Raw genomic sequence first — 57671 nt, forward strand, 5'->3', positions numbered from 1 at the left:
AACCATGCCGTTCCCTCTACGCCGGAGGGTTCTTCGCTGTTGTACCAAGTTCTTTACAGCTTCCATGGCCTTCGTCCAGTTTAGCGAGACTCGGCTCCCTCTTTTCCCCTTTGCAGGGCCTTTTTGACGACGCGGCAGGATTCACTTGATGTTGCGGCCTGGGTTGTTGCTCGCCCGGTCTCTGACCGGTACTTTTGTCGATGCGCTTTTACACACAGATTTCGCCATGCGCAAGCATCCTAGCTACAAGAGTGGCTTGGCCCCTCTCTTGGTTGGACTTGCACCAACTAGATAATGCGTGCCTCTGGGCACGCCTAAACATAAAAAGCCCGCCTCCCCGGAGAAAAGCTCTCCAGGGACACGGACTGCTCATGGTGCGCATACCCAAGAAAGTACATGCCCTTTCACACAGGGCTGCCTGGACGTTTCTTCTTATGCCGCTAGTATATGCCAATTCGGGACAGGTAATGCACCTGCTCCGGGGCTTAGCCCTTGATAAAGATGCCGATCGGTTTACCGCTGACATCCACTGCTTCGAAGCTATGGTCACCGTCAAAAGCAAGCTCAGCAACCAGTACGTTGTCACGCAGCACATGTTCAAAAGCAGTTACTGCCGCTTTCAGCTCATCATCCAGCTGCAGGGTCAGGTCGATCCGCTTTTCAATCGCCAGATCAAGCCGTTTACGGTAATCCTGCACCGCACGGATGATTTCACGCACCCAGCCCTCCTGCTCCAGTTCAGGCGTGATTTCGGTATTCAGCGCTACGGTCAGCCCGTAGCCGGAAGCTGCGGCAAAGCCGGATTTGGCCTGCTTCTCTACAAGCAGCTCCTCTGCTGTAATCTGCAGCTCCTCACCATCCGGGGAGACAACCGCAACCATGCCATCAGTAACTGCCTTACGGGTAGCATCACTGTCCATGCCTTTCAGGAAGCCCTGGATGAAGCCGACGTTTTTGCCGTATTTTTTGCCTGCCACTTTGAGGTTCAGCTTCAGGGTGAAATCAACAAAGCCGCTGTCACTGTTCTCCAGGACAATATGCTTAACATTAATCTCATCCTTGATGATCTCTTCATAGTCGGCGATAGCAAAGTCACGGTCCAGCGACACGATCAGCTCGGACAGCGGCTGACGGTTCTTGATGCCGGTCTCGTTACGCACGTTGCGGGCCAGCTCGACAATGCCTCTTGCGCTTTCCATATCGCGTTCCAGCTCCAGGTCGATCAGGCTTTCGTCCGCTTTTGGATAATCAGCCAGATGCACGCTTTCCCCGCCGCCCAGGTTCGTGAAGATATCCTCGGACAGCATCGGTGTGAACGGAGCCATCAGCGTAGCTGTCTTAAGCAGAACGTGTGTCAGTGTGCGGTAAGCGTCCAGCTTCTCCTCGCCAAGTCCGCTTCCCCAGAAACGGTCACGGGAACGGCGGATGTACCAGTTGCTCAGCTCATCGACAAAGTTCTCAACCGCTTTGGAGGTGTTAACGAAGTCGTTAACAGCCAGGCCTTTATCCACCAGCAGGATCAGGCTGTTCAGGCGGGACAGAATCCAGCGGTCCAGCTTGTGCTCCGACACCTTGAACGGATGCTCTGCAGGATCATAGCCGTCGATACCGGCATACAGCGTCAGGAACGCATGCGTGTTAACGAGCGTATCCACTACCTTTGATTTGGTCTCACCGACCAGGCCGCGCGAAAAGCGTTTGTTATTCCAAGGCGCACTGTCGGACAGGATCGCCCAGCGGAATGCGTCGGTGCCGTATTCGTTCATGATTTCCCACGGATCGATTACGTTGCCTTTGGATTTGGACATTTTTTGGCCGTTCTCATCGAAGATGTGGCCGTGGGCGATAACCGCCTTGTAAGGCGCTTTACCCTTGAACAGCGTCGATACCGCCAGCAGACTGTAGAACCAGCCGCGTGTCTGGTCGATCCCTTCGCAGATCATATCCGCCGGATACTGGTCTTCAAAGGTCTCATTATTTTCGAACGGATAGTGACTCTGGGCGAACGGCATCGAGCCGCTGTCGAACCATACGTCGATCACTTCAGGTGTACGTACCATCACGCCGCCTTCGCTGAACGGGCTGCGCAGCTTGATGTTGTCCACATACGGCTTATGCAGCTCAATGTCCTCAGGCACCTCGCCGATCGCCATCGAACGCAGCTCAGCGATGCTGTGCGGCGCAAATTCCTTGCCCGTATCCTGGCAGACCCAGACGTTCAGCGGAGTTCCCCAGTAGCGGTTACGGCTGATGTTCCAGTCCACAAGCTCTTCCAGGAACTTGCCGAAGCGGCCTTCACGCACATGGTCAGGGTACCAGTCTACCGTGTTATTGTTAGCAATCAGCTGATCCTTGATCGCTGTTGTCTGGATGAACCAGCTGTCTGTTGCATAATAGAGCAGCGGAGTATCGCAGCGCCAGCAGAACGGATAGCTGTGCTCGTATTTCTCTTTATTGTAGAGCAGTCCTTTTTCGGACAGCACCTTGATGATGTCCAGATCGACGTCCTTCACGAACCGTCCGGCAAAATCACTCACCACAGCAGTATACTTACCGGAAGTATCCACTACATTCACGAAGCTGATGCCGTTCTCGCGGCAGCTCTTATAGTCATCTTCACCATGCGCCGGAGCCATGTGTACGATCCCCGTACCGCTGGAATCCGTAACAAAGGATGCGCCCACGATCACATTGTGCTTCTCCGCCTGGATATAGCTGAACGGCGGAGTATAGCTCTGGCCGATAAAGTCAGCACCTGTGTGAGTGGACAGGATCGTGTATTCGCCCTTCAGCACTTCATCCACCAGGTTCTTCGCCAGGATGTATACGCCGTCTTCCTGCCGGGCACGCACATATTCCATCTCAGGGTTCATAGCCAGCGCCATATGCGCCGGAAGCGTCCACGGTGTAGTCGTCCAGGCCAGCACGTAGTCTCCGCTGCCTTCAAGCTTGAACTTGGCGGTAGCACTCAGATCCTTAACAGTCTTGTAGCCCTGCGCCACTTCATGGGAGCTCAGCGTTGTCTGACAGCTAGGGCAGTACGGGCTGACGCGGTGTCCGCGGTACATCAGGCCTTTGTCATGCACAGTCGCCAGGATGTTCCATACGCTCTCGATGTATGTGTTATCCAGTGTTACATACGGATTATCCAGATCCGTCCAGTAGCCGATTGCTTCTGTAAATTCACGCCACTGCTTCTCGTAGCCGAAGACACTTTCCTTACATTCCTTGATGAACTTCTCAACGCCGTACTCTTCGATCTCATGCTTGCCGGAGATTCCGAGCTTCTTCTGTACGCCGAGTTCAACCGGCAGACCGTGGGTATCCCAGCCCGCTTTGCGCACGACGCGGAAACCCTTCATTGTCTGGTAGCGGCCGATAAAGTCCTTGATTACGCGGCCCAGCACGTGCCCGATATGCGGCACGCCGTTCGCTGTCGGCGGTCCTTCATAGAACACATAGTTCGGGCGGCCCGCCCGGTTCTCCATCGATTTGCGGAACGTATCCTCGTCGCTCCATTTCTTCAGGATGCGGACATCTCTTGCCCGCGCCTTCTCTTTCACATCTACTTTTTGCATTTTGAGGGTCAATCCTTTCAATGATGTAATCTTGAAACCAAAAGCTTTGCCTGTGCCTTTGCTCTTGTGGGGCCCCCGCCCCGCGATCCCGTAGGGCAGCGCCGGGCGGGACGCCTGGGCGGCGAGGCGCAGCCGCCGCTTGCTTGTGCCTTTGCTCTTGTGGGGCACCCGCCCCGCGATCCCGTAGGGCAGCGCCAGGCGGGTCGCCTGGGGCGGCGGGGCGCAGCCGCCGCTTGCTTGTGCCTTTGCTCTTGTGGGGCACCCGCCCCGCGATCCCGTAGGGCAGCGCTGGGCGGGTCGCCTGGGGCGGCGAGGCGCAGCCGTCGCTTGCCCTTAGGTGAAGGCCCCGCAGGCGTCCCCGCCAGGGGAGCCTAAGAAGGGCCGCTCCTCCCGCCGCAGTAATCCTTCCCCGTCCGCCACCGTAAACTCCACACTCGGAGCCCTTGTTGCGGGTGTCCAGAGGGCGGCCAGCCCTTGGGGTCCCCCTTCGGAAGGGGGATTTAGGGGGATCGCCACACAACAAAAGGAGCGTCCCCCCGCCCCCAAAGGGGCGAGACGACGCTCGCGATACCACCCTAATTCGTGCCTGACGCACATCCTTAAGGGGAGTGAATACAGCACAATCTCAGTTCCGCACATAATGCTGCTGTGCGGGTCCGGGATAACGTCCGGCAGACGGCATAAACCTACACACGACGAAGTCGCTTCGGCCCAGCTTCTAGGGGAAGATCTTCCGGTAAGGCCTGAACAATCGGCTCGCAGCACCGCCGACTCTCTGGAGAACATAACCTTATCGTACTTTGTCCCGTCATCGAATACATATAAACTTTACACAGATATGTTCTAGTTATAGACGTTTTAAGAAAAAATGTCAACACCACAGCCGCCCAACCGTCTTAAAACACCATCCGTTATCAGCTCGCCCAATACCGGACATCATAATCAGAGCAGGTTGTCGCTGGTCTCACGGCTTTCAAGCGCATTCCAGTCATCCTGGGAGAGCAGCTCCAGCTGTGCTTCCACCAGCGTCCGGAACCGGGTGCGGTAAATAGAGGCCTGCTTGCGGAGCTCTTCCGTCTCAATCGCGATCTTGCGGGATTTGGACAGAGCCTCATTGATAATCCGGTCGGCATTTTTTTCCGCTTCCTTGATGATCAGCTGAGATTCCTTTTTGGAATTGTTCTTTACATCATCGGCCGCTTCCTGGGCGACAATGATGGTTTTGGATAAGCTTTCCTCAATGTTCACAAAATGATCGAGACGCTCCTGAATGGACAGAAGCTGGTTCTGCAGCTCCTTATTTTCGCGAATGACGCTTTCGTAATCCTTGATGACCTGATCAAGGAATTCATTGACCTCGTCCTCATCATAACCACGGATTCTCCGGGAGAACTCCTTGTTATGTATATCGAGCGGCGTTAATGGCATGCTGTGCACCTCCTAGAAATTTCGGACCTTGTGCGCTTCTCCGACGTTGTGGTATCCGGATGGCGCAGTAGAATGACTATACTGCAAAAAGAATCGAATGCTTCGTCCCGTTAGGAAGGAGGCAGCCGGTTCTGCTGCCGGGATTTCATTCCGGATGAAGCTCTAGGAGCACCTTGGTTACAATTATCGGCGTCCGGCTTTCAAAACATTTGCTTCCTTAGGAGTAATGAATTTCGACAAGCGCCTGCAGATTCCTGCTGGAGATTCAGACAAATTTACCGACCTTGACCCGATAACGGCCTTTTTTGGTCAGACTGCCGATTTCCAGAACCTTAAACCGGCCAAATCCCTGAATGGACACCATATCCCCGTCTTTTAATCCGCAGGAAGGATCTTCTTCCACTTTCCAGTTGACCCGCACGCGTCCCGCTTTAATCGGAACCAGTATTTTGCTCCGGCTAAGCCGGGTTACATCCGCAGCAATTCCATCGAGCCGTAAGGAAGCGACCGTCAGCTCCACCGTTTCCAGCTTGACCGCTGCTGCGCGCAAGCCGGAAACCGGCAGAATCTCCGTGGTAACATTAACCCGGTGCACACCGGTCAGATTCATCGCCAGATAGTCGGCGATGTCTGATGCTACTACTACATGGCATCCGTCCTCCAGCACGTGTATGTCGCCGATCTTTCCTCTTTTGACCCCAAGTCCCAGAATAGCGCCCATATAGTCGCCATGCTCCAGGGTGAGAAATTTCTGCTCACCTGAAGAGATACTGAGCACCTTCAGCTCTATATCTTCTTCAGAAAGATCACGGTAATCGGGTGCAACCAGCGCCCGTCTCCGTTCAGCGTTCTCAGATCCGCCCTCCCAGCGAACCTCCACATCGGGATGACGGTTCACCAGCGTCTGCAGAATATAGCCCTGGCGGGGATCAAGGAACTCTGTCAGCTTCACTTCATGATAATCCCCGGCATGGCTGACCCATTCCCAGGCTTTATCCACAAACTGCCGTTCATCAGGATGAAAATGCCCGTAAATTTCATTTCTCATCATGCTAGCCGAAGAGCATTGCCACGATGGAATGAAGACCGACTACTGCAAAGCGCAATACGAACAGTGCAATGATCGGGGAAATGTCCAGCGTCCCGAACAACGGGGGAATGATCCGCCGGAAAGGGCTCAGGTAAGGTTCAACAAGCTTGCCCAGCAGCTCGCCGATGAAATTTTCGCGCAGGTTTGGCAGCCAGGACATGAGAATGTATATTATAATCATGTAATAGTAAATCTGAAATAGAATGTTAATAATGGAAGATATTTCGTTCAAAACCTGTTCACCTCATTCTGTTGTAATCTTGTTCGTCTCCCAGGATTTCTGTAATCGACCCCTGAATCTCAACGGTGTCCGGTGTGCACATAAATATATTGCCCCCAATCTTGGATATTCCTCCACCCAGGGCATAAACCGTTCCGCTAAGAAAATCAATAATCCGCATCGCCTGGTCGTTGCGCACACGCTGCAGATTAATGACAACGGTACGGTGGGAACGCAGATGATCGGCAATCTCCTGAGCCTCTTCATAAGAGCGGGGCTCATACAGTACGACCTTCACATTTTTTTGCGAATGGATACTGACGACGTTAGCCCGCTGGTTCTTGCGGGTTTCTACAGGGGCCGGCTCATACTCCTCTTCATCGCGGGTGATTTGTTCCCGCTCAACAACTTCCTCTTCCTCCTGCAAGCCCAAAAAATTCATAAACCGGTTCATCACGCCCATCAAGCTCCCTCCTCGTGACCTACTAATACCGTACCCAGGCGCACCCGGGTGGCTCCTTCCTCTATCGCCACTTCAAAATCATTCGACATTCCCATCGACAGCTCTTGTATAGGCTCAGGTGTCAAAGCCAGCAGATTCAGCTCATCACGCAGCTCGCGCAGTCCGCGGAACACCGGACGGGTAAGCTCCGGATCCTCTTCATGTGGTGCCATCGTCATCAGTCCGACTACTTTAATCCGGTGCAGCGGAGCGATTTCCCGGAGGAAATCCGGCACAGCCTCCGGCGGCAGTCCAAACTTCGTATCTTCTCCGGAGATATTCACCTGGAGAAATACCTTTACATCAATACCGGCGGCTTCGGCTTTTTTCTGCAGTTCCCGTGCCAGCGACAGCCGGTCTAATGAATGTATATATTCAAATTTGCCGATAACGTCCTTAACCTTATTGGTCTGCAGATGACCGATAAAATGCCAGGTCCCTTTGTCTCCAAGAGCATTCCACTTATGCTCGGCATCCTGCCAGCGGCTCTCGGCAATTTCCTCAAGGCCTGCCTCCAGAACCTCCGCCACCGTCTTCAGCGATACATATTTCGTCACTGCGATAACCTTGACGTCATGTACATCCCGGCCGCTTGCCGCGCAGGCACGTGCTACACGTTCCTTAACAGCAACTATTCTTTCCTGCAGTGTCAAAGCCAATTTCAACTCTCCTTTATTCCGATCCAGCTCGTCATTCTTCCTGTTACTCCCTGTTCCTTACGGTATGAAAAGAATACATCAGGATTACAGCTTGTACACCATGTTGTACATTCGATATGAGTCGGCAAAATTCCTGCTTTAATCATAATGCGTCGGTTCATTTCTTTCAAGTTCAGCATACTCTTGCCCTTATCACTCTGCGAAACGCTGTATAGAAGCGATGCAGTCTCGGGTGAAGCCGGCTCAGGCAATGACGGCTCAAGCGAGCGCACATGATTCATGACATAATCATCAACCTCATAGCAGCAGTCTCCGATTGACGGGCCTATAGCCGCTATAATCTCCTCAGGACGGCTTCCGTACATCCCGGACATTGCTTCAACCATCGCCCCGGCAATTTCCGCTACGGTTCCCTTCCATCCGGCATGAGCCAGTCCAACCGCACGCTGCACAGGATCATAAAAGTACAAAGGCACACAATCGGCATAAAAAGAAGTAAGCAGCACACCCGGCACATTAGTCATCAGCCCGTCCGTAGACGGAAATGCCGACGCTCTGTCGGTGCTGCCGCGTCCGCGGTCTTCAGCAGTCACAGCAGCTATATGTTTTCCGTGAGTCTGCTCTCCGCAGGTCCAGTCGGCCAGGCTAAATCCCAGACTCTCCGCAAGCATTCTCCGGTTGCTCAGCACATCTTCCGGATCATCGCCAACATGAAAAGCACAGTTAAAGCCGTCATACGGCGGCTTTCCGGCCCCGCCAGCTCTTCCTGTGAACCCGGCAGTAATCTCTGTATGCACCTGCCATGGCTCCACCTCAAGCAGCACAGGCAGCCCTTTGCTTTGAATAAACGGTTCCATTCTCTCACCTCTGCTTAAGTGTACCCTACAATGTGAGGCCAGGTCTACGAGGCTTGCTCAAACGCCCGCGCGGTGCATCCTTTACAAAGCTCTTTACCACAAACGGTTAAAAAAGACGCACCCGCTTAATAAGTGCGCCGTTCGCTGCGGTCCCCCCGCTCGAGATACATGGGTTCGCGCTCTTCCTGGCCCTGCGGCAGCCGGGCCTCTTCTATTTTGACAAGCACGACGTCCGCACCGATCTTGACGATATTCCGCCAGGGGATAATCAGATCACTGCCGCCTCCAAACAGCCCCATAAAGCGGCTGAAGCCCGGAACAATGACCGCATCGATTACTCCCCGGCGCAGGTCCAGCTCCAGATCGCTGATCTGCCCCAGCCGTTTTCCATCCACGATATTGATGACATCCTTCGTCTGAAAATCGGAAATTTTCATTTTTTTGCCTGAATTAAAGGAATCCTCGTTCATCCCACCACTCCTGTACAATCAGACCTATAGCTGATTATATGTCCTTCAGGCTTGGCAACATGCAGAATTAATTGCAGCGGCTGCTGCATAACATACAAAAGGGTATCCGCCGGCTTGAACACGCCTTATGGATACCCCTGCTTTTTTATCGTCAGCTTTAAGACTTCACATGCTTCTGCATCTGCTGGATGGCCGACTTCTCAAGCCTAGAGACCTGGGCCTGTGATATGCCGATTTCATCCGCCACTTCCATCTGGGTTTTCCCTTCGAAGAAACGCATGGACAGAATCCGCTTCTCGCGCTGGCCCAGCTTTCGCATCGCTTCACGCAGGGCAATTTCCTCAATCCACGAGACATCCTTGTTTTTGTCGTCGCTGATCTGGTCCATCACATAGATCGGATCCCCGCCGTCATGGTAAATTGGCTCAAACAAAGAAACGGGGTCCTGGATGGCATCCAGTGCGAATACAACATCCTCTTTCGGTACACCAAGCGCCTGGGAGATTTCAAAAATCGTCGGCTCCCGCGAATTCTGGTTGGTCAGGCTGTCACGGACCTGAAGGGCTTTGTAGGCGATGTCCCGCAGCGAACGCGAGACTCTGATCGGATTGTTGTCTCTGAGGTACCTGCGGATCTCGCCGATAATCATCGGAACCGCGTAGGTGGAGAACTTCACATTTTGCGATAAATCAAAATTATCGATGGCTTTCATCAGACCGATGCAGCCTACCTGGAACAGATCGTCTACGAACTCTCCCCGATTGTTGAACCTTTGAATAACGCTAAGAACGAGTCTAAGGTTACCATTAACCAATTTCTCTCTGGCGGATCGCTCGCCCTGCTGCTGCAGCGAAGTGAACAGCTCCCGCATTTCCACGTTTGTCAGAACGGGCAGCTTGGAAGTATCCACTCCGCAAATCTCGACTTTGTTTCGGGTCATGATGATTTACCTCCCAAGGAGAAACATTACTGTACATTATCTCCCCGGTCCGGCATTTTATTCCTTGGTTTTTTGCTCACACCATCTTGTTGAATTCCTTCCGCAGCCGCTTGATAATTCTCTTTTCCAGCCGCGAGATATAAGATTGCGAGATTCCCAGCAGGTCGGCAACATCCTTCTGCGTTTTTTCCTCTCCGCCGCGCAGCCCGAACCGCAGCTCCATGATCAGCCGCTCCCGCTCGCTCAGCTTTTCCAGCGCCTTCTGCAGCAGCTTGCGGTCGACCTGCTCCTCTATATTGCGGTAAATGGTGTCATTTTCCGTTCCCAGCACATCTGACAGAAGCAGCTCATTTCCGTCCCAGTCGATATTCAGCGGCTCATCAAAGGATACCTCACTGCGCGTTTTGCTGTTGCGCCGCAGATACATCAGGATCTCATTCTCGATGCAGCGCGAGGCATAAGTGGCCAGCTTGATCTTCTTGTCGGGATCGAACGTGTTAACGGCCTTGATCAGGCCGATGGCGCCAATGGAGACCAGATCCTCGATGTTGATGCCTGTGTTCTCAAATTTGCGTGCAATGTAGACAACTAGCCGCAGGTTGCGTTCAATCAGCATGGCTCTCACCGCAGCGTCACCTGTCGACAGCCTTTGCAGCAGGTATTCCTCTTCTTCCCTTGTCAAGGGCGGAGGCAGAGCTTCACTTCCCCCGATATAATAAATTTCCTGGCTTTTCAGCCCCAGCAGAAACAGCATCCGATAGTACTGCAGCTGCAGCGCAAGCTTCCATTTGACCATTATTGTTCCTCCTCCAAGAAGTGCTCAGTGGTATCCGGTTGTGTGAGAAAGATAAGAATCCAGTGTAACTTCGAATTTACACGTTCTTATCATTTCAGCTAGGCACTGCAGCTTCAGCCGCGTGCTCTCTTTGGGCCAGGTCAGGATGTATGACCGCCCGGTACGCGCCGTCTCCCGACAGTGTCCCGCCATCCAGCCCGATGAGCACTCTTTTACTGCAGAAAATTTCCTCACCAAGCTTTATCTTCACCAGGTCCGGCTTCAGTGCGAGCATGAATGCCGCCCCGCGGTTAATGCCCCGGTACGGTACCAGCCGCATCCGGTCCTGCCACGCAAAAGACTGCCCGTCCGTTTCCAGAAGAAGCTGGTCTGCGCCCATTTGTGTCAGCTTTCCTTTCCAGGAGGCCGGCAGATATCCTTCCCACAGTGATGCCTCCATCACCATGACCGGAATCCGGGTCAAAGGATCATTTAGCCGGTTGCCTGTATCAAGCAATCCGGGACAGCTGACGACGATACCCTCAATTTCCACAGTAACTTCACCGATATAGGAGTCCAGCTGCTCCCTGCGGACCCGTGAGGAATGGATTAGCTTAAAGAGGAGCAGTACCGCCGGAAGCACTCCAAGCACGAACCAGAAGCCGATTTTCAGCCGGTGGGCTTGGCCCCCTGTACTTGTAAACAGAATACCGTTCCAGATATCCCCGGTGCTCTGCAGCAGGTAGTGGATGCCCAGAATGCCGCCGGCCGCCGCGAAATTGATGACATAAAACGCTCCCAATGCCCGCAGAAAGCGCTGCAGACTGCCATACCCGAAGGCTATCAACAGCATCAGCACGGACAATCCGAACTTAATCATAAAGGTGTAAAGAAAAGAGAGCTCTGGCACAAACATCATCACTACATACAACGCGCCTACCAGAGCGGAGAGGGCCAGCCTCCACCAGGAAACCTTGACTTTGATCTGCCACGCGGTCAGCCATATAAGCACTCCGTCGATCAGCAGATTGGCGGCGAAAATCAAATCAATATAAACTACCAGCACTTTCACCTGCCTAAGAGCTGCTGTCCTGTGGACTGGAGCAGGCTCTCTTTTTGGACGATAAGATTAGTATAGAAACTCCCGCTTTCAAAGTCTGTCTAAACATGGGGGACACTCCAAAGGTTTTTTTGTCGAGTTATAGGTGCGGGGGCAATGTGTAGTTTTATAAAGAAAAACCAGCCCGAAGAGGCTGGTCTGTAAAATATATTCACTTCTCAATTATTCGATTCAAAGATCTGATTTCCTCGTCCGTAAGTCCGGTTGCGGCTTGGACGGCCTGCTGATCCATTCCCATCCGGAGTAAATTCTTGGCAATCTCCAGCCTAGCCTGCTCCATACCTTCTTTCCTTCCTTCTGACTTACCTTCTTTAATGCCTTCTTTAATGCCTTCTTTAATGCCTTCTTTAATACCTGCCTCCAGACCCTTTGCAAAGCCTTCCCTTTGCGCACCATCCCTTTGCGAGGCCTCATCATGCAGAAACTTCTGACGGTCTTCATATTTGCGCCGGGCTTCGGGATTCTGACTCAGATATTCCAGCGTTTCTATCGCTTTTTGCAGTGCAGGTTCATTCATCTTCAGTACCTCCCAGTTATCAGTATCTCCCTTTAAAAACAGCAGCCAGTTGACCAGTCCTTCTTCACCTGGAACAGCAGCCTTCTTCAGCTTCGGCAATTCAAGAAAATGAATTTCTATGTCATCGATGAGCGGCACACCGCTGCTGTCCTCGCGCAAATGAAATACACTATGGGTGTGTGCATTCGGCAGCACATTATAATTTAATATATTAATCGTTATACATTTCTTGAGCTCTATATACCGGCCGCCGGTCTGCAGCTGGCTTGAATAACGCTTACTCCAGTAGTACAGGGTCCGCTTCTCCATGTCATACTGGTTGAACAGTTGCATTTCAATGTTAATCAGCCTGCCGTCGACCGTCCTCGCCCAGATATCAAAGATAGACTGCTTGTCCTGAGGATCATCCTTATCCGTGTAGGGATTCAGCAGCACGACTTCCTCAAGCGGGGGTGCACCCGCATCCTGTAGTACACGATTTAGAAAAGCCAGCAGTACATCCTTATTGCCGTCACTTGCAAAAATTCGTTTGAACACAAAATCCACCCGGGGATCAAGCAGCTCCATTTGTTCATCCGCTCCCGTTATTTGTATTATATCAGCTGAAAAAGCAAAAAAACACCGCATCCTTCCAGGCCTTCCAGCCAGGGGATACGGTGCTTCCGTATGAAATATTTACAGTTGTCTAATCGTTATTGCCGCGTGTGCGGTTACGCAAAAAGGTCGGAATATCAAGCTGGTCAGAGGCTGTCTGATTACCGAACGGACGCAGATTGTTGCTGTTGTTCTTATCAGCAGCAGGAGCAGGTTCGCTGCTGACCGCCGGACGGCGGGTCTGTGAAACCGGTGAAGGCTTGTGTTCGAACCCGGTAGCGATAACCGTGACCTTAATTTCGTCCTTCATGCTTTCCTCAATGATGGCACCAAAAATCATATTAACTTCAGGGTCGGAAGCAGCGGTAACGATCTCAGCCGCTTCATTCACCTCATACAATGAGAGGTTCGAGCCGCCTGTAATATTCATAATTACACCGCGCGCACCTTCGATAGAAGTCTCAAGCAGCGGGCTCATAATCGCTTTGCGGGCTGCTTCAGAAGCACGGTTCTCGCCGGTGGCAATACCGATCCCCATAAGCGCAGAACCACGTTCTGTCATGATCGTCTTCACATCAGCAAAGTCAAGGTTAATCAGGCCGGGAACCTGAATAAGGTCAGATATGCCTTGTACAGCCTGGCGGAGCACATTATCCGCTTCACGGAATGCCTCCAGCATCGGCGTTTTCTTGTCTACTATTTCCAGAAGCCGGTCATTCGGAATAACAATCAGCGTATCAACCTTTTCCTTGAGTGCTTCGATTCCGAGTTCTGCCTGGTTAGCGCGTTTTCTGCCTTCAAAAGTGAACGGGCGGGTCACGACGCCTACGGTCAATGCTCCGCATTCTCTGGCGATCTCGGCAATCACAGGCGCTGCGCCGGTACCTGTACCGCCGCCCATTCCTGCGGTAACGAAGACCATATCTGCACCCTTAAGCGTATTCGAAATCAGATCGCGGGACTCCTCGGCCGCTTTCTTGCCTACTTCAGGATTGGCGCCTGCGCCAAGTCCCCGGGTAAGCTTGTCCCCGATTTGCAATTTATGCTCCGATTTGGCCATATGCAGCGCTTGGGCATCTGTATTAACCGTGATGAACTCCACACCCTGAACGCCGTTTTCAATCATCCGGTTGACAGCATTGCTTCCGCCGCCGCCTACGCCGATGACCTTAATTTGCGCCAAGCTCTCCATTTCAAAATCAAATTCCAACATATTGATTCCATCTCCCCCTTGAATAGTGCTTGGATGGCCGGTCCAAGTATATCTGGACTTACACTTATATGAATTCGCTAAACATGTTCTTAATACGCTCCATCAGCCCCGGCTTCTTGTCGATCTCCTGGGTTGGAGCAGCGCTTTGTTTGCTTCGGTTGACCGTCTTCTTATTAGTGCTTCCGCCGGTATTGCCGCGGACGCGGAAACGGCGGACGACATTATGCAGAATACCTACACCCCCGGTGAAGCCCGGGTCGCGCACTCCGATATAGTCAGGAACAGCAATACGTACCGAAGCCGATAATTCAGACTGGGCCGCCTTCAGGACACCCGGCATCGATACAGTACCACCCGTAAGTATATAACCTCCGGGGAGCTCATTGTAACCCAGCCGTTTAACTTCCTGGCGGATCAGTTGAAATATTTCCTGGACTCTCGGCTCGATAATCGCTGCCAGATCCTCCTGGTTAAATTCCTTCTCCACATTGCTGCCGATACGGAGCACTTTGAACACGACGTCTGAGGCGGCGTCATCGATCCAGGCACAGCCGTACTTCAGCTTAACCTTCTCCGCCTGATCCGTAAGGGTACGAAGCCCGTAGGCAATATCATTCGTTACAAATTCTCCGCCGATTGGGATCGTGGAAGTGGCACACAGGGAACCTTCTTCATATACGGCTATCGTAGTGGAGCCTGCACCGATATCGACTAGTACCGCACCCATCGACTTCTCATCTTTGGACAGCGCCAATCCGCCGGCTCCAAGAGACATCAGCACAAGATCCTTCACCTTCAGCCCTGATTTCTCTACACAACGAAGCAGATTATGTATCGGCGTTTTCGCCCCGGTTATAATCGTCGCCTCAACCTCCAGGCGGACACCGATCATACCGCGGGGGTCCTGGATTCCTTCCAGACCGTCAACGATATACTGTTTGGCGACAACATCGATAACTTCACGCTCCGGCGGCATTGCAATAACCTCTGCCGCTTTGATCACACGATCGATGTCCTCTTCGCCAATCTCCCGGTCTTCATTCTGGACGGCCACGACGCCATGGCTGGATTGCAGACCGATATGATTTCCGGAAATCCCGACATAGACCTCGGATATTTGAATACCGACCATCTGCTCCGCATGCTCCACGGCGCTTCTGATCGATTGCACAGTCTGATCGATATCTACAATCGCACCCTTGCGTATCCCTTCCGAATCAGCAGATCCAACGCCAATAATATTAAAGGTTCCATTAGTAACTTCCCCGATAATTGCCCGCACTTTGGATGTACCGATGTCCAAACTAACAATGATGTCATTGTTGCTCAAGCCCTATGGCACCTCCTGTTATAATTAAAAGTTGATGCTGAAGAAACACACGGTTTCCCTAGCCGGGAAGCTTCTCTGTACATATTCAACATCACGATTCCTTTCCCTCTTTTTTCTACAATTTTTTTGAATGGGATAATATGGAGTGCGTCCAGGCCTTATTCTCAAAAAATCCGCAGAAAAAAGAGGGATACACCTTATTGCCCGTAACTCCGATTGTAGCATTTTTTCCATATCATTAGTAGGGACTATTTACTCTTGTATGTCATTTACGTCCTGGGTATCTGCCACGAAAGGCACATACGTATCAGCTTCCAGCATCTTGATCAGTCCGGGCTCCTCGGTCTCGATCACCTGGTTCAGGTATTCCACCTTATCCTTCAGCAGCGAGATTGCTGTAATCACCTCGAAATGCGAACGGGTATACAGCTTGATGCGGTCCGGAAAAGATAGGGTCGGTGAAGGGACGATCTCGGAGATGTCACTGGTCAATTCATTGGGAATATCCGCCAAAGCCTGGGAGAGCTTGGCCTTATTAGGATCTTCTTCCTTCCATCCGGTCAGAATCGGCTTCTCAACCGCTATCCCGGTGTCATTCACCTTAACGGCAGCCCCACTGGACAGGATGGCTTCAAGAATCCCCTGCTGATCCAGCTCGTAGGCTACAGCCGGAAACTCTTCGATGGTAATGTTGACAATCCCCGGAAAATTTTTGACCACAGTGGCCTCCTTGACGGTTTTAAGCCCCTTCAGCGAATTTTCCACAGAATCAGCTGAGGCTGCGAAAAACTGTCCGCCGATTACCAGGCCGCTTCTCTCCAGCAGCTGCTCACGGGAAGTGTATTTATTACCCTGAAAATGGATTTCCGTGATGCGGCTGACGGAGGACCGGAAAAAGATTACGGCCAGCAGCGCTATGAAGAGCAGCAGCAGAATGACTGTGATTTTACGGCTCATTTTTTTTACAGGCTTGTCCTCTTTTAGACGAGGCAGTCGGGTTTTAGGCATTCTCATATCTCCGTAATAAGGCCCTGTCTCCTTCCCTGGCCGAAGCCGAAGGAGACAGGGAGCTTTAATTGGCCAAATCAAAGGGACCCGGTACAGGTACTTTGCGGCTGATGCGTGCACCCAGCTTCTGAAATAACAGCTCGATGCCGTCATACCCGCGGTCGATGTGGTGCGCCTGCTCAACAATAGTAGTTCCCTGTGCTGCGAGACCGGCGATCACCAGGGCGGCTCCGGCCCGCAGGTCCGTTGCTTCCACTGTTGCCCCGTACAATCTCTGGACGCCGCGGATAAATGCGCGGTTCAGGTCAGTGGAGATATCCGCACCCATCCGGGCTATTTCCTCCACATGCTTGAAGCGGCCTTCGAATACCGTCTCTTTAATGACACTGAAACCGTCGGCCAGCGACAGCAGCACCATCACCTGAGACTGCAGATCCGTCGGAAAGGAGGGATAGGGCGATGTCACGATCCGCTCTACCGCACGCGGACGACCCATACAGCTGACATTAATTATATCATTGCAGACTGTAATTTGAACACCTGCCCGCCTCAGCACATGGATGAGCGAGGTTAAATGTCCCGCATTGGTGTGGGTCAGTGTGACACTTCCGCGCGTTGCAGCAGCGGCAATCATAACCGTGCCGGCAACGATCCGGTCAGGGATGACCTCATACGTACAGGGATAGAGCTTCTCGACACCCCGGATAGTGATGGTATCGGTGCCAGCGCCGATAATGTTAGCACCCATCGCATTCAGGAAATTCTGCAGATCCTGGATTTCCGGCTCTCTGGCCGCACCTGATATCGTAGTCGTGCCCTCAGCCATTGCCGCTGCCATCATAATATTCTCTGTGGCACCGACACTGGGATAATCAAGATGAATGTCGCTCCCTGTCAGCCTGCCGGCCCGGCAGGAAATCCTCCCGCTAACCTCCTCAATCTCAGCCCCCAACAGCTTTAGGCCCTGCAGGTGAAGGTCAATCTTACGTTCCCCAATCGCACAGCCACCCGGCTGATAGATTGTCACTTCACCAAATCTGGCCAATAGGGGTCCCATTAAAAAAATGGAAGACCGCATCTGCCGCATTAAATCCTCCGGAACATGGGAAGTGCTTAAGGTTGACGTATCCATTGTTACCGTTTCTTCCTCATGCACAGCCCTGCAGCCCAGCCGTCCCAAAATGTTCAGCATAGTCTCGATGTCAAGCAGCTTAGGCACATTATGCAGTGAGTGAACTCCTTCGGCCAGCAGGCTTGCCGCCAGGATTGGCAGAGCCGCATTTTTTGCTCCATGGATACGTATGGTGCCTGACAGGGGACTTCCACCCTCAATCACCAATTTGTCCAATGTATCACCTCCGAGATTACCGCTCACCCACAACCGGTTTCTCCCGACCAAAACCTGTGAAACGCCCCTGGTACAACAGTATACGCGTAGGCATCTCACCCTGCGGGAAGAACCATGGGTGATTGTCACGATTATAGGATTATCCTATGTTCATAACCCCGGGTGTGTGACAGCTGGAGAATAAGAGCGGCCCTGGAGCAGCGGCCTGCCGGCAGCCTAGCCTTATTTCTTCCGTTTGGCGGCAAGCCGCCGCAGTTCGCTGACGACCAGCGCAGCCGAATCCCGTTTGCCCAGACGTCTGGACGATTCCGCCATGCTTCTCCGCAGTGACTCTGCCCCGATAATCCGCTGAACGACTTCATGCAGCGCCTTGCCGGTCAAATCCTTCTCCAGCAGTACAACTGCCGCACCTTCACGTTCAAGCTGTCTTGCATTCGCTTCCTGGTGATTGTTCGTCACATTAGGGGACGGAATGAGGACGGAGGGAATACCCAAAGCTGTAATCTCGGCCAAAAAGGAGGCGCCCGCCCGGTTCACAATCAGCGAGGTACAAGCCAGAACCTCGGGCATATTGTGGACATAGGGGAGCACATGCAGCCAGCTAGGCTCTCCACCGAGCTTTTGACGCAGGGCCTTGCGGGTTTCTTCAAAGTAAGACTCGCCTGTAACATAAACATAATGAACTCCATTACCCTTACCCACAAACGGTACCATCTCAATCATCGCCCGGTTAATCGCCTTGGCTCCGCCACTGCCGCCGACCACTAGCACAACCGTACTTCCTTCAGGTATGCCAAGGGACGCATAACCGCGCTGCGGGCTTGCAGCTGTGACCGTAGTAGCTCTTGGATTACCGGTATAGATGACGTTTTTGCCGCCCGGAAAAGCGGATTCTGTGCCTTCAAAGCTTACGGCTACCGTATCGGCATACCGGCTCAGAAATTTGTTCGTCAGTCCGGGAATCGCGTTCTGTTCATGGATAAGCGTCGGAATCCCGAGACGGGAGGCCGCGTATACTACAGGACCGCATACATATCCTCCTGTGCCGATTACGACATCAGGCTTGAACTCACGCAGCATTTCCTTGGAAGCCTTAACCCCCTTCAGAAAACGCATGATCGTCTTTACATTGTCCATCGAAATCTTCCGGCGGAAGCCGGTAATATCAATAGCTTTAAAAGGAAGATTCTCCTGGGGAACGAGCCTGCTCTCCAGACCGCGTTTGCCGCCGATATAGAGAAAGGCAGATCCTCCCTCTTCCGCTTCAAGCTGCCTGGCGACAGCAACGGCGGGATAAATATGCCCCCCCGTGCCACCGCCGCTTAATACGATACGCATCTCTTTCACCTCGCATAACGGGATAGATTCAGTAAAATGCCGAGTGCCGTGAGCATCAGAGTCAGCGAAGATCCCCCGTAACTGATCAGCGGAAGGGTAATGCCGGTTACCGGCATCATTCCGATAACCACACCAATATTAATGATGACCTGAACTGCTACCATACTGACAATCCCTACCGCCAGATAGCTGCCGAACCGGTCAGGCAGGCTCATCGCCACCTTCATTCCCCGCCAGATCAGAATCAGGAAGAGTATCAGCACCGCAATTCCGCCGATGAAACCCAGCTCCTCAGTAAGTATAGAAAAAATAAAATCAGTCTGAGGCTCCGGCACATAGCTGTATTTCTGCCGGCTCATCCCCAGCCCGAGGCCGCCCAGCCCTCCGGGACCAATCGCATAAAGGGACTGGATAATCTGATAGCCTGCGCCAAGCGGATCGGACCAGGGGTCAAGAAAGGCTGTAATCCGCTTCAGACGGTAAGGTGCAGCGGCAATCAGCCCGGCAAAGCCGAGCACCCCCAGCCCCCCGAGCGAGAGCAGGTGTTTCATCCGGGCGCCTGCCGTAAAGACCATCATAAGCGCCGCACCGAACATCACGGTGCCTGTGCCGAGGTCCGGCTGGAGCATAATCAGCGCGAACGCCGAGCCGATCAGGGCGAGCGGCGGCAGCAGGCCGCGCGTGAAGGTGGAGATGTCATAATCATCCTTGCCAAGCCAGTTGGCCAGGAACAGAATCATCCCCATCTTCATAAATTCGGAGGGCTGAATGCCGAAGCTGCTGATCCCCAGCCAGCTGCGCGCACCGCCGCGGACTACCCCGATGCCCGGAATTAAAACCAGGACAAGCAGGATGAAGCAGAGGATCAGTGCAGGCCGTGCAAACTTCTTCAGCACCGGATAATCCGTGTTGGCGGTTACGAACATTGCACCAAGGCCAAGTCCGGCGAACAGCAGCTGTCTTTTGACAAAATAAAACGAATCGCCATAATTGCGGAAGCCCAGGACAGATCCGGCGCTGTAAACCATCACCATGCCGATTGCCAGCAGGGCAAGTATGGGGATCAGCAGCCAGATGTCAGGCGCATGACGCGATTTGTTCATCAGGAGCACACCTCTTGCATCCGTAGTAGGGGCTTATCCACCCCCCTACTTAAAGGTTATGCACCGCCTCTTTAAAAATACGCCCGCGCTCCTCATAGGATGTAAACATATCCCAGCTGGCGCATGCAGGAGACAGGAGAACAACCTCTCCCGGTTCCGCGAGAGCGGAAGCCTCCCGCACAGCCTGCTGCAGCACGGCGGCGGCACTCTCCCCATTATCGACGGAGATGATATGCTTTACTCCTGCCATTGCGGCAACCTTCGCCAGCTTGTCCCGGGTCTCGCCCAGGACCACGATCCCTTTCAGGCCGCCCAGGACAGGCAGCAGCTCCATATAGTCGGAGCCGCGGTCAAGACCTCCGGCAATCAGCACCAGCGGCTGCTTGAAGGAGCCCAGCGCCATGGTTGTCGCTTTGGAATTGGTAGCTTTGGAGTTGTTGTAGTAGGCGGTACCCGCCTTCTCTGCCACATACTCCAGCCGGTGCTCAACACCGCGGAACGATGCCAGCACGCCGCCAAGCACGGCAGGATCTGCCCCTGCGGCAATGGCAATGCCGCAGGCTGCCAGCGCGTTCTCCACATTGAAGCGGCCGGGCAGACCGATTGAGCTGACCTTGGCTATCTCGGTTTCACTCTCGCTGTAATCGCGGTAAATGATCACCCGTTCCAGATCATCCTCTGTATCCGGCACATAAGAAGGCCGGACGAAGATTCCCTGGACCAGCTCCTCGGTCATCGAGAAGGGCAGAATACCTGCCTTGATATAAGGAACAAGCTCACGGCAGACCGGATCATCCCAGTTCAGCACCGCAGTGTCTTCGGGCTTCTGGTTGGCAAAGAGCTTCGCTTTGGAGGCCACGTAGTCCTCCATGCCGCCGTGATAGTCGAGATGGGTCTCCGTCACATTCAACAGCGCGCCAACCTTAGGGCGGAATGTCTCCGTTCCTTTAAGCTGGAAGCTGCTCAGCTCGACTACCATCCAGTTATCCTCGCTTGCCTCTTGCGCAGCCTGACTTAGCGGTGTGCCGATATTTCCGGCAACAATCGGGTTCATTCCGGCAGCGTCCAGCATTTTGCCCACCCAGGTCGTCGTTGTCGTCTTGCCGTTGGAGCCGGTAATGCCGATCATCGGCGCTTCACAGATAAGGTAAGCAACCTCCACCTCGGTTACAATTTCAATGCCGAGCTCCAGTGCTTTTTGTACCGGGGGCACGGAATACGGGATTCCCGGATTCTTCACTACAAGGCTTACGCCTTCATGAATCAGGCCGTCCGGATGCCCTCCGCATATAACAGAAATTCCCAAAGATTCCAATTCGGAAGCTTCGGGACTTTGCTCTCTTTCCTTTTTATCGTTGACCGTGACAACCGCTCCGCGTTCATGCAGTACTTTGGCCACCTGGACTCCGCTTTTTGCGAGCCCCAGGACGACCACCTCCCTGCCTTTGTATTCATCTGGATGCTTCATTCCTTACAACCCCTTGCTCAAGATTAGTCCTACAGCCGCAAGCAGCAGGCTTACCGCCCAGAAAGTCGTAACAACACGCCACTCCGACCAGCCTCCAAGCTCAAAATGATGGTGGATCGGGCTCATGCGGAAGATACGCTTGCCGCGTGTTTTGAAAGATGCCACCTGCAGCACGACGGACAGCATTTCAATTACGAATACACCGCCGATCACTACAAAGAGCAGCTCGCTTTTGGTCACAATGGCAATGGCCCCGATGGCGCCGCCGATTCCGAAGGAACCGAAATCCCCCATAAATACTTTGGCCGGATGGGCATTAAACACCAGAAACCCGAGCACTGCGCCGATCATTGCAGCCGCACATACCCCGGCGGCAATCGAAGTTGCCTGCATAGCTACAACTGCAAAGGCAGCAAGAGCGATTGCACTGACACCGGATAAAAGTCCGTCAACACCATCTGTGAAGTTTACAGCATTGGTGACCGCCATCATCATGATGATGATAAACGGATAATAGAACCAGGCGCCCCAGTCAAAGCTGATGTCCGTCCCCGGTATGCTGATTCCCGTATTGTGGCCGGCATTAAACAGCAGGATGCTCAGCACTATGCCTATCAGAAGCTGGCCCGCCAGCTTTTGGCGTGCCGTAAGCCCCAAGGAGCGTTTAAACGCAATTTTGATATAGTCATCCAGGAACCCGATCAGCCCGTAGCCGAGCGTAGCCACCAAAAGAACATAAAAATCCGAATTCACTACAGAAAACTTTAAGAAGGATAGCGTGAACGCCACCATAATGATAATGCCGCCCATAGTCGGTGTTCCCGCTTTTTTCAAATGGGATTGCGGTCCGTCGTCCCGTACCTGCTGTCCGAATTTCATTCTGCGCAGCAGCGGAATGAACAGCGGAGCGGCAATGACCGCAAGGATAAAGGATACAGCAATTGTCAGCAGCAGAAGTTGATAATCCATGGGTACACCCCCTCCAGTATTTATGTCTGTTTAAAATGTTCGTTAAGGCTGTTCAGCGTCTCTTCCAGGCGCATGCCTCTTGAGGCTTTGAACAGCACGATGTCCTTGGAGCTGCATTGGCTGTTCAGGGCAGCTGACAGCTCTGCCTTATCGGTAAAGGCCGATACCCGCTCAGGACCGAAGCTCTTGACTGCGGCTTCTGCCAAAAAGGCGGATAGCGGTCCATAAGTAAAGACCAGATCCGTCAAAGCCGGATCCAGATATCCGCCGATTTCCCGGTGGAAGTCAGCTTCCTCAGGCCCAAGTTCCAGCATGTCCCCCAGCACAGCAACCCGTTTGCCGTCTGTTTTCATAGACTGGAGCACATCAATTGCAGCCTTCATAGAGGTAGGACTGGCATTATAGGCATCGTTCAGCAGCGTCAGACCGGAGGCCGTTACGATGACTTCGATCCGCATGCCGGTCAGCTTGAGCCGTTTCAGCCCTTCTTCGATATTCGCCTCGCTAACTCCGTAATGCCGGGCAACCGCAAATGCGGCCAGTGCATTACTGACATTGTGGCGTCCCGGAAGCGGCAGTGTAAAAGCGCGCTCCTCAGCAACGTAGACGGTTGTAAACGTCATTCCCCCGATATGCGTCATCATCCCTGTCGGATAAACATCATTATCGGCGGCAAATCCGAAACGCACAGATTGCATACCTTCCGGCGCTTGGAAAGCAGCTTCTGCCATAACTTCGGCGAGCAGCGGTTCATCGCCATTATAGATAAGCAGTCCGCCAGGCTTTAATCCTTCAGCAATTTCCAGCTTGGCCCGGGCAATTTCCTTGCGGGAGCCCAGCTGCAGCAGATGCGATTCCCCTATATTTGTAATAACCGCAACGTCCGGAGCGGCAAGCGAAGCCAGCAGGGCAATTTCTCCCCGCGCGCTCATGCCCATCTCAAGTACGGCTATCTCGGTATCCTCGCTCATTGAAAGCACCGTAAGCGGCAGTCCGATATGGTTGTTGAAGTTTCCCTGAGTTTTATGAACCTTGTATTGTCCCTCCAGCAGGGATGTAACGATATCCTTAGTTGTCGTTTTGCCGTTACTGCCCGTTATACCTACAACCTGCGCGCCGGTTTCGCTTAGATAAGCGGCAGCCATCCTTTGCAGGGCAGCCAATGTATCCTCAACCAGAATGACCGCACCTTCCGGTGCAGCCCCCTTATCCCGCTGCCAGAGTGTGGCGCCAGCCCCGGCAGTGAGTGCCGCCGCACTGTAATCATGCCCGTCAAAATGGTCTCCCGCAAGCGGGACAAACAGGCAGCCTGATGTAATTTTGCGGGAGTCGGTAATGACTCCCGATATCTCCAGTTCCGGATCTGCAGCAGAACCTAATGTTCCTCCGCACATGTCAGCGATTTTTTGCAGCGTTCTTGTAATCAATAGCTTCGGCCCCTTATAACTTCTTTGGCGACAAGGCGGTCATCGAAATCATGAACCACTCCGCCGATCAGCTGGTAGGTCTCATGACCTTTCCCCGCAATCAATACTACATCGCCGGGGCTTGCCATTTCAATAGCCTTTCTGATCGCCTCCCGGCGGTCCGGAATCATCTCATAACGCTCCTGAGGAACCCCGTCTTCATTGAGGCCGGCTTCAATATCCTGCAGAATCTGCAGAGGGTCCTCTGTCCGCGGATTATCCGAAGTCACGAATACATGGTCGCTGTATTTCGCGGCAATCTTGCCCATAAGCGGACGCTTTGTCTTATCCCGGTCGCCGCCGCATCCGAATACGGTCAGCACCTTGCCGCCGGCGAACTCGCATACAGCCTTCAGCACATTCTCCAGTCCATCGGGCGTATGCGCGTAGTCAACAATAACAGCATAATCCTGCCCTTCGTCAACCGATTCCACACGACCGGCCACCCCTGCCACCGACTCCAGACTTGCTTTAATCTCTTCCAGCGGAATATCTTCGAGCAGTGCGGCGGTTATTGCAGCCAGGGCGTTATATACATTGAATTTGCCGACCATGCGCAGCGAAATATCAGCCTCTCCCTTAAACGTATCCACATGGAAAAATGTTCCTTTGGCTGTAATCGATATTTGCGACGCCCTGACGTTGGCGTTATTATCAATGCCGTATGTAATCACTTCCGCTGCAGTCTGGGCGGCAAAATAAGCGCTCGCTTCATCATCGGCATTCAGCACGGCGTACTTACGCTCTTCTTTCCAGGGTGAAATGACGTTGCCCAGACGGGAGAAGAACAGCCCTTTGGCCGCACGGTACTCCTCCATCGTATGATGGTAATCCAGATGATCCTGGGTCAGGTTTGTAAAAATCGCTGTACGATAGTCCGTGCCCTTCACCCGCCCCTGTTCAAGAGCATGGGAGGATACTTCCATGACACAGCATTCCACACCTTTCAGCGCCATATCGTTCAGTGTACGCTGCAGCTCAAGCGACTCCTGCGTCGTGCCGGAAGCCGGATAGGTCTGGCCGTCATATTGGAGCCGGATCGTGCCGATAAGCCCGGTCTTCAGTCCGTGATCGGACATGATCCGCTCAATCAGATAGGTGGTCGTCGTTTTGCCGTTCGTTCCGGTCACGCCGATCATTTTCATACGGCTGCTCGGTGAACCGAAGAAGGCATTTCCGAGTACGGACATGGCAAACCGGCAGTCATCGACGATCAGCTGCGGCAGCTCCAGATCCAGCTTCCGTTCAACTACGAGCGCTGCAGCGCCTCCGGCTGCCGCCTGTGGTGCATAATCGTGGCCATCCACCGTAAAACCAGGCAGACAGATAAACAAATCGCCGGGCTTAACCTTCCGGGAATCTGCCTGAAGATTAACAATCTCGGTTTCCCCGTCTCCATACAGGCGCGAAGCCGCAAGACAAGAAGATAATTCTTTTAATTTCATAACTAATCCCTCACTCTGCAATTTCGGATAAGAAGACTGGCCCTACCTCTATCATTGACTGGAATTCCCCATATAAATCCTGATAGTTGAGCCTTGTTCAACCCTCGCTCCGGCTTTCGGAGCCTGATTAATGACAGTGTTGCCGGTGCCTGAACGGGCTAACGTAAAGTTCATGTTCAGGTCCTCGTAAATGTCCTGGACTGTAGCTCCTGTTAGATCGGGAACGGTAACAATCGGAGTTTCACCTAATTTATAGGTTTTGGGAAGCTGGTCTGTTCGTTCAGGAACATTCAGATAATGCAGGGAATCCTCCAGTATGTTCTGTACGATCGGAGCAGCTACAACCCCCCCGAACTGTATTCCCTTTGGATTATCAACCGCAGTGTAAACTACAATCTGCGGATCATCCGCAGGAGCAAAGCCGATGAATGAAACGATGTGCTCGGTCGGAGAATAGCGGCCGTTAACTACCTTTTGTGCCGTCCCTGTTTTGCCTCCCACCCGGTAGCCGTCAATAAAAGCCGGCCGGCCGGTGCCTTTGGCAACCACGCTCTCAAGGGCAGCCCGCACCTTCTTCGAAGTTTCCTCCGAAATGACCTGCCGGACTTCCTTGGGCTGAACCTCGGATACAGTCTCGCCCGTCTCCGGATTGATCCAGGCCTTGGCCACATGCGGGGTATACAGCTTGCCGCCGTTAATCGCTGCTGATACCGCAGCAATCTGCTGAATCGGCGTTACCGAGACGCCTTGGCCGAAAGCGGTGGTGGCAAGCTCCACCGGTCCAACCTGGGACAGCTTGAACAAAATACCGCTGGCCTCTCCGTTCAAATCTATACCTGTTTTCGTGCCGAACCCGAAATCACGGATATATTTGAACAGCGTCTCCTTGCCGAGCCGCTGGCCCAGGGCGACAAACCCGGGGTTGCAGGAATTCTCGACCACTTCAAGAAAGGTCTGGCTGCCGTGCCCGCCCTTTTTCCAGCAGCGGAGTCTGGCGCCCCCGACCTCGGCATAGCCCGGATCAAAAAAACGCTCATTCTGCAAATCCACCTTGTTCTCCTCCAGCGCGGCTGCAAGTGTAATGATCTTGAAGGTGGACCCCGGTTCATAAGTCATCCAGATAGGCAGGTTGCGGTTATAAACCTCAGCATCATATTCCTTGTAAGCGCCCGGCTCATAGCCCGGCCGGCTGGCCATTGCCAGTATCTCGCCGTTTTTGGGGTTCATTGCAATCGACCATGCACCCTGGGCCTGATACTTCACCATCGCCTGATCCAGCTCACGCTCCATAATCGACTGGATCTGCTTATCTATGGTCAGCTGCAGGCTGAGCCCCTCCTGGGGTTCATTATATTTCTCGGAGGAGCCCGGCATCAGCCTCCCTCCTGCATCGGACAGATAGGAGACATTACCTGCAATACCCTTGAGCAGCTTATCATAAATGCTCTCTATGCCCGTAATCCCCTGGTTATCGATTCCGGTAAACCCGAGAATATGTGCTGCCAGATCACCATAAGGATAGTACCGTTTGTTGTCCTCAGCCACAACGATGCCCGGCAGCTGCAAATCACGGATGCTCGCGGCAAGCTCCATCGTAATTTTGCGGCCGCCGGGCTGTAGCTTAACCGATGACTCACGTTTGGACATCAAAGTGACCAGCTTCTCTTCAGTCATGCCAAGGAGCGGAGCCAGCTGCTGTGCTGTCTTCTGCTTATCCTTAACCTGCACGGGAACGGCATAAACCGTAGGCGAGCTGACATTATAAGCCAGTGCCACACCTTCACGGTCCAGTATCTCTCCGCGCTTGGCGGTATAAGGAATATTGCGGCGCCACGACTCTTCCGCCTTGGCGCTCAGCTTCTCGCCCTGATAGAGCTGCACATAGGCAAGACGTACAGCCAGTGAACCGAATAACACAGCCAGTCCCAGCAGTGTCCACAGCATTCTCCGCCGGGTTACAACCTTAGAAACCTTCATACCGCGTTCCCCCGCTTTCCCTCGTAATAGACATGATAGACATGATCTCTTATCTTCATGACTATTCGGGACAAACAGGGGTTAGAACAAGCCTCATTTGCGGGCAAAGTGAGATATCCATTAGGCTGAATTTGTAATGAATTTTTAGCCGCCTGTATCTCCGACATCCGCTGTTTCTTCTTCCGCTGTAGATACCGGAATATCTTCACCGTATTCATTGATCGGACTCAGCTTCAGCTGTACCAGCTTTTTGCCGTTTGAAGTGGTTTCCGTCTGCTCGGTAACATATCCTTCACCCTCTACTGAAATACCTACCTTCAACAGATTGAGCACCTCGAGCGCATCCCGCAGCGACTGTCCTTTAAGATCAGGAATAGAGGCCTGATCGCTTTTCTGGCTTAACAAATAGATTCTCTGCCCCGCAGCGAGCAGCGTCTCTGCTTCCGGATACTGGCTGACGACACTGCTGCCGCTACCGACCGTTTCGAAATCAAAGCCCTGATCTATCAGAAATTTTCTGGCTTCCTGCATCGTTTTACCTGTCAGATCAGGCGCGGAGCGCTGAACAGAAGATGTAGTTTTGCCGGTTACAGAGGCACTGCTTCCATCGTCGGTTGTAACTTTAGGAACCCCCATATAAGGCAATGCCTCGGATACAATCTCTTTGAACACCGGACCTGCAGCAGCACCACCGCCGACAGCATCAGCAGGCTCATCAATGACAACATAGACGGCAATCTTCGGGTTGTTAGCCGGTGCGTAGCCGAGGAAGGAAGAACGCACTTTGTCGCGGTCATACCCGCCCTTACCGTCAGGCTTAATTGCAGTACCGGTCTTGCCCGCCACTCGGTAGCCCTCAATGTAGGCATGGCGTCCGGTTCCATGGTCCAGGTCTGCAACTACCTGCTCCAGATAGCTGCCGGTTTCCCTGGCACTTTCCTCGGAAATAACCTGGCGTACCACCTGCGGCTGGGTTACTGTAGTTTTGCCGGTGTTGGGATCGGTAGTCTCCTTAATTACGTGAGGCACCATCAGTTTACCGCCGTTGGCGATGGCCGACATGGCAGTAAGCTGCTGAATCGGAGTCACCTGTACCTTGCCGTGCCCGTATGCGATCGTCGCGTTTTCTGAAGCATTGTTCGGTGTCGGATTAACAAGTCCACTGATTTCACCTGGCAGATCAATACCAGTAGGACTGTTAAATCCGAAATCATCAACGTATTGCAGCAGTCTCTCCGGACCAAGCATTTCATACCCGAGCTTGACGAAGGCAACGTTACTTGAACGCTTCACGCCTTCCAAAAAGGAGATTTCCCCATAACCGCTTCTATTCTGGTCGTACAGCGGCTTTCCGTATCCCTTAATACGGATAGAACCGGACTTAAAGGTTGCATCTGGATCGAACAAATTCTCCTCCACCGCTCCGGCAAGCGTTACAATCTTGAAGGTGGAGCCAGGCTCAAATCTAGTTTTGATGGCATGGTTAAAAAATACTCCGGGATCAGAGGCATACTTCCAGAATTCATTAGGATTAAAGGTCGGCATATTGGCCAGACCGAGAATTTCCATCGTATTTGGATCAGCGGCAATAACCGTTATACTCTTGGGCTTGTACTGGTCATATGCCTTCTGCATGGCTTCTTCAATGTAACGCTGAATTGTACTGTCAATAGTCAGCTTGATATTGGTTCCGTTAACTGCAGGCTGATAGGTATCCTGGGAGTCCGGCAGTTTGATCCCTTTGCCGTCACTCTGATAGTAGAGCTTTCCGTTAGTCCCCTGAAGCTGTTTGTTAAAATAACTTTCCAGCCCCATGATGGCTTCGCCGTCACGGTTCGTATATCCCAAAATATGCGCAGCAAGAGTACCTTTGGGATAATAGCGCTTCTGCTCCGTAATCAGACCGATTCCGGTTTCGAGTGTGTTATGTTTCTCCTCCAGCTCTTTATTGAACTCTTTCACTTTATCCGCGAGCTCTTTATCAATTTTCCAGCCTTCATTGCGGATTTCGCGGTTCTTCAGGTAATTGCCGCTGTCATCCTTGGCCTCCACCAATTTCTTCAGCTCAGCCTCCGGCTTGCCCAGCAGGTCATGGAGTCCCTTGATGACCTCTTCCCCGATTCCCTTTTCAGCGATGACCTGAGGGTTTACAACGACTGTATACGCCGGCACATCACTGGCCAGAACACTACCGTTACGGTCTTCAATGGTACCACGCTTCGCTTTGATAACCGAGGTATGTGCCCACAGGTTAACGGCCTTTTCATGCCAAAAATCATTCTGCATGACCTGAATCCAGAATACCCGGACGACTAAAACAAGAAAAAAGAGGGTAATACACCCTCCTATAAACAGCGTGCGAAGTTTTATTCTCTTGACCATAAGGTAACCTCACAAACTCTATTATTGCAGCCTCACCAGGACCGCTAATTGTCGTTTTCGTCAGCTGCCTTACCGTTTGCAGACACATAGATTGCAGAGTCTTCCGGAGGCTGGATATAGCCCAGCTTCTTGGCTTTCTCGGCAACCAGCTGTTCCAGCGTCTGCTTTTCCATCTGATAGGTGGCAATTTGTTTCTGTGTCTCTGCAATGGTGCTGTCCAGCTTTTGAGCCTGCAAATTCAAATCATAAATATGGACGTAACGCCAAATCAGGGCGACAGCCACCAGTACAAAAGCCGCCAGCGTCAGCATATAAATCAGCTTTTCCTGCGTCGGCAGCACCATCCGTCTGGTGACGACTTTCGTCTTCTCGCGGTAAAGCGGGTTTACCTCTTGTTTTCTCTTAGGTTGAACTGCTAAATTGCCGCGGGTATAGGCCATCTCTCTGACTCTCCTTTATCGTCGTTTTATAACTTCTCTGCAACGCGCAGTTTTGCTGAACGGGCACGCGGGTTCTGCTCAAGCTCTTCCTCGGAAGGCACCAGCGGCTTACGGTTAACCAGCTTTAAGGTGCCTTCAGCGCCGCATACGCAAAACGGAAAGTCAGGCGGGCAAGTGCATCTGCTTAAATAGCTGCTGAAAATCTGCTTGCAGATCCTGTCCTCCAGCGAATGGAACGTAATAACAGAGACTCTTCCTTCAGGCGCGAGACAGCGTACAGCTGCATGCAGACCTTCTTCAAAAGCGCCCAGCTCGTCATTTACGGCAATTCTAAGGGCCTGAAAGCTGCGTTTTGCCGGATGTCCGCCTGTTCTGCGCGCCGCTGCCGGAATTCCTTCCTTGATCAGCTCCGCCAGCTCGCCGGTACCTGTAACCGGCTGTTCCTCGCGTCTTTCCACAATCTTCCGGGCAATCCGCCGTGAGAATTTCTCTTCCCCATACTGGAAAAGCACCCGGGCAATTTCCTGCTCAGGCCATGTGTTGATAATTTCGGCTGCTGTCAGCTCTGCGGACTGGTCCATCCGCATATCAAGCGGGGCATCATGATTATAGCTGAATCCCCGCTCCCCTTCGTCAAACTGGGGCGAAGATACGCCTAGATCATACAGTATGCCGTCTACCTGCGGAACGCCGTCCTTTTGCGGAACAAAAGGGAGACTCTTCAAGACCTGTTCAAGGTCACGGAAGTTGGTCTTAACAAGCACCACTTTCTCCCCGTATGCTGCCAGCCGTTCCTTAGCATTCTCAAGAGCCCAGTCGTCCTGATCCAGACAGATCAGCCGGCCGTTGCCGCTAAGCTTGGACGCTATCAGAGAACTGTGTCCGGCTCCTCCAAGTGTGCAGTCGACATATATGCCATCCTCTTTGATGTGCAGCCCCTCTGTCGCTTCTTCCTTAAGCACCGTGATGTGGTGAAACAAGCTGCATCCCTCCAGGGCAGTATTCGAATTGTGTACGTGTGTTATAAGTCAAAATTGAAATCAACCAATTTCTCGGCAATTTCGTTGAACGATTCCTCTGATTGTTCGAAGTACTGTTCCCATAGCTCTTTGTTCCAGATTTCCACCCGGTTCGAAACGCCCAGAATAACACAGTCCTTTTCCAGCTTGGCATATTGCCGCAAATTCCCCGGCAGATTAACCCTGCCTTGCTTGTCCCATACACATTCCGTCGCTCCCGAGAAAAAGAAGCGGCTGAAGGCACGGGCATCCGATTTCATCAGTGAAAGGCTTTTGAGCTTTTGCTCCATGATTCCCCATTCTTCCATGGGATAAACAAATATGCAGGAATCGAGGCCGCGGGTCGCGACGAATGAGGCACCGAGCAATTCACGGAATTTAGCCGGGATAATGATCCGGCCCTTGTCGTCAATGCTATGCTGGAACTCCCCCATAAACATCGGTTTACCCACTCCTTGTTACCGATTCCCCACTTTGCCCCACTTTACACCACCTAAGCATAATAGATTCGCTATTAAAAATCAAAACCCTTTTTCATAGCCGAGGTAATTTTTTCTTATTTGTCAAGTCATCATTTCTACAATTCTTTGCAGTATTATTCGGCCTTTTTTCTTAAATAATTTCAAATCAGTAACGAATAAAAGTGTATTTCCGCATAAAAGGGGGTACATATTATCATGATTCCGAATAAACCCGGACTTAAGACGGATAAATACAGGAGAAACAGCATGGGTATATCTATCGGGGAAATACAAAAGCGGCAGACTGACTTTAACAGCTTACCGGCGCATATTGTCCATCAGACAGCAAAATACCCGGGCCGCTGTAATGGCTTCCGGGCATTTTACAGATCCTCACACCATTTAATTAATCATTCAGATTCCAGCTGTCGAGATATTCAACTTGAGCAGGAGTCAGGCTGTCAATCGAAATTCCCAGGCTCTCCAGCTTGTAGCGGGCTACCTGCTCATCCAGCTCGTAAGGAACATTTTCCACTTTGACACCGATGTTTTTGTAATTGTCGTTTACATATTTGAGCGACAGTGCCTGCAGGGCAAAAGTCGTATCCATAATTTCTGCCGGGTGACCGTCCGCCGCGCCGAGATTAACCAGTCTGCCTTCAGCCAGCAGATAAAGCTTGCGTCCGTCCTTGAGCTTATATTCTTCGATATTTTTACGCACTGTACGCTGGGATACGGAACGCTCGGACAATTCAGGCTTGTTCACTTCCACATCGAAATGCCCGGCGTTGCAAAGAATCGCTCCATCCTTCATCACATCATAGTGCTCACCGCGGATGACATAACGGTTACCGGTTACGGTAACGAAGAAATCCCCATGCTTGGCTGCTTCCAGCATTGGCATGACCTGGAATCCGTCCATATGCGCTTCAACAGCCTTGATCGCATCTACTTCTGTTACAATTACATTCGCTCCGAGACCCTTGGCACGCATGGCTACACCTTTACCGCACCAGCCGTATCCGACTACAACCACCGTTTTGCCGGCTACAATCAGGTTGGTTGTGCGGACAATGCCGTCCCAGGCTGACTGGCCTGTGCCATAACGGTTATCGAACAAATACTTGCAGTAGGCATCATTAACAGCTACCATCGGGAACTTCAGGATACCCTGCTTCTGCAGCGCCTTAAGACGGATGATGCCCGTAGTTGTCTCTTCTGCACCGCCGCGGATATTCTCCATCAGATCCGGGCGCTCCGAGTGCAGCAGTGTTGCGAAATCGCCGCCGTCATCAATAATCAGATCCGGCTTGCTTTCCAGCGCTCTGATGTTCAGAGCCTTGAATTCCTCCGGAGTCGGATTATATTTGGCGAATACTGTAATTCCGTCTTCGACAAGCGCTGCACAGACATCATCCTGCGTAGAAAGGGGATTGGAGCCGGTAATTGTCACTTCAGCGCCGCCGGCCTGGACTACCTTTGCAAGATATGCTGTCTTTGCTTCCAGATGCAGCGTAATCGACACCTTCAGCCCCTTGAACGGCTGCTCAGCTTCGAATTGCTCACGGATACGGTTCAGAACCGGCATATGCTGGCGTACCCAGTCGATTTTGAGATGGCCCTCAGGGGCCAGCGACATATCTGCTACGATACTGTTTTGCTTCGACAATGAACTCATTTGAAAACCTCCCGAAAGTTGGATTCACTCATTTCCCTACATATATAATATACGGTGCGTTCCACTGAAGTCGGCAGGCATCTCCATCAGCTCATCCAGCCAGGACAGACCATAGCGGTTCAGGTAGTACATCACGTTGTATACTCTCTCCTGCAGCTTGCCCGCAGGCATCAGTGAGAGCTCGATCCGTTCCCACTGACGCAGGGCAGCTTCATTCTGCTTCTCCATTGCATCCTGGGCTTTTGTCTGTAAAAAGGAAATCTGGTCGATAATTTTCTCTTTGTTGTTCTGGCCCAGCTTGAGCAGCCCGGCCTGAATAGTCCCCAGCTGTTCAATCAGCGGCTCATAAATCGCTGTAAAAGACTCCTTAACCTCGTTGAACCGGGATTCAAGCTTCAATTCATCCTGGGCAGCCAGCCATTCCTTGCGTCTGTCCTCAAGGCCGGCATACACATCATTGAAGGAAAGCCCGTATTTATTCATATGCTTATGCAGTGTGCCCTCAATGATCGTAAAGGACATGCGCGGCATAATAAGCGGCATCCGGTCTCCTACAACGCCAAACGCCACATGCGGTATTGCCCAATACGCAATCTCCCCCTGCCCCAGCACAGTGGCCAGCACCGGCAGAACATAATTCTGCATCAGCGGGCGGGTTAAGACGTTGTTGCTGAACCGCTCGGGATGTTCCTTCAGCACCGACAGCAGCTCGTCCCGAGTAAAAGAAACCGTTCCTTTGCGGTCACTGAATCCGTCATCTGTCTTATGCAGCAGGAGCCGCGCACCCTCATGGATATAAAAGAGATTCGCGTTGCCAGGCGTTACCTCAGCCTGCAGCTCGTAACCGGCAGCTGTAATGTTCTCTGCAGCCTGCTTATAAGCTACCTCCAGCTCATCGTTCCGTTCAATCAATGTAGCGAAGAAAGGACGCTCAAGAGCACGCAGTGCGGGATCTGCAGAATCCAGCAGAACCAGTCCGAATCTGCCGAACAGTGAACCCATCAGCTTGGCAAAAGCATCGCTCATACAGCACGCTGTCTCCGCTGATTTGCGGATAAACTCCATAATCTGCGGTTTAAATTCACTCTCCTGCAGCATACCGTCCAGCAGCTCAGTCACTTGTTGCCAGCCATCCGGCCCTACTGTAATCGCGCTGACTGAAGCCCGCGGTCCTTCAGGCTTGTCTACTTTTAGTTTGGAAATTTCTCCGGTCCTGCTTAATACAAAAGTATGGTTAACCTCATCCCAGTCATGATCCTCACCGGCGATCCAGAATAACGGGACCACAGGCCGCCCAAGCTGTGCAGCAGCTTCTTTGGCAGCTAGAATTGCCGTTACCGCCTTATATATAACAAAGAGCGGTCCGGTAAACAGGCCGCTCTGCTGTCCTCCTGTAATGACCAGTGTTCCGGGCTGTTCCAGCAGAGCTAATGCCGCCATCACTTCCGGGTAATTATTATGCTGCTGATTATAGCCCCGCAGGACCGAAGTAACCTCGATGCGGCTGGCACGCTGAAGCTCTGTACTGTCCAGCCATTCTGCCCGTTCCCTCCGGCTCATTTCGTTTCGGAAATCCCCGCCGTACAGCTTATCCACTGCTTCATAATGCCCTATATAGTCGCGTGCGAGCTTAGACCCGCCCGGTAACGGTTCCGGTACTACATTCATCTGCAATTGCCTCCTGTTCTACTCTGTCTGCTATATATGTAAACATACATCTAGTCCATAAACTCTATATGATTGTATCCAAAGTAACGGCGCGCGTCAAAGAAATCCGTCTGACGCATAACAGGCGGGAGCTCAACGCTCCCGCCTGCATCGGTACAGCTGTATGATTTAAGCAAATCCTTTGGCAACAAAATGGCCTTTGGAAACTTCAACAAGCTCAAAGTCACTGTCATTTGATTTTTCGCTGGCTGCATATATCGGGCTGCCAAGCTCACCCTGTAAATGAATCCGCTTTTTGTTTGCTTCCACCTCTGGATCCGGCTCAGGAATCGCCGAAAGCAACGATTTGGTGTAAGGATGGAGAGGGTTGGCATACAGCTCTTCACTCTCTGCCAATTCCACCATTCTGCCCAGGTACATAACCGCTACACGGTCACTGATATGCTTAACCATGGACAGGTCATGCGCGATAAACAGATAAGTCAAGCCCAGACGATCCTGCAGCTCTTTAAGCAGGTTGACAACCTGTGCTTGGATCGACACGTCAAGTGCAGAGATCGGCTCGTCACAGACGATGAATTTAGGATTTACTGCAAGTGCACGGGCAATCCCGATACGCTGGCGCTGTCCGCCGGAGAATTCATGCGGATAACGGGTAGCATGGTCATGATTGAGACCAACCATATCCAGCAGCTCTTCAATCCGTTTTTTACGCTCGGCGCGGCTTCCGCCCATGCCGTGAATATCCAGTGCTTCACCGATAATATCAGAAATCGTAAAGCGCGGGTTCAGCGATGCGTACGGATCCTGAAAGATCATCTGCATATCGCGCCGCATAGCTTTCATCTTACCAGGTGACAGCTTGTAAATATCCGTACCATTGTATTTCACGCTTCCGGCAGTCGGTTCATACAGACGGAGAACCGTACGGCCAGCAGTAGTTTTACCGCAACCGGATTCGCCTACCATCCCAAGGGTTTCGCCTTCACGGATGGAGAAATTAATATTATCAACAGCCTTAAGAACTTTACCCTTGCCCACATTAAAATATTTCTTAAGACCTTCAACTTCAATAAGGTTCTTACTCAAACGTACTGCACCTCCTTGGCCATCGAATGAATATTTCAGCGGTGCTCCATATGCGTTCCGCTGAATTCCGTGACGCCGGGACTAAACCGTCTGCCCGTATGCATTGCTTAGCTGCAACGCGCAGAGCACGGACAGCCGCCGGCGGCATAATCAGATCGGGGGAACCGATGAATGAAATCAGCAGCCCGCCCTACATTTAGTTCTTTTGCGGCAGTTCATTCATGATATTCATGATTGGCTCATACCACTGAAGAATTCGTGGGGATATTGGTTAAAGCGAGCCTCAGCATAATGATGCCGGCTATTTCAAGAATCTCAATACCTTTTTTCGCTTCGGCCGCTGACTTTTCTGATGTTAGATCAAAACTTCGTTTATCTGTTTGCCCAAATTGATCGTCAGGTTCAAGAAGTCACCGGGTCTTGAAATATCATGCCAATATCTTCACCGCGAATACTTTTAATTTCTTTCAAAATTTATTCCACAGACCGTTTCCTGATCCGGCTATTTTTTCAGCTTAGGGTCGAGCGCATCGCGCAGTCCATCACCAAAAATGTTAAAGGAAAGCATGGTCAAGCTGATTACCAGCGCCGGGAAAATCATTCGCCACGGATAGTACAACCATCCAGTCAACGAGTCATTAATCATAGAACCCAGAGAGGCAACCGGTGCCTGTACACCCAGTCCAAGGAAGCTCAGGAACGCTTCAGAGAAAATTGCGCTTGGAACGGAAAGGGTAACGGTAACGATGATAGGCCCCATCGCGTTAGGAAGCAGATGTTTGAACAGCAGGCGTTTCCAGTCAGCCCCCATAGAGCGGGAAGCCAGAATGAATTCACGGCTCTTCAGCTGCATAATTTCGCCACGAACAATCCATGACATGTTGATCCAGCCTGTAATTGTAAGGGCCAGGATGATAGTCCACAAGCTCGGTTCAAATACTACGAGCAGCATAATTACTACAAGCAAGTAAGGGATCGAGTACAGGATTTCGGAGAATTTATTCATTATGGTATCGACACGTCCGCCGAAGAAGCCCATAATACCGCCGTAAATAACACCGAAGATCAAGTCAATACATGCAGCGGCAAGACCAACGATCAGGGAAATACGGGCCCCCATCCAGGTACGGACAAACACGTCACGTCCGAAATCATCTGTACCGAATAGGTGCTCCAGGGACGGCGGCTTATTCGTACTCATCAGATCATTTGAGTCATACGTGTAAGGAACCAGGTGTGGTGCTACAATGGCCATAATAATAATCACAAGCATAATAATCAACGCTGTCATTGCCATCTTATTCTGACGCAGACGCTCCCACGCATCCTGCCAGGCGGAAAGGCTTTCACGCTGAATTACTTCTGCTTCTTTGTCATTAATGTCAATTTTACGAAAGTCCTCAGGCTTCAGTTCAACCTGTTTAACCATATTGTCATTAACAGCCAACGTTAGTCCCCCTTTCTGCCAGCAAGTTTGATTCGCGGATCAATGGCAACATAAGCAACGTCCGTAAGGAAACGTGCAACCATCAAAATGACGCCGTAGAAAATGGTGATCCCCATAATAATCGGATAATCACGGGTATTAATAGCTTGAACGAACTGTTTACCAATACCGCCGATACCGAAGATTTGTTCGATAACGACCGATCCGGTAATAATGTTTGCAGTCATTGGTCCCACATAAGTGATTACCGGCAAAATACCATTACGCAATACATGGCGGGATACAATCGAAAACCAGCTGAGGCCCTTTGCCTTTGCTGTCTTGATATAATCGGAATGTAATACCTCCAGCATACTGGAACGGGTAAGACGGGCTATTACCGCTATCGGGGATGCAGTGAGTGCCATTACCGGCAGGAAATAATTCATCGGCCCTTTGAAGCCCATTACAGGGAATATTTTCCAGTGATAAGCCAGCAAATATTGAAGCAATGAAGCCACAACAAAGCTCGGTACCGCAATACCGAGAACAGCTAAAACCATAGCGACATTATCAATCAGCTTCCGGTGATACAGCGCCGCAAGCATCCCCAATGCTACACCTACAATTATTGCTACAATAATAGCAACAACCCCAAGCTTAAGTGATGAGGAGAAGGTCTGTCCGATAATGTGGGTTACATCCTGATTCAGCATTTTCATTGAAATGCCCAGGTCACCCTTCAGAATGTTTTTCAGGTAAAGCACGTACTGCTCCAAGACGGGCTTGTCCAAATTATACTGCGCATACAAGCGCTGCAGAATTTGTTCAGGAATTTTTTTCTCGGATGTAAACGGATCGCCCGGAATTGCTTTCATTAGGAAAAAGGTTGCAGAAATCAATACAAACAGCGAAACAACCATGTGGAGAAATCTGTTGAAAATATAACGAAACATGCCCGTCATCACCTCCTTCGACATTTTTTTACTTACCTATTGTAAGGAAAAAACATCGATTTGTCTATTTGACCAAATATCCATTTTTTCCAAATAATCACACTTAGTACCTTATACAAAAAAAAGGGATATATATGGAATTCCACATATATATCCCGAAGTAATATAAGAACTTCAGACTATTATATTACTGTATTAGGTTAATTTAATTTATCCTAGTGCTCGAGAAGATAAGCACGGGACAGATCGATTGCACCACTGAAGTCGAGAGTAACACCTTTGAGGTACTCTTTAGTCAGGGAGTTGTTTGTGTAGTAGTAGATTGGAATGACAACCATGTCATCCATCAGGATTTTTTCAGCAGCTGCGAACTTCTCTTGACGAACTGCATTGTCTGCAGAAGTCTTAGCTTCTTGGATCAGTTTATCGTAGTCAGCATTGGAATAACCGCTATCGTTATTACCGCCGCCAGTTACCCACATATCCAGGTAAGTCATTGGATCATTGTAATCCGCGGACCAGCCGGCACGTGCTACTTGGTAGTTCAGGTTGTGTCTGTCTTCGATGAAGACACCCCACTCTTTGTTTTCCAGCTTAACTTCAACGCCGAGAGCTTTTTTCCATTGGTCAGCGATGGCTACAGCAATTTTCTGGTGGCCTTCACTTGTGTTGTAGGTAACTGTGAATTCAAGTTTATCCAAACCTTCTTCTTTCAGACCTTCATCAAGCAATTTCTTAGCTTCTGTAAGATCTTCAGTGAAGTATTGGGAATCAGCAACTTGAGCACGGTATTCCTGTTCATTACTTTGGATACCTGGAGGTACGAAGCCGAATGCCGGCAGTTGTCCACCCAGAGTGATGTTATCGATAATTGGCTGACGCTCAATCGCCATTGCCAATGCTTTACGGATCTTAGCATTAGTGAAAGGTTTTTCGGTTACGTTGAACTGGTAGTAGTAAACGCTCGCGATACCTTTTCTTGCAAATTCGTTAGGAAGTTCTTTTTCAACGATTGGCAGCTGTTCAGTTGGAATTTCACCAATTGGACCGCCTGCACGGTCAAGCTCACCGTTCTTGTAGCTGAGCAGCTCAGTTGCGCCACTGTTTACGATGGAGAAGTTGATTTGTTGTGCTTTGATATCATCAGCAGCGTAGTAAGATGGATTCTTAGTTACTGCCAAGGATTGACCAGTAGTCCATTCAGTCAATGTGAAAGGACCGTTAGTGATTTGTGTATCCACTGCAGTTGCCCATTTAGCATTGTCCTTAACAGAGCTGTGTACTGGATAGTACGTATAGAAAGACAGCAGACCCAGGAAATAAGGTGTTGGGTTAGCCAGAGTTACTTCAAGCGTTTTTTCATCGATTACTTTAATACCAACCTGGCTGAAATCAGTGATTTTACCAGTGTTGAAATCTTCAGCGCCTTTAATGTAGTACAACTGGTAAGCATAAGGGGCTGCTTGTTCAGCATTTGGATCAAGGACGCGTTGCCATGCGAAAGCGAAGTCGTTAGCAGTTACAGCGTCACCGTTGCTCCATTTGGAATCACGAAGATGGAAAGTGTACACGAGGCCGTCAGCGGAAATATCCCAGGATTCTGCAACGCCTTCTTCAGCTTGTCCTGTTTCTGCATTTTGACGGGTAAGTCCTTCATACATCAATTTCAGAATAGCATTAGATGTGCTATCTTGAGCTTGTTGCGGATCAAAAGTAGGAGGCTCAGAGCTCAAATTAATTTTAAGCGTCTGGTCAGCAGCCAACTTCTCTTCACCAGTGTTACCTGTGTTCGTGCCTGCATTGTCACTCGGCGCATTAGTCGCCGCTGTGTTGTTGCCGCTGCTTGCATTGTTGTTACCGCCGCAGCCGGCAAGCACTGTGCCGATTACGAGAACCAATGCAATCATGAGCAAAAGACTTTTACTCTTTTTCATCTAGCAGTTCCCCCTAAATAGAATGTGGTATATGGTTTATGATTATACAACCAGTGGTCAAAAAAATCTAGAGCAATATTTTCTGAAAACACATTTTTTTTAAAACTTAAAAATTTTGTGACAGTGACGCTTCACCGGAGCAGTGGAACATTACATCGCTTGTGATATGTATTGAATAAGGACAATGAACAAAAAAAGTACATAAAGAACACCCAAAAAAAAGAACGCCAGCCGCCAAACCGCCCGGAATAGCCGCCTTCCATCCACCTTCCCTTTGATCCGGTTCTGGGCTCCGCCAATCAGTCCGGCGGATATTAATACAATAAGCAGTATAAAATAAAACCCGAATTTAGCATTGAAGAGAAGATTAAATAATGCCGAAACCGAAAGCAATAAAAATAAAGTCGTCACATCCATTGCCAGCAGCAAAGTCTTTTTCTTATCCTTCCTGAGCCCGATTCCGATGAAATAGACAATTAAAAAAGGAACAACCGGAATGACACCCAATGTGACAAATGAATTTTGCAGCAGCTCCAAACAGCGTCACCTCTCTCTCGCACTCATGCCTTCGACAAGCTGGCAAATCCAGCGGTGCAGTGGAACCTGAATTCCCCGGCGCTCAGCCATCTCCACAATACTGCCGTTAATCCAGCGGATTTCCGTCTCCCTTGAGGCAAGTACATCGGCCAGCATGGAGGAGATATTGTCCGATGTAGCCCGGCATACTTCAAGGATATGCTCCCAGGCATCTTCTTCATAGGCAATTCCGCAGGCATCATAAACGGCAACTGCTTCGGCATACAATTCCTTCATCAGCTGCACCCGCTGCCCGGAGGCCAACAGCCCGCCGTTCTGTATGCGCCACACCGCGGTCAGCGGATTGATCACAGCATTGATCAAGAGCTTCCGGTAAATCAGGGTATTCACTTTGTTCGACATAGAGGCGGAAAATCCTGCTGCCAGGAGGGCATCCGTAAAACTTCTTGCAGCTGTGTATGACAGCCCGTCCGTTTCAGTATTAGTATGACCATCGTCTTCCTGCCCTATGTATATTTCTCCTCTTCCGGTATGAATTACTTCCGTAGAAGTTTCTCTCTTGGCTCCATCAGTAGTCACTGCAGCCCACACTAAGGCATTCGGCAGCAGCTGCCGGAGCTTCTGAAGATGGCCGTACCCGTTTTGAAAGCAGACAACATTCATGCTTCTGCTATACAAAGGAGCCAGTATTTTCGGCAGCTCCTGATGAAGAGCCTCCTGTTTGAGTGTAAGTGCCACCCAGTCTCCGGGCTCATGCAGATAAGTATCGGCAAAGGCATTTGCGGAGGAAGCAAAAAACGCCGTTCCCGGAATAACGATGGGTGCAGCCCTGTCCCGGGAGCTGACCGTTAATCCGTCTTTATTGAGAGCATCGGCCTGTTCTTTACTCCTGCACCATAATCTGACGTCTTGTCCGGCATGGATCAGTCTGCCTGCCAGCAGCAGTCCTATTGATCCCGCTCCAATAATATCTATTTTCATGAGCGCTTACGCATCCTTCCAATAATTTCCCCCATTATAGCCTGCTGCTGACCGGAAATGCAAAGCACCTGCTATAACAAACGTATTCTTTATGAATAAAACAATAAAAAGCCGCAAAACGCTTGCCTTTCGGCATTCGTCAGCAGCTTTTAACGGGGAAGAGGACTATTCCATCCGTTCCAGGTTTCCGTTTGCATCCATTTTAAACCTTGTTTTCATTTCTTCTTCTTCTTCATTCAAAAAGGCCAGTCTGCGCGCCCGGTCCATGATCTGGATCAGCGCCTTGTAATCATCATTGACGACGCGGTAATCGCTTTGAGCCAGGTTAACCTCTTTGGACAGCCGCTCGTTCTCCGCCCGGAGCTCCGTCAGTTCATCTTCCTTATCCCGGAGATCGCGTTCCAGCATTTTCAGCTGACGGCCCGCCTCCTGAAAGGTCCCTTTCCACTGCCTGAGAAACCGGATGACCGCATCAATAGATAAGGAGCTTTCATTCAGGTTGTCACTTCGGCCGTACTCCTCTTCAATGTCACCAAGAATCAGGCCGGCTACCTGAGCTCCCCTGTTTACCGGCTGTTTTTTCAGATAACTCCGCTTCTGGCGCTGGCCTTTGGCGATGCCGATGGCATCCTCATAGCTTTTACGGACACAGCTGTTCCAGCGGAATCCGCAGGCTGCCGAGGTTCTCCCGATTTTTTCCCCCACCTCTTCAAAAGCGGCAAGCTGGGTACTGCCTTCCCGGATATGACGCAGCGTTATTTCGGCCAATATCAAATCATCTTCCGCACTCCAAGCATCCTGTCTAACGGCTGTCATAAAGCCTAACCCTCCTAACAACATCTTGAAATAACCATCTTCATAACCGGCAGCTCCGCCGGATAGTGAATAGGGATAAAAGCTGCTTACTCCATTTCTATGCCCCTGATAGAGTTCATAGAATCTATTTGATACTAAATTGTATTTCCATTTTGTCTCCACATCATACGCACAGCGTTACATTTTCCCGTTAAAGAATATGTCAACAGCAAAAATCATATTTATTATATAATTACATATTTTTTTCATTGTATTCGTTTACAGTTTTTTGACGAACAGGTATAATAGATCCAAAGAGGTGCTTTTCGGGAATCATTTCTAAGAAGGGGGATACTCTCTTGGACCGTATGTTCCGCGTATTGGGATTCTTCACACTCGTCATCGGGCTCATGGCTTTCGCTGGCGGTTTGACTGAAATGGCTTTACTCTTCTTTTTGCAGACCGCTTTTTTTGTGGTGCTGGGTTATATGAAATTTACCGAAAAAACGTATATCCTGCTCTTCTGGGGTTATATGATCGTAACGTTCACGGGATTCAGCTACTGGACAGTCTTTCAGATGGGGCTGCCGCTGTAACATTGATAATCAGTTCAAAACGGAGGTGCTCCTTGATTCAAGGAACAGCCTCCTTTTTTTGAAAGGCCCGCAAAGTAACGGATTCGGCTTCTTTCGTCAAGGCTCCACTTTGTGGGGTTATTTTGTATGTGCTCTTATAAGGAAACAGGGTATGATATTTTAACAGGACAAAACATAGTATTAGTACATACCCGTCTATTCCGCAAAAGGTGGTGGTGTAGTGCTCTTCCGCAACAAATCAATGCGAAGGTTTGTCATTGTGTTCATTCTTATACTGCTTACTATACTTCCGCCAGCGTCAACAGCCTATTTATCAGCAGGCGCCCCTTCGGCCGCCTCTCCGCCCTCCTTCCCGGATAATGAAGAGACGCGCAGACTGCTGGAGCAGACGCTGTCTTCTGCTGAAATTGAAAAAGAAATCGCCCGCATTACTGCCCAGCAAGCCGATCTTGAGCGAAAAGCAGAAGAGCTGAAGACTCAGGCTGCTGTCAAGCAAACGGCTATAGCTGACCAGCAGGAGCGTGCAGGTGCCATTATCCGTTCTTATTATACGGGTGAAAGGGACGGGCTGCTTGCCGCCGTTCTTTCTGCAAGAAGCATCAGCCGCGTACTTGCCCTGTATGACTATTATGAAATGATTATCAGGCGGGACCATGATATTCTAAACGAGTATGAGGAGGATTATAGGGCTCTGAAGGCGACGCTGACGGCTGCTGAACGCAGTTCAAGAGAGCTAGCGGAGCTAAAAAGCGCATTGCAGGAGCAAAAAATCCGGGTCGCGAAGCTGAATGAGGAGATTGAGGGCGGCATTCGGGCCAGCAGTGATCCTGAAAGCATGAGTGCGCTTTTGAATGAGTTCACGAAATATTGGGAGAACATCGGATTGCATGAGGTAAAAATCTACTTCAAGGCGTTGTCCTCAGCCATGAACCGGCTGCCCCAGTTTATCCAGGGCCGCGAGGGTGTCCTGACCCGCAAAGGAATGACTTATAACCTTACGCTGAGGGAAGAGGATTTGAATGAATTTCTGGTGTCACAGAATAAGCTGTTTAAAGATTTCGGCTTCCGGTTTAATGACGGCAGTGTTATCGCCACAGGCTCAAGCGGCGGTTTGACCCTGACCCTAACCGGCCACTACTCGATCCAGGAAGAACCCGTGAACGGTCTGATGTTCCACATTGATAACGTCGTGTTCAACGGGCTGGAGCTCCCGGAATCGACACGCCAGGATCTGGAGGATGAATTCGACCTTGGCTTTTATCCGGGTAAAATCGTCTCATTCCTGAAAGCGAATGAGGTAGAGAGTAAAAATGGTGTGCTCTATGTGAAGCTGGGCATTTCATTCTGATTCCAGGCTGATAGAGGACTTGTACCCTGCTGCATCAAGCTTGCCGGTCAGCAGCAGGGTAACGGCTGCAGAAACGGCATCCCAGCTGCCACCCGCCGGCTGCTCAGTGATCTCATCCTCCGTTAACAGCAGGTTTCCGTCAAACGGCAGACCCGCAATCTCCGGCAGACCTGAACGGTATAGCTCCTCCAGCGCCGGCAGCCGCCGAGTATTCTCCAGCCATTCCATCTGTGCTGTAGGAGAAGTGATGTATGCCAGCCAGTTGACTGCAGTTTCCGGATGGGCTGAGCCCGCAGGGAGTGCAAAAAACCTGCTGTGCATCGCTTCATAACCTGCACTTCCTGCCGTACCTCCCGGGGCTGCGGCGGAGAGTGAAGCATTCCCGTGCAGTCTCCATTCGGATAGCGGAAGCGCAGCGACTGCAAGCCTGCCGCTCTGGAGCATGTCCCACATCTCCGGATTAAACCGGCTGCTTAGATAGAAATAACTGCGGGCAACCTGTACCCACTCCAGAACAGAAGTATAATCCCCGGTCATCCTATGTCCCATACTTTCCAGCAATGCAGAGAAGCCATATGGATTACGGCTGTCCATGGCAAGCAGGTACTGCTCTTTCCCGGGCTCTTTCTGCTGCTGTTCACGCAGCTGGTTCAGCATCAGGCTCCATTCCTCCAGACTTGCCGGCGCTTCAGCAAAGCCCAGCTCAGCTAAGTGCTGCGGGGAATAGACCAGTACATAAGGATCTACGTCGAGCGGAATCCCCCAGTCGTAGCCGTTCCATTGCATCTGCGGAATGAGCACCGTCAGCGGTGCACTGCCCGGCACACTCTGGTAGACATCCACCGGCAGCAGAAATCCCCGTGTCGCCAGGTCGCGGATATTCCGGCCATCGGTCATAATAATATCCGGGCTCTCCCCGGTCGTCAGCTCCTGTTTGAGCATCTCGGCATTTTCTTCTTTGTCAGCATTGCTGATCAGCACCTGGATTCCAGTCGATAATGTATAGTTGCTGCTGATCCGCTGCAGCTCCTTCAGTTCCGCACCGCTCATCGACACACGGATATTCAGGCTGGTTACACTGTCCTTTTCTCTTGAATCCGGCTGTTCGGACAGGCTCTGCGGCTGTCTGGGCGGGTCCGATCCTTCCGAGGTGTCCAGCTCCATGCTCGGCGACAAGCTTGTCAGCGCCAGCAGCAGTACCGCGAACAGCAGCCAATAGTTTTTGCGTTTCAGCATGGTTCTGTCCTCCCGTCTAGTGATTCCTTCCCTATTTTACCAGATGTCGGCGCCTATGTCTTCGTGGCTTTGAAAACGTTCTCTTTCTATTATATATGTAGCGGGGCGGGATGCTGAAAAGATTGCTGCCGCGACAGGAGGATACATTCCAAGAAAGCTTTGGACTTCCAGCCGCTGTTGTCTGCAGATTTCCAGATTATATACCGCTGTTCGCGGTTGAAATCCGCAGACAAAGGCGGACGCTTCCGCTCCTCCAGTTCCAAACTTCCTTTCCATTCCTCTTATCGCAAAAACAATCTTAAAACCTCCCGCCCCGCAGCGGGGCGGGCAGGCAAAAAGCCGGGAGGTAAATCTCCCGGCTTTTTATGCAGTCCCGGACTTTTGCCCAGGGGGCTGCATGTATTTACAGCAGATCTGCAGCCAGCTGGGCCAGGCGCGAACGCTCGCCTTTTTCCAGAGTGATATGGCCGCTGATGCCCTCCTGCTTGAATTTTTCAACAATATAGCTGAGACCGTTGCTTGCCGCATCCAGGTAAGGGTGGTCAATCTGCTCGGGGTCGCCCATGAGGATGACCTTGCTTCCCTCCCCGGCACGGGAGACAATCGTCTTTACCTCATGGCGGGACAGATTCTGCGCCTCATCGATAATGATGAACTGTGACGGAATGGAGCGTCCGCGGATATAGGTGAGCGCCTCGACCTGGATGCTGCCCAGGCCCATCAATATTTTATCGATATCGCCGGCTTTTTTGGTATCGAACAGGAACTCCAGGTTATCGTAGATCGGCTGCATCCAGGGACGGAGCTTCTCATCCTTTTCGCCGGGGAGATAGCCGATATCCTTACCCATTGGAACTACGGGCCGGGCAATCAGCAGCTTTTTGTAGCGGTGCTCATCCTCCACCTTGAACAATCCGGCTGCCAGGGCCAGCAGTGTCTTGCCTGTACCCGCCTTGCCGGTGATGGTAACGAGCGGGATATCCTCATTCAGCAGCAGCTCAAGCGCCATCCGCTGCTGGGCGTTGCGGGCGCTGATGCCCCAGACTGCGTCATTGCCAAGGTAAAGCGGCTCAAGCCGGGAGGCATCACTGTTCACTTTGAGCAGGGCCGACTTGCCGCTGCCGATTTCATCCTTCAGAATAACAAACTCATGCGGATACAGCTTGAAAGACAGGTTCAGCTGCTTTACGGACAAGGAGCGGTTGCTGTAATATTCATCAATCAGCGACGGATGAACCAGCAGGGACTGATAACCGGTATACAGCTCGTTCAGGTCGCCGGTACGGTCGGACAGATAGTCCTCCGGCGTTATGCCAAGCACATCCGCTTTGATGCGGACGAGCACGTCTTTACTTACGAGTACCACAGGGCGCGGTTCAGCTTTTTCGTTCTCCTCAAGGAGATAATTAAGCGCTACAGCCAATATCCGGTTGTCGTTGGAGACCTCCCCGAACATTTCCTGTACCTTCACGAAGCTGCGGTGGTTCAGTTCCACCTTCAGCGTCCCTCCATGCTCCAGCTCCACCCCGCTATGCAGGTGGCCCAGCTCACGGAGTCCGTCTAACAAGCGTGACACGGTTCGGGCGTTGCGGCCGATTTCGTCGGCGTTGCGCTTCTTGGAGTCGATTTCTTCCAGAACTACAGCCGGAATGACTACTTCATTCTCCTTAAACGCAAAGATCGAATTGGGGTCGTGCAAGAGCACGTTAGTGTCTAGTACAAATATCTTTTTCATGATATCCCCTCCACAGCGCCTGGTTTGATTGATCATACCTCATACATAACTCTTTTCAGCAAGGGCAACATAAGGTAAAGTACTGATTTTTGACTGAAAGGAGTATTTCATATGAGAAAATCAATGTGTCTGTTGCTGGTACTGCTGCTGCTGACAAGCTGCGGTAACGCCAATAAAGAGTCATCACCCTCTCCTCAGAGTAAACAATCGCCTGAAGTGTTAAGCAGCCAGGGGGAGCATGGAGTGCAGCAGCTGTCAGATGACAACACTGCCGCCCTCGATAACAACAGGGAGTCCGGAACCGGACAACCTTATGACGTCCAAGACAACAATGATGTTGCACTGAAGGATCATTTTGAGCAGCTGGCTTTAAGAGTGCCCGGTGTAAACGGAGCCCACTGTGTCGTCATGAACAACCTGGCCGTTGTCGGCATTGATGTAGACGGGTCGCTTGAGCGCTCGCGGGTCGGAAGCATCAAATATTCGGTAGCCGAGGCAATCCGTAAGGATCCCCGCGGGGTAAAAGCACTGGTTACGGCCGATATGGATCTCTCTGGCCGGCTGGATGATATGAGCCGCCATATGTCGCAGGGTAACCCGGTTTCCGGATTTGCCTCCGAAATGGCAGATATTATCGGCCGGATCATCCCTCAGCTGCCTGAAGATACGAAGCCTCAAGGCAATAATCAATAAAGGCTCTGCCGCTGATCACTCCCTTATATTGGTATACCGGGTAGACAAAAAAAGCCTAGTGACAGTATCACTGGGCTTTTTGCATGGCGGCAAACACTTGTCCGTCCAGCTTCTCAGCTGCACGTGCATCGTATACCTTCGCATATTTTGGGGCGGACTCAAGCTGTGCGCCATAGAAAAGCGCATTGCGAACCGCTTCAATTTCAACATCAAAACAGCACATCTTAAAAGGCACATCGGGCAGCGGATCCAGCTTAACCGCAGCGCGCCCGTTAATGGCATGAACGGTCCCCTCTCCGAAAACCGTAATGGTCACCAGCGGGTTAACCTTCATATTGTTCACCAGCCTCGACCGGTGGTCAATCGAAAGACGTAAGACAGAAGGACTCACGGCATAGACCCAGGAAATGGCTGTAGACGTTGGGCCTCCGGATTCCGCATCCACCGTATTAAGAAGAACAAAGGTTTCCGATTGCAGCATCGATAGCAGGGATTCATTGAGCTGAGCAACGGCTTCGGACATAAGTACAGGCCCCCTATGCGGCAAATGTGCATTCAATTTATTATATTATAGCACACGCGTAAACTTGCATTCAATTTAGAGATGTTTTCATGAAGCAGCTCAAGGTGTTTCAGAGGCTGCTGCTGAACCTGCAAGTGTTGCCTGAAGGCTTTGCTTGGCATTCTCCAGCTCTGTATCGTTAATATACACATACGGGCTGCGCCAAGTTCCTGTTACCGGCACAAAAGCAATATTCTCTTTGGAAATCTTCCAGTAGGTAGCAATCATGCTTTTAATCTGCTCATTCTCAATATCGGTTTCCAGATTGTTGCCGACAGCATCCATTACATTGCCGATTTTGAGTACACCGCCCAGTGACTGCATCTGCCCGACCAGCGCATTCAGCACCTCATTCTGGCGCTTGTTGCGGTCAAAGTCATCCGAGCCTTCCGTTTTCGGGCTGCAGTTGGACTTGCGGTACCGCACATAATCAAGTGCATCATCCCCGTTCAGCCGTGCCGGACCTTTTTTGAGATTGATATCGGTTCCGTCCACACTGTCCGTATAGCACATATCGGCGCTGATATTCACATCCACCCCGCCAAGCTCATCCACAATATCCCGGAAGCCCTGGAAATCAAGTACCGTGACATAATCGATATCAACGTCCAGGTATTTGCCCATCATCGTCTTCATCTCATCTTCGGCTGATATGCCGGAAGTGTCCTCTTTGGCTTTAAACCTTGCATAATAGGCATTAATCTTGTTCTTCTTATACCCGCTGAGCTCCACATACGTATCACGCGGCAGTGAAACGACCGTTGCCGATTTCGTATCCGGGTTCAGCGCAGCCACCATAATGACATCCGTCAGATTGGAGGGATGCTTAGGACGGTTATCGGTTCCCAGCAGCAGCATGGTCAGCGGCTTCGCAGAAGCAAGCTGTCCGCTGTCCACCGCCTGATCGGTACCAAAACCGCCCTTCTCGAATTTGTAGTACAGGTATCCGGCATATCCCAGTCCGGCAAGCACGGCAATCAGCACCAGCATCAGCAGTACTCTGATCAGCCTTGCAAAAAAGCTGCGCTTTACAACTTTTTTCTTCTTCGTCTTGGTCTGCGGGGCAGTACGGTTCTGTTGTCCTCTGCCTCCCTGTGGTCCGTTTGATCTTGGAGGAAGGCTTCCCTTGCTATTACTCATAATGGAATAAAGTCCTTTTCATTTCACATAGATTTTGGTTCAAGCTACAAGCTTAGACGAAAACCGGAAGCAAAAGTTGCGTTTACCGGTTTTTGTCCGCCGCAGCAGCCTTCCGTCTCTGCCGGGCTTCCACCATATAGCGGACCCGCACCAGCAGCATAAGCCCTACTGCAACCAGCAGGCACTGGATAATCGGCAGCTTGTCATGCTGAAAGATCAGCAGCATGCCGGAGCCGAGCGCCATCATCAGATACAGCACAATCTCCTTGCCGATTGACAGCTTCTGATTGACACGGAAGACACGGTTATACACATACGTCAGCAGAACAAAAATGACGATATAAGCGACTATCGGATGATCAGCGAACCAGCTCTGCACAGCCCGTCACTCCTCCCGGAAATAGATGTCGCATCCATTATATCATTTATATCATTCCTGCCGTCATTAATCTTTAAATTTAAGCAAAGCACCGCAGGACACAAAAAAAGCCGCCGGATTCCACATCCGGCGGCTTATGGCTGTCAGCTTAAGCCTGGCTGGCCTGAGCCTGCTTACGCTGCTTCTCTGCACGCTCGCGCTCGCCCTTGTTCAGGATCTTCTTGCGCAGACGTACGGATTTAGGCGTGATTTCGCAATATTCATCATCATTCAGGTACTCAAGGGCACCTTCCAGTGAGAACAGACGCGGAGTTTTCATTTTTACCGTTTCATCCTTGGTGGCAGAACGCACGTTGGTCAGTGCTTTTTCCTTACAGATGTTAACGATAATGTCGTTATCACGGGTATGCTCGCCGACGATCATGCCTTCGTAGATGTCAGTACCCGGCTCAAGGAACAGGATACCGCGGTCTTCAACACCGATCATGCCGTAGAACGTAGTTGTTCCGGTTTCGCTGGATACCAGCACGCCCTGGTGGCGTCCGCCAACCTGGCCGCCGATCAGCGGAGCATAGCTGTCAAACGCATGGTTCATTACGCCATAGCCGCGTGTCAGTGTCAGGAAGTGTGTATTGTAACCGATCAGGCCGCGTGCCGGAATCAGGAATTCCAGACGTACCTGGCCGGTACCGTTGTTGATCATGTTCACCATTTCAGCTTTGCGTGTTCCAAGGCTCTCCATAACAGAACCCATGCTTTCTTCAGGGATATCGATCAGCAGGCGCTCAAGCGGCTCCATCTTGGCGCCGTCGATTTCCTTCACGATAACCTCAGGCTTGGAAACCTGCAGCTCATAGCCTTCACGGCGCATATTTTCGATCAGGATACCCAGGTGAAGCTCACCGCGGCCGGATACGATAAAGGCGTCAGGGCTGTCTGTTTCGTCTACACGCAGGCTGACATCTGTTTCAAGCTCCTTGAACAGACGCTCGCGCAGTTTACGGGAGGTAACCCATTTTCCTTCTTTACCTGCAAACGGGCTGTTGTTCACAAGGAACGTCATTTGCATAGTAGGCTCGTCAATCTTCAGAACCGGCAGTGCTTCAGGGTTAGCCGGATCGGCAATCGTTTCACCGATGTTGATATCCTTGATCCCGGCAATAGCGACGATATCGCCTGCACCGGCTTCTTCAGTTTCAACGCGCTTCAGGCCCTGGAAGCCGAACAGCTTCTCAATACGGGCGGTTTTGCTCTTGCCGTCGCGCATAATAACCGTTACGGACTGGCCTTGCTTGATCACGCCGCGGTTAACACGTCCGACAGCAATCCGTCCCAGATATTCATTGTAATCCATCAGTGTTACCAGGAACTGCAGGGGCTCGTCAACTTTTTCGGTTGGTGACGGGATGTACTTCGTAATGGTGTCATAAAGTGCCTGCATGTTATCATCCTGCTTCTCAGGATCCAGGCTTGATGTGCCGTTAAGCGCGGAAGCATAGACAACCGGGAATTCCAGCTGTTCGTCGTTCGCTTCAAGTTCAATGAACAGGTCAAGCACTTCGTCAATAACTTCCTTAGGACGGGCAGCCGGACGGTCAATCTTGTTCACGACAACGATCGGAGTCAGGTTCTGCTCCAGCGCTTTGCGCAGGACGAACTTCGTCTGCGGCATGCAGCCTTCATAAGCATCAACAACGAGCAGTACGCCGTCAACCATCTTCATAATCCGTTCCACTTCGCCGCCGAAGTCAGCATGGCCCGGGGTATCTACGATGTTGATCAGGAATTCTTTATAGGTAATGGCAGTATTTTTGGCAAGGATGGTAATTCCGCGTTCCCGCTCCAGATCGTTGGAGTCCATTGCACGTTCCTGCAGGGTTTCATGGGCGCTGAAAATACCGGATTGCTGCAGCAGCTGATCGACAAGTGTTGTTTTACCATGGTCAACGTGGGCAATAATCGCGATATTGCGGATTTCTGTTCTTGAATGCATGATTTGTATCCAAATCCTCTCATTTATCAAATTAAAAATGTTTAAATTCTTAGCATGTCACGGCAATCTCACAAAAGAAGCGCCTGGCAGAAAGCCGACGCTCCAACATTTCTTAATTCTATAGTGAAAGCACCATGAAAAGCAAGTCTTTTTATGAAAAAACGATTTCCAGCTCCGTGTAAATTTTCTAGTTCGTACAGCCGCTTTACCAGCCGCCGTTCCACTTTTTCCGGCTTCCCCGTTTTTTGCGGCCCGACATCAGCCAGATTCCCGCAGCTACCAACACAATACCTAGCAGATATAGCGCACCTGTACCGATCATGCTGAACACCAGCAGAACAACGCTCAGTGCCCCGAGAATGACTGCAAAAGCTGTGAGGCCTCCCGTCCTTGCCGGGGAATAAAAGGCATATTCATACAGGCCGACAGCAACCCCGAGCAGCAGCACCGGCCACAAATGGCGCATATAACCCCAGCCCCAGGTATTACAGAAGCCGAACAGCAAGCCGTAAACCGTCAGAATGCCTGCCGGAACCAGCACAACTGCCGAAGCCCTCTTGCCGAAAAAAAGCACATGCAGGAACAGGCCTGGAATCAGAATTACGAGCGGCCATAAAGCCCGTCCGAGAAATCCGAATACCCCCAGCTTTCCCAATAAAATGATAAGGCCGGCGGCGGCAATGAATATCCCCAGTTTCATGTCTTTATTTGATGACATTAATTCACCTATCCCTTCATCGTTCACTTCTTTTCGCTGGATTTCTTTTATATTTTAGCTGAAACTGCCATAAAACGCCATCATTCAGCAGTTATTTCTCTTTGAAAATTGCACCTTCCTGCAGAGCGGCAAAAAGGCTGCACCGGAGCTTTTTCAGCTTCCGGTACAGCCCTCATTATTACCGCTTCTTAACTGGCTGATACCAGCCGTTTCCTGAACGCGCCTGTCAGGATAACAATGATGCCCAGAGCAATTGGCAGGAAGGTGTGATAGGAAGGCAGGAAGAACGAGATCACGAGCCCGAACTTGGCATCCTGCAGCAGCATATCCCCTGCCGTATGGGCAAGAATGAACGCGCCGATGTAGACAAGAATTGGAAAACGGTGCAGCCAGCTTACAATAATACCGCTTCCCCACACGACAATCGGAATACTGAGCATAATGCCGATAACAATCAGGGCGAGATCCCCTTTGGCTACTCCGGCAATGGCAAGGACATTGTCAAGGCTCATGACGAAGTCGGCCAGCAGAATGGTGCGGATGGATCTCCAGACGCTAGAGCCCTCATCACGGACTGTAACCTCATCCTCTTCCTCCAGCAGCAGCTTGAACGCAATCCACAGCAGCAGAATTCCTCCGCCGGCTTGAATATACGGGATCTGGAGCAGCAGCACTGCGGCAAAGGTCAGCACGCACCGCAGGGCCACTGCACCTGCCGCACCCCACCAGACTGCCAGTTTCCGGTGCTTCTCCGGCAGGTTTTTGCTGGCCATTGCGATTACCATCGCGTTGTCCCCGCTCAGCACTAGGTTGATCATCAGTATTTCACCAAGCAGAACTATCGAATCCATAGGTTTCTTACCTCCCCGGGCTACATGTATTACATGTATGTCCACAGCGGGCAAGCTATGCTTCCTGTCCGATTATTTATAAGGAGCAGGCAATGCTGACCTAGAACCATTCCTCCTGCAGCCCGGACTGGGCTGGCACAAGATCTTGGGGCTTCTCATCACCGTACGGTGTAATGGTAATCGTCTCCGTGCCTGTGACCGCCTCATCCAGCCGTGCAGAATATCCGGGCAAAGTCGCTTCAATCTTTTCAATGATCCGCAGGTTCGGGTTGGTTGTGGGCGATTTCGGAACAAACAAGGTGCAGCAATCCTCATAAGGCAGAATCGACAGGTCGTACGTTCCGATTCTCTGGGAAAGCTCCACAATCTCACTCTTATCCATCATCACCAGCGGGCGGAGCAGCGGAAGAGCAGTGGCCCGGCCAATGACGTTCATGCTGGACAAGGTCTGGCTGGCCACCTGCCCCAGGCTGTCTCCCGTTACGACAGCAAGCGCGCCTTCCCGCTCAGCCAGCCGGGTGGTGATTCTCAGCATCGCCCGGCGCATCAGCGTAATGATCAGGTTATCCTGTCCGATTCCGGTAAAAGAGGTCTGCACCTCCGTAAACGGCACCAGGTGCAGCTTGATTACCCCTGCATAACGCGACAGCACACGCGCGAGATCAACAACCTTTTGGCGGGCAAGCTCACTTGTATAAGGATAGCTGTAGAAATGGACACACTCCACCTCAAGCCCCCGGCGCATGGAGGACCAGGCTGCTACCGGGCTGTCTATGCCGCCGGACAGAAGCAGCATCGCCTTCCCGTTCGTGCCCAGCGGAAATCCGCCTACACCTTCAATCTGGTCGCAAAAAATATACGTTGACCCCTCACGGATCTCCAGCTTCAGCTCAAGCTCAGGTGACTTTACATCGACCAGCAGCCCCGGATAACCCTGCAGCAGCGGGGTGGAAATCAGCTTATTCATCTCAATCGAGCCATGCGGGAAGTCCTTCCACACACGGCGCGCGTTCACCTTGAAGGTTGTCCCCTGCGGCGGGGCGATGATCTCCAGGAATCTCCGGCTGGCTGCCAGAATATCGTCAAATTCCGAGCGTGAGACCTTGACCGGACTGATTGAAGCGATGCCGAATACATTCCTCAGCGCCTCCGCCAGCTCACCAGCAGGCTCACCGTTCAGTGTTACATAAATCCGCCCGAATTCCTTGCTAAGCACAGCCTTCGGATAGGGCTTTACCATTTCCTTGACATGGCGCAGCACGGTCTTCTCGAACCTGTTACGGTTCTTGCCCTTCAGCGTAAACTCCCCGAAGCGCAGCAGCAGCATATCGGCATATTCAATACTGCTTCCGCGGCCTTCCGCGGCTTCAGTCCTATTCTCTCTCATTCATCAGTCCCTGCCTCTCTCCACAATCTTCAAAGCCTGTACAGCGGATAGCAGCGCCTGCTCCAAGGCCTCAATATCCGCCTGCGTATGAGCATCCCCCAGGCTGATACGCACACCGCCAAGCGCTACTGCGGCATCCCTGCCCATGGCCAGCAGAATCCGGCTCGGTTCAGCCAGCCTGGAGGAACAGGCGGAGCGGGTAGAAACCGTCATCCCCAGCTCCTCCAGCTTGCGGGCCATCACCTCTCCATTTACGGCCGGATAGGAAAAATGCACAATATGCGGCGCTCCGTCCCTGCTGCTGTTCACTGTAAACTCGGGAACTCCCGACAAAAACGCCAGCAGCCGTTCCCGCAGCGGTGTTATCTGCTTATTATAGGCTTCCCTGTTTTCTGCCCCCATACGGACCGCCTTGGCAGAAGCGACGATAGCAGGTACGTTCTCCGTGCCTGCCCGGCCCCCCTGCTCCTGCGACCCGCCGGTAAGCAGCGGGAACAGCGAAACGCCCTCCCGCACATAAAGAATGCCTACACCGCGCGGACCGCGGAGTTTATGGGCAGACAGGCTGTACAGATCCGCCTGCCATTCCTTCAGCTCCGTAGCCAGCTTTCCGAAGCCCTGTACGCCGTCCACATGAAACAGCGTACGGTGATTGGCTGCCTTGACCAGCCGTCCGATGTCCTTAAGCGGCTGCACCGCCCCTGTCTCATTGTTGACATGCATCACGCTGACCAGCACCGTATCCCGCCGGACTGCTGCAGCAATTCCGGCCGGATCTACCACTCCCGTGGAGTCAGGTGCCACAAACGTCACCTCCCAGCCAAGGGACTGTAGCTGCTGGCAGCTCTCATATACTGAAGGGTGCTCGATCTGCGTGGTAACAATATGGCGTCCCCTGCCCTGATATTGCAGGGCTGCCCCTTTAACTGCCAGGTTATTGCTCTCCGTGGCTCCTGATGTGAACAGGATTTCATGAGGTGCTGCACCTAGTGCGGCGGCACATACCTCTCTGGAGCGTGCAAGCAGCCGTTCCGCATCTCTCCCTGCACGGTGCAGCGAGGAAGGGTTGGCATAATGCAGCCTCATAATCTGTTCCATCGTCTGGACTACTTCCTCATACGGCGGGGTTGCTGCGGCATAATCCCAGTACAGCATATATTTAAGTTCTCCTTTATCTTGTCAACTAATCAGGATTATAGAATACCTCATTGTATAGCCCATATAAAGTCCGGGCCGAAAAAAAAGACCAAACGGACATCTCCCGCTGCAGAGTGCGGAAACACCGTTTGATCTTGTTATTATAGCGCGTATTCGGCGCGGGCGCGTTCTATTTTGGTAATATAGGCCTGTGTTTCTTCTGGAAGAAGGCTCAGCTTCTGCATCAGCTCCTCGTCATTGCTGACGCCAAGCTTGTTCACCCGTCCGGGTCCGGCATTATAGGCGGCGAGCGCCATCTTCTCTTCCCCGTCATAACGCTTCAGCTGATAGGATAAGTAGCGCACACCGCCGTCAATATTTTGGGCCGGATCGAACGGATCCGATACGCCAAGCCCGTTCGCTGTTCCATCCATCAGCTGCATCAGCCCTTTGGCTCCCGCCGACGAAACCACATTCGGATTAAATGAGGATTCCGTATCGATCACAGCCTTGATCAGGTCAACCGGTACGCCGTATTTTGCACTTGCCGTCCGAATCAGCTCTTCGTAATCTGTCGGCACACTCTCTACGGTTCCTCCGGATATGCTGCCGTAACCGACGTTTGCTGCACCAAGCTGCTGCCAGATCAGGCTGCTCAGCGCCGTACTGTCTGCAAGTGCAGCCACTCCCGGAAGACTGCTCACTTCCGCAGGCTGTGCAGAGAGCTGCTGCAGGACTGCGGCGAATTCAGCTCTGGACGAGCTCTGGGCTTCAGCCGCGCCTGTTCGGGCCGGAAGTCCGCTGCTTGAACGCAGGTTCACCCACTTCAGCTGCCCAAGTCCGCTTGCTGATGCTGAATCGATACTCATTTTTGTACATCCTTCTTTCTGGTTTAATCTTTATATAAATATCCTGGTGGGAAAAGGCTCTATTTTAAATTTGAGATACGCCTTTATTTTACAATTCATTCATCATAAATGCTATATATCGTCAAGAAAAAACAGACTTCCGACCCTCATAGATAGGTCTAAAAGCCTGTTTCGTTCCTGCATTTTCTTGTTCCCGGCATTACCTGGCAAAGGGTATCATTACAAAATAACTTAATGTAGACACGA

The 57671-nt window shown here is 51.5% G+C and carries 51 protein-coding genes (1 of these 51 running past the window's edge); 3 read left to right on the top strand and 48 right to left on the bottom strand.

What is annotated here, in order from left to right; translation table 11 throughout:
* Nucleotides 1-485: 485 nt before the first annotated feature.
* From ileS to BLR64_RS03580, 36 genes are all read right to left on the bottom strand, one after another.
* Nucleotides 486-3578, bottom strand: coding sequence for an isoleucine--tRNA ligase (ileS, locus tag BLR64_RS03405; protein WP_090712650.1), 3093 nt, complete (start codon nt 3576-3578; stop codon nt 486-488).
* A gap of 942 nt (nt 3579-4520) precedes the next feature.
* A complete protein-coding gene (locus BLR64_RS03410) occupies nt 4521-5006 on the bottom strand; it encodes a DivIVA domain-containing protein (protein WP_068726346.1) in 486 nt (161 codons plus the stop codon).
* 265 nt (nt 5007-5271) lie between these two features.
* Nucleotides 5272-6054 (bottom strand): YlmH family RNA-binding protein, encoded by a 783-nt coding sequence (locus BLR64_RS03415; protein WP_167360597.1) that lies wholly within the window; start codon nt 6052-6054, stop codon nt 5272-5274.
* A 4-nt stretch (nt 6055-6058) separates the two neighbouring features.
* Nucleotides 6059-6328 (bottom strand): YggT family protein, encoded by a 270-nt coding sequence (locus BLR64_RS03420; RefSeq protein WP_082708007.1) that lies wholly within the window; start codon nt 6326-6328, stop codon nt 6059-6061.
* A gap of 7 nt (nt 6329-6335) precedes the next feature.
* On the bottom strand, nt 6336-6779 hold the full coding sequence (locus BLR64_RS03425; RefSeq protein ID WP_068726348.1) for a cell division protein SepF: 444 nt from the start codon (nt 6777-6779) through the stop codon (nt 6336-6338).
* Entirely contained in the window at nt 6779-7471 is a 693-nt protein-coding gene (locus tag BLR64_RS03430; RefSeq protein ID WP_090712652.1) for a YggS family pyridoxal phosphate-dependent enzyme, read from the bottom strand. Before BLR64_RS03430 ends, BLR64_RS03425 begins: the two co-directional genes overlap by 1 nt.
* Nucleotides 7472-7479: 8 nt before the next feature.
* Nucleotides 7480-8334: a peptidoglycan editing factor PgeF gene (pgeF, locus tag BLR64_RS03435; protein ID WP_090712249.1), complete on the bottom strand. Its 855-nt coding sequence runs from the start codon at nt 8332-8334 to the stop codon at nt 7480-7482.
* 125 nt (nt 8335-8459) lie between these two features.
* Nucleotides 8460-8804, bottom strand: a complete 345-nt coding sequence (locus BLR64_RS03440; RefSeq protein WP_090712252.1) for a YlmC/YmxH family sporulation protein — start codon at nt 8802-8804, stop codon at nt 8460-8462.
* 157 nt (nt 8805-8961) lie between these two features.
* Nucleotides 8962-9744, bottom strand: coding sequence for an RNA polymerase sporulation sigma factor SigG (gene sigG, locus BLR64_RS03445; RefSeq protein ID WP_039875939.1), 783 nt, complete (start codon nt 9742-9744; stop codon nt 8962-8964).
* A gap of 76 nt (nt 9745-9820) precedes the next feature.
* Nucleotides 9821-10543 (bottom strand): RNA polymerase sporulation sigma factor SigE, encoded by a 723-nt coding sequence (sigE, locus tag BLR64_RS03450; RefSeq protein WP_068726422.1) that lies wholly within the window; start codon nt 10541-10543, stop codon nt 9821-9823.
* 91 nt (nt 10544-10634) lie between these two features.
* A complete protein-coding gene (spoIIGA, locus tag BLR64_RS03455; protein ID WP_090712654.1) occupies nt 10635-11582 on the bottom strand; it encodes a sigma-E processing peptidase SpoIIGA in 948 nt (315 codons plus the stop codon).
* A 208-nt stretch (nt 11583-11790) separates the two neighbouring features.
* Entirely contained in the window at nt 11791-12723 is a 933-nt protein-coding gene (locus BLR64_RS03460) for an Rpn family recombination-promoting nuclease/putative transposase (protein ID WP_090712254.1), read from the bottom strand.
* 118 nt (nt 12724-12841) lie between these two features.
* The gene (gene ftsZ, locus BLR64_RS03465) at nt 12842-13963 is read right to left on the bottom strand and encodes a cell division protein FtsZ (RefSeq protein WP_090712256.1); all 1122 of its coding nucleotides are present in this window, start codon (nt 13961-13963) and stop codon (nt 12842-12844) included.
* Nucleotides 13964-14027: 64 nt separating this feature from the next.
* The gene (gene ftsA / locus BLR64_RS03470; RefSeq protein WP_090712258.1) at nt 14028-15293 is read right to left on the bottom strand and encodes a cell division protein FtsA; all 1266 of its coding nucleotides are present in this window, start codon (nt 15291-15293) and stop codon (nt 14028-14030) included.
* 252 nt (nt 15294-15545) lie between these two features.
* A complete protein-coding gene (locus tag BLR64_RS03475; RefSeq protein ID WP_090712260.1) occupies nt 15546-16301 on the bottom strand; it encodes a cell division protein FtsQ/DivIB in 756 nt (251 codons plus the stop codon).
* 64 nt (nt 16302-16365) lie between these two features.
* A complete protein-coding gene (gene murA / locus BLR64_RS03480; protein WP_090712262.1) occupies nt 16366-17649 on the bottom strand; it encodes a UDP-N-acetylglucosamine 1-carboxyvinyltransferase in 1284 nt (427 codons plus the stop codon).
* A gap of 222 nt (nt 17650-17871) precedes the next feature.
* Nucleotides 17872-18987 (bottom strand): undecaprenyldiphospho-muramoylpentapeptide beta-N-acetylglucosaminyltransferase, encoded by a 1116-nt coding sequence (gene murG / locus BLR64_RS03485; protein ID WP_090712264.1) that lies wholly within the window; start codon nt 18985-18987, stop codon nt 17872-17874.
* Between the two features lie 5 nt (nt 18988-18992).
* The gene (gene spoVE, locus BLR64_RS03490) at nt 18993-20090 is read right to left on the bottom strand and encodes a stage V sporulation protein E (protein ID WP_090712266.1); all 1098 of its coding nucleotides are present in this window, start codon (nt 20088-20090) and stop codon (nt 18993-18995) included.
* A 49-nt stretch (nt 20091-20139) separates the two neighbouring features.
* Entirely contained in the window at nt 20140-21558 is a 1419-nt protein-coding gene (gene murD, locus BLR64_RS03495; protein WP_090712267.1) for a UDP-N-acetylmuramoyl-L-alanine--D-glutamate ligase, read from the bottom strand.
* A gap of 3 nt (nt 21559-21561) precedes the next feature.
* On the bottom strand, nt 21562-22527 hold the full coding sequence (gene mraY / locus BLR64_RS03500) for a phospho-N-acetylmuramoyl-pentapeptide-transferase (protein ID WP_090712269.1): 966 nt from the start codon (nt 22525-22527) through the stop codon (nt 21562-21564).
* 20 nt (nt 22528-22547) lie between these two features.
* Nucleotides 22548-23954: a UDP-N-acetylmuramoyl-tripeptide--D-alanyl-D-alanine ligase gene (locus BLR64_RS03505; protein ID WP_090712271.1), complete on the bottom strand. Its 1407-nt coding sequence runs from the start codon at nt 23952-23954 to the stop codon at nt 22548-22550.
* Nucleotides 23951-25438 carry a UDP-N-acetylmuramoyl-L-alanyl-D-glutamate--2,6-diaminopimelate ligase gene (locus tag BLR64_RS03510; RefSeq protein ID WP_090712273.1) on the bottom strand — a complete coding sequence of 496 codons (1488 nt, stop codon included), beginning with the start codon at nt 25436-25438 and terminating at the stop codon, nt 23951-23953. The genes BLR64_RS03505 and BLR64_RS03510 overlap by 4 nt, the downstream gene beginning before the upstream one ends.
* A 51-nt stretch (nt 25439-25489) precedes the next feature.
* Nucleotides 25490-27415, bottom strand: a complete 1926-nt coding sequence (locus BLR64_RS03515) for a stage V sporulation protein D (RefSeq protein ID WP_090712275.1) — start codon at nt 27413-27415, stop codon at nt 25490-25492.
* A gap of 144 nt (nt 27416-27559) precedes the next feature.
* Nucleotides 27560-29797 (bottom strand): penicillin-binding transpeptidase domain-containing protein, encoded by a 2238-nt coding sequence (locus BLR64_RS03520; protein WP_090712277.1) that lies wholly within the window; start codon nt 29795-29797, stop codon nt 27560-27562.
* A gap of 44 nt (nt 29798-29841) precedes the next feature.
* Nucleotides 29842-30237, bottom strand: a complete 396-nt coding sequence (locus BLR64_RS03525; protein ID WP_090712279.1) for a hypothetical protein — start codon at nt 30235-30237, stop codon at nt 29842-29844.
* Between the two features lie 26 nt (nt 30238-30263).
* Complete coding sequence (gene rsmH / locus BLR64_RS03530; RefSeq protein ID WP_090712281.1) at nt 30264-31217, bottom strand: 16S rRNA (cytosine(1402)-N(4))-methyltransferase RsmH; 954 nt, start codon at nt 31215-31217, stop codon at nt 30264-30266.
* 41 nt (nt 31218-31258) lie between these two features.
* The gene (mraZ, locus tag BLR64_RS03535) at nt 31259-31696 is read right to left on the bottom strand and encodes a division/cell wall cluster transcriptional repressor MraZ (protein WP_068726372.1); all 438 of its coding nucleotides are present in this window, start codon (nt 31694-31696) and stop codon (nt 31259-31261) included.
* Between the two features lie 427 nt (nt 31697-32123).
* On the bottom strand, nt 32124-33395 hold the full coding sequence (locus tag BLR64_RS03540) for an adenosylhomocysteinase (protein ID WP_090712283.1): 1272 nt from the start codon (nt 33393-33395) through the stop codon (nt 32124-32126).
* 36 nt (nt 33396-33431) lie between these two features.
* Nucleotides 33432-35063, bottom strand: coding sequence for a bacillithiol biosynthesis cysteine-adding enzyme BshC (bshC, locus tag BLR64_RS03545; protein ID WP_090712285.1), 1632 nt, complete (start codon nt 35061-35063; stop codon nt 33432-33434).
* A 168-nt stretch (nt 35064-35231) separates the two neighbouring features.
* Nucleotides 35232-36152 (bottom strand): ABC transporter ATP-binding protein, encoded by a 921-nt coding sequence (locus BLR64_RS03550; RefSeq protein WP_090712287.1) that lies wholly within the window; start codon nt 36150-36152, stop codon nt 35232-35234.
* A 502-nt stretch (nt 36153-36654) separates the two neighbouring features.
* Nucleotides 36655-37599 (bottom strand): ABC transporter permease, encoded by a 945-nt coding sequence (locus BLR64_RS03555; RefSeq protein WP_277471108.1) that lies wholly within the window; start codon nt 37597-37599, stop codon nt 36655-36657.
* Between the two features lie 2 nt (nt 37600-37601).
* A complete protein-coding gene (locus BLR64_RS03560) occupies nt 37602-38534 on the bottom strand; it encodes an ABC transporter permease (RefSeq protein ID WP_068726379.1) in 933 nt (310 codons plus the stop codon).
* A 215-nt stretch (nt 38535-38749) separates the two neighbouring features.
* A complete protein-coding gene (locus BLR64_RS03565; RefSeq protein ID WP_090712288.1) occupies nt 38750-40468 on the bottom strand; it encodes a peptide ABC transporter substrate-binding protein in 1719 nt (572 codons plus the stop codon).
* A gap of 150 nt (nt 40469-40618) precedes the next feature.
* Entirely contained in the window at nt 40619-41005 is a 387-nt protein-coding gene (locus BLR64_RS03570) for a DUF3397 domain-containing protein (RefSeq protein WP_090712291.1), read from the bottom strand.
* A 6-nt stretch (nt 41006-41011) separates the two neighbouring features.
* Nucleotides 41012-41986, bottom strand: a complete 975-nt coding sequence (locus BLR64_RS03575) for a ketopantoate reductase family protein (RefSeq protein ID WP_090712292.1) — start codon at nt 41984-41986, stop codon at nt 41012-41014.
* Nucleotides 41987-42151: 165 nt separating this feature from the next.
* Nucleotides 42152-42802, bottom strand: a complete 651-nt coding sequence (locus BLR64_RS03580; protein ID WP_068726386.1) for an RsfA family transcriptional regulator — start codon at nt 42800-42802, stop codon at nt 42152-42154.
* Nucleotides 42803-43140: 338 nt separating this feature from the next.
* On the opposite strand from BLR64_RS03580, the gene BLR64_RS03585 reads away from it, so the two are divergent.
* A complete protein-coding gene (locus BLR64_RS03585) occupies nt 43141-43377 on the top strand; it encodes a DUF2626 domain-containing protein (protein WP_068726388.1) in 237 nt (78 codons plus the stop codon).
* A 220-nt stretch (nt 43378-43597) separates the two neighbouring features.
* The gene (locus BLR64_RS03590; protein WP_090712294.1) at nt 43598-44725 is read left to right on the top strand and encodes a coiled-coil domain-containing protein; all 1128 of its coding nucleotides are present in this window, start codon (nt 43598-43600) and stop codon (nt 44723-44725) included.
* Here the strand turns inward: BLR64_RS03590 and BLR64_RS03595 are convergent.
* Together BLR64_RS03595 and BLR64_RS03600 are read right to left on the bottom strand one after the other, a co-directional pair.
* Nucleotides 44717-45961 carry an ABC transporter substrate-binding protein gene (locus tag BLR64_RS03595; protein WP_090712296.1) on the bottom strand — a complete coding sequence of 415 codons (1245 nt, stop codon included), beginning with the start codon at nt 45959-45961 and terminating at the stop codon, nt 44717-44719. The two genes, BLR64_RS03590 and BLR64_RS03595, sit on opposite strands and share 9 nt — an antisense overlap.
* A gap of 403 nt (nt 45962-46364) precedes the next feature.
* Entirely contained in the window at nt 46365-47696 is a 1332-nt protein-coding gene (locus tag BLR64_RS03600; RefSeq protein ID WP_068726393.1) for a PhoH family protein, read from the bottom strand.
* Between the two features lie 111 nt (nt 47697-47807).
* Between BLR64_RS03600 and BLR64_RS03605 the strand changes: the two genes are divergently transcribed.
* Nucleotides 47808-48389 carry a YhcN/YlaJ family sporulation lipoprotein gene (locus tag BLR64_RS03605; protein WP_090712298.1) on the top strand — a complete coding sequence of 194 codons (582 nt, stop codon included), beginning with the start codon at nt 47808-47810 and terminating at the stop codon, nt 48387-48389.
* A 67-nt stretch (nt 48390-48456) separates the two neighbouring features.
* Here the strand turns inward: BLR64_RS03605 and BLR64_RS03610 are convergent, their stop codons facing one another.
* The 10 genes from BLR64_RS03610 to BLR64_RS03655 form a co-directional block, all read right to left on the bottom strand.
* On the bottom strand, nt 48457-48912 hold the full coding sequence (locus BLR64_RS03610; protein ID WP_090712300.1) for a PNPOx family protein: 456 nt from the start codon (nt 48910-48912) through the stop codon (nt 48457-48459).
* Between the two features lie 99 nt (nt 48913-49011).
* Nucleotides 49012-50091 (bottom strand): LCP family protein, encoded by a 1080-nt coding sequence (locus BLR64_RS03615; RefSeq protein WP_090712302.1) that lies wholly within the window; start codon nt 50089-50091, stop codon nt 49012-49014.
* A gap of 82 nt (nt 50092-50173) precedes the next feature.
* Complete coding sequence (locus BLR64_RS03620; protein WP_090712304.1) at nt 50174-50470, bottom strand: YlaH-like family protein; 297 nt, start codon at nt 50468-50470, stop codon at nt 50174-50176.
* A gap of 148 nt (nt 50471-50618) precedes the next feature.
* On the bottom strand, nt 50619-52463 hold the full coding sequence (gene typA / locus BLR64_RS03625; RefSeq protein WP_090712306.1) for a translational GTPase TypA: 1845 nt from the start codon (nt 52461-52463) through the stop codon (nt 50619-50621).
* A 205-nt stretch (nt 52464-52668) separates the two neighbouring features.
* Complete coding sequence (locus BLR64_RS03630; RefSeq protein WP_090712308.1) at nt 52669-53181, bottom strand: hypothetical protein; 513 nt, start codon at nt 53179-53181, stop codon at nt 52669-52671.
* 188 nt (nt 53182-53369) lie between these two features.
* Complete coding sequence (locus BLR64_RS03635; protein WP_090712310.1) at nt 53370-54032, bottom strand: TerC family protein; 663 nt, start codon at nt 54030-54032, stop codon at nt 53370-53372.
* A 100-nt stretch (nt 54033-54132) separates the two neighbouring features.
* Nucleotides 54133-55419 carry a tRNA uracil 4-sulfurtransferase ThiI gene (gene thiI, locus BLR64_RS03640; RefSeq protein WP_090712312.1) on the bottom strand — a complete coding sequence of 429 codons (1287 nt, stop codon included), beginning with the start codon at nt 55417-55419 and terminating at the stop codon, nt 54133-54135.
* Nucleotides 55420-55422: 3 nt separating this feature from the next.
* Complete coding sequence (locus BLR64_RS03645) at nt 55423-56574, bottom strand: cysteine desulfurase family protein (protein ID WP_090712314.1); 1152 nt, start codon at nt 56572-56574, stop codon at nt 55423-55425.
* A gap of 143 nt (nt 56575-56717) precedes the next feature.
* Complete coding sequence (locus tag BLR64_RS03650; protein ID WP_090712316.1) at nt 56718-57425, bottom strand: lytic transglycosylase domain-containing protein; 708 nt, start codon at nt 57423-57425, stop codon at nt 56718-56720.
* Between the two features lie 199 nt (nt 57426-57624).
* Nucleotides 57625-57671 carry the end of a hypothetical protein gene (locus tag BLR64_RS03655; RefSeq protein WP_090712318.1) on the bottom strand. The gene runs 361 nt beyond the window's last position, so the window shows 47 of its 408 coding nt (coding positions 362-408); its start codon lies off the right edge, out of view; it ends in the stop codon at nt 57625-57627.

The sequence above is a fragment of the Paenibacillus typhae genome, from assembly GCF_900099765.1.
GTDB lineage: Bacteria > Bacillota > Bacilli > Paenibacillales > Paenibacillaceae > Paenibacillus_AQ > Paenibacillus_AQ typhae.

Excerpts from the sequence above, each read along its gene's own strand:
- ileS (WP_090712650.1), bottom strand. The coding sequence starts at position 3,578 with ATGCAAAAAGTAGATGTGAAAGAGAAGGCGCGGGCAAGAGATGTCCGC.
- BLR64_RS03410 (WP_068726346.1), bottom strand. The coding sequence starts at position 5,006 with ATGCCATTAACGCCGCTCGATATACATAACAAGGAGTTCTCCCGGAGA.
- BLR64_RS03415 (WP_167360597.1), bottom strand. The coding sequence starts at position 6,054 with ATGAGAAATGAAATTTACGGGCATTTTCATCCTGATGAACGGCAGTTT.
- BLR64_RS03425 (WP_068726348.1), bottom strand. The coding sequence starts at position 6,779 with ATGGGCGTGATGAACCGGTTTATGAATTTTTTGGGCTTGCAGGAGGAA.
- pgeF (WP_090712249.1), bottom strand. The coding sequence starts at position 8,334 with ATGGAACCGTTTATTCAAAGCAAAGGGCTGCCTGTGCTGCTTGAGGTG.
- BLR64_RS03440 (WP_090712252.1), bottom strand. The coding sequence starts at position 8,804 with ATGAACGAGGATTCCTTTAATTCAGGCAAAAAAATGAAAATTTCCGAT.
- sigG (WP_039875939.1), bottom strand. The coding sequence starts at position 9,744 with ATGACCCGAAACAAAGTCGAGATTTGCGGAGTGGATACTTCCAAGCTG.
- BLR64_RS03460 (WP_090712254.1), bottom strand. The coding sequence starts at position 12,723 with ATGGAGCTGCTTGATCCCCGGGTGGATTTTGTGTTCAAACGAATTTTT.
- ftsZ (WP_090712256.1), bottom strand. The coding sequence starts at position 13,963 with ATGTTGGAATTTGATTTTGAAATGGAGAGCTTGGCGCAAATTAAGGTC.
- BLR64_RS03475 (WP_090712260.1), bottom strand. The coding sequence starts at position 16,301 with ATGCCTAAAACCCGACTGCCTCGTCTAAAAGAGGACAAGCCTGTAAAA.
- murG (WP_090712264.1), bottom strand. The coding sequence starts at position 18,987 with ATGCGTATCGTATTAAGCGGCGGTGGCACGGGGGGGCATATTTATCCC.
- spoVE (WP_090712266.1), bottom strand. The coding sequence starts at position 20,090 with ATGAACAAATCGCGTCATGCGCCTGACATCTGGCTGCTGATCCCCATA.
- murD (WP_090712267.1), bottom strand. The coding sequence starts at position 21,558 with ATGAAGCATCCAGATGAATACAAAGGCAGGGAGGTGGTCGTCCTGGGG.
- mraY (WP_090712269.1), bottom strand. The coding sequence starts at position 22,527 with ATGGATTATCAACTTCTGCTGCTGACAATTGCTGTATCCTTTATCCTT.
- BLR64_RS03510 (WP_090712273.1), bottom strand. The coding sequence starts at position 25,438 with ATGAAATTAAAAGAATTATCTTCTTGTCTTGCGGCTTCGCGCCTGTAT.
- BLR64_RS03515 (WP_090712275.1), bottom strand. The coding sequence starts at position 27,415 with ATGAAGGTTTCTAAGGTTGTAACCCGGCGGAGAATGCTGTGGACACTG.
- BLR64_RS03520 (WP_090712277.1), bottom strand. The coding sequence starts at position 29,797 with ATGGTCAAGAGAATAAAACTTCGCACGCTGTTTATAGGAGGGTGTATT.
- BLR64_RS03525 (WP_090712279.1), bottom strand. The coding sequence starts at position 30,237 with ATGGCCTATACCCGCGGCAATTTAGCAGTTCAACCTAAGAGAAAACAA.
- mraZ (WP_068726372.1), bottom strand. The coding sequence starts at position 31,696 with ATGTTTATGGGGGAGTTCCAGCATAGCATTGACGACAAGGGCCGGATC.
- BLR64_RS03540 (WP_090712283.1), bottom strand. The coding sequence starts at position 33,395 with ATGAGTTCATTGTCGAAGCAAAACAGTATCGTAGCAGATATGTCGCTG.
- bshC (WP_090712285.1), bottom strand. The coding sequence starts at position 35,063 with ATGAATGTAGTACCGGAACCGTTACCGGGCGGGTCTAAGCTCGCACGC.
- BLR64_RS03560 (WP_068726379.1), bottom strand. The coding sequence starts at position 38,534 with ATGTTTCGTTATATTTTCAACAGATTTCTCCACATGGTTGTTTCGCTG.
- BLR64_RS03565 (WP_090712288.1), bottom strand. The coding sequence starts at position 40,468 with ATGAAAAAGAGTAAAAGTCTTTTGCTCATGATTGCATTGGTTCTCGTA.
- BLR64_RS03575 (WP_090712292.1), bottom strand. The coding sequence starts at position 41,986 with ATGAAAATAGATATTATTGGAGCGGGATCAATAGGACTGCTGCTGGCA.
- BLR64_RS03580 (WP_068726386.1), bottom strand. The coding sequence starts at position 42,802 with ATGACAGCCGTTAGACAGGATGCTTGGAGTGCGGAAGATGATTTGATA.
- BLR64_RS03595 (WP_090712296.1), bottom strand. The coding sequence starts at position 45,961 with ATGCTGAAACGCAAAAACTATTGGCTGCTGTTCGCGGTACTGCTGCTG.
- BLR64_RS03600 (WP_068726393.1), bottom strand. The coding sequence starts at position 47,696 with ATGAAAAAGATATTTGTACTAGACACTAACGTGCTCTTGCACGACCCC.
- BLR64_RS03605 (WP_090712298.1), top strand. The coding sequence starts at position 47,808 with ATGAGAAAATCAATGTGTCTGTTGCTGGTACTGCTGCTGCTGACAAGC.
- BLR64_RS03610 (WP_090712300.1), bottom strand. The coding sequence starts at position 48,912 with ATGTCCGAAGCCGTTGCTCAGCTCAATGAATCCCTGCTATCGATGCTG.
- BLR64_RS03615 (WP_090712302.1), bottom strand. The coding sequence starts at position 50,091 with ATGAGTAATAGCAAGGGAAGCCTTCCTCCAAGATCAAACGGACCACAG.
- typA (WP_090712306.1), bottom strand. The coding sequence starts at position 52,463 with ATGCATTCAAGAACAGAAATCCGCAATATCGCGATTATTGCCCACGTT.
- BLR64_RS03630 (WP_090712308.1), bottom strand. The coding sequence starts at position 53,181 with ATGTCATCAAATAAAGACATGAAACTGGGGATATTCATTGCCGCCGCC.
- BLR64_RS03635 (WP_090712310.1), bottom strand. The coding sequence starts at position 54,032 with ATGGATTCGATAGTTCTGCTTGGTGAAATACTGATGATCAACCTAGTG.
- thiI (WP_090712312.1), bottom strand. The coding sequence starts at position 55,419 with ATGAGAGAGAATAGGACTGAAGCCGCGGAAGGCCGCGGAAGCAGTATT.
- BLR64_RS03645 (WP_090712314.1), bottom strand. The coding sequence starts at position 56,574 with ATGCTGTACTGGGATTATGCCGCAGCAACCCCGCCGTATGAGGAAGTA.
- BLR64_RS03650 (WP_090712316.1), bottom strand. The coding sequence starts at position 57,425 with ATGAGTATCGATTCAGCATCAGCAAGCGGACTTGGGCAGCTGAAGTGG.